Source organism: Pedobacter metabolipauper, from assembly GCF_004362715.1.
GTDB lineage: Bacteria > Bacteroidota > Bacteroidia > Sphingobacteriales > Sphingobacteriaceae > Pedobacter > Pedobacter metabolipauper.
In genome coordinates, this window is the sequence record NZ_SNYC01000003.1 from 883,986 (window position 1) to 941,656 (window position 57,671).

Here is a 57,671-nt window from a genome sequence, read left to right on the forward strand (position 1 = left end):
CCGCGTTTCTATCCAGATGGATCTGTTTATGATATGGGCAAAGTACAGTTTTGTCACCCGAAGGGGACACCAGCTGCTCTATTTTATCGGTACAATATTCTCCGGCCTTATATCCGCTTTGCCGGCAAACCAGTAGTTTTTTTAATTTATTAGCAGGCGTTTTAAACCATTTTCCTGCCGGCAGTTGTTTAAAAATATCAAACAATACCGGGGCTGCTGCGTCAATACCGGTTAGTCCGGGCCGTCCTTCACCATCTGCATTACCAACCCACACACAAACCACATATTTTGGTGTAATGCCGATCGCCCAGGCATCCCTAAACCCAAAGCTTGTTCCCGTTTTCCAGGCCAGCCGCTGCGAAGAAGAAAATTGCTCCCACAAGCCTTCTTCACCCGGACGCATCAACTCTTCCATCGCATTAAATGTATTCCAGATCGATCCGTGGTCAATCACAGAACTGATCTGTGTTTCGTAACTATCAAACCGGGTATCCCTTTTACTATTGATATAAACCGGAGCATCATAATCGTGCGGATTGTATTTTCCTTTATAATCATTAAAATGGTTTAAGGTTCTCGCCATACCCAGGTAAGCCTTAGCAAGATCCCAAAGCGTAACTTCGCTGCCGCCAAGTATAAGCGACAACCCATAGTGATCTGCAGGCTGGTTTAACGTAGTAAAGCCCAGGCGTTTCAGCTGATCATAAAAGCGCGGATACTTATAGCTTTGCAGCATTTTAACAGCCGGGATATTCAGCGACCTGCTCAATGCCTGATTGGCGGGAATTGCCCCATCATATCCAAGATCATAGTTTTGAGGAGAGTAGCCGCCTATTTGTGTTGGAACATCGGGGATGAGGGTTGCTGGCAGTATAAATCCATCATTAAGCATGCTCGCATACAGTAATGGCTTTAGCGTACTCCCCGGACTCCTTGGCGCACGGATCATATCCACATGGCTTTCCAGTTCTATATTTTCAGGCTGATAAATATTACCGGTATAGCTAACTACAGAACCATGCTGTACATCAAGCACCAGGGCGGCGATATTATTGATCTCGTTAGACCGGTACCGGTTTTGGTAGCGCTTTACAAGCTCGTTAACCTTTAATTGCAAATCATAATTCAGGGTAGTTGTAATCCTGTTTACAGATAAACCCAGTGCCTTTTGTTCAGATTTAAATCTATTTAACAGATGTGGTGTGTTTTGAGGCAGCTGCCGCGGTTTGCCAGGAAGAGGTTCAAGCTTGGATAAATTGGCTGTTGCCTGGTCTATGCTATTTAAAGCAACCAGCTTATCCAGCAGGTCGTTTCTTTTCTTAATTAACCTTGGCGTGTTTTTTCCGGGATGTACCAGAGAAGGGCTATTTGGTAATACAGCAAGGGTTGCCATTTCTCCCCAGGACAAACTTGCGGCACTGCGACCAAAATACCGCCATGCCGCAGCATCCAGCCCAACTACGTTACTTCCAAATGGGGCGTTGGCGGCGTAGATCTTTAAAATATCTTCTTTAGAATAACTAAGTTCCAGGCGAATGGCGAGTGCCATTTCCAGAAACTTTTGCCAAAATGTTCTATTTGAGGTTCCCGAAGTTTTTAGCGTTTCAGATGCTCCCAATGTCCTCATTTCATTCAAAGCATGCTCCGTTGGAGATGCATTAGACTTTTTTGACGCTCCTGATGCTCCCGGTGTTCTCAACGCTCCAAAGGCTCTTGACGCTCTCAACGCTCTCGATGCTCTTGACGTTCTCGATAGGCGCTCTGTCCGGGAAAGCCGGATCACCTGCATGCTGATGGTACTCGCACCACTTTGAACACGTCCAGCTTTAAAGTTCTGGCGTACCGCACGGGCAAAAGCCATTGGATCCACGCCTGGATGCTGGTAAAAGCGTTTATCCTCAAAAGCGAGGATACACTTTTCAAACTTTTCAGGAACGGTGTCAGCAGGAAAGCGCCATTGACCATCACTGGCAATAGAGGCACTGAGCAGCTGCCCGTCTGATGCTTCAATAACAAAAGAAGTGGGACTTAAAAATAGCCTGGAAGGTAAGGCAAACCAAAACCACAGAAACAGGAGCAAGCAAACGGCATCACTGATCAGGAGTTTTGGCCCGCCATAAAACGTATTCTTCATTCTACTTAACTACCTGTACCCATTTACCGTTTTGTGTTGCACTGATATTGTTATTATACATCGCTTCGCATTGTACGGCAGATAAATAGTAACGGCCAACATAAGACGCATTCAAAAGCACTTTGTAAACAACCGTTTCATTCTCCCGGAGGTTAAAATAAGTAAATACGCGGTCGTCACGGATGTCTCTATACGTGTAAGGTGATGAGGCAACCATACTTTCGTTATCATTTAACCGGGTATTGATGATCTCCCATCCGGAAGGGAAGATCTGGGTTAAGGCCATTTGCTCATAATAACCCATTTTACCAGGATTCTTGATCGTTACTTCAGCATAAAAATCAGTTCCCTGTTTTAACAATGCCGGATCCAGTGCTTTACCGTTCAATAATTTATAACTCACATTGATATCAAGGATATCCGGATTATTAGGCTGGAAATTATTTTGTCCGGCTGCAGGTTGTCCCTGTAAGATCAGCCTCGTAAATAAAACGCGATTACCGGTATTGGTCAATGCCACAGTTCCGGCAGCCGCCAATACATTGCTATTGATATAATCTTTAGCATCCACCTTACCTTTTTTACCATTGAAGGTGTAATTGTATTTCAGGTTCGCAGCGGATGAATTTTGTCCGCAGAATTTAGCAACTGCGAGTAAGCTGTATGCGGTAGTTTGCGTGCTGTACCAGGTATCATTACCTAATTTAACAGCAAGGGGCTGGAGCAGCTGTGCGGCTTCGGCCTTACGTCCCAGTAAAGTAAGCGTTTCCAGGATCATGGCCTCATCTCTAACGTCAGAGCCATAGGTCCCGCCAAGCTGGTTGTAAGGTTTAACCTGGGTTTCTAAACCCCTGATCAGTCCATTTGCAGCATCAGCCTGCCCGGCGAGCTTATAAGCTGCTGCAAGTCTCCATTTAGCGGCTACAGACAAATATTCAAAACCCCTTAACCGGTTCATTGCAGCAATGTCAGGCCGCTTAGCCAATGCCAGTACATACAAGCGGTACGATTGAGATAAATCGCCGCCATAAAAATTGGTACTGTTCGGGCTCCAGTTACCGGCTTTAGCTTTTAAGTAACGAACCAGCTCATCAAACATACCAACAGGCAGGGTATATCCTTTACTTTGTGCTTCGACTAAGAAATGTCCGGCATAATTGGTTCCCCATTCATCAGCGGCAGCATCACCCGGCCAATAGGCTAGTCCGCCATCTGTGGTTTGAAATCCGCGTAACTTCGCAATGCCAGCCTTGATATTCCGTTCTGCAGTAGCTTTCTGGGTCTCAGTAAGTGCGGTTAACCGATCCAGGAACAATTGCGGAAACACCGAAGAAGTGGTTTGCTCCACACAGCCATGCGGATATTGCATCAGGTATCCCAATCGTTTTTTAAGATTGATTGGTGGAATGGATGACACCTCAACCGAAGCCGAGTTGGTACCCGCCATGCCCAGGGGCTGATAGCTGAGGTTCCAGCTGGTTCCCGGCTGGATCGTTGCCGAAACCACATTGGTAACATACGGATTTGGATTGCGAATATCGATTTCCACATCATAAACAGCTTTTTCACTGCCGCTTTGTGCAATGATCTTCACCTTGGCTATACCTGTAATTTCAGGCGCTTTAATTTCAAAATAAGCCAGTTGTTCACCGGGCTGCTTAAATGCGAGCTGCTGGGTTTTACTACCAACTACCTGCAGATTCTGCGCCTGAAGCTGAACGGTTACCTTTTTAAGATTGTTCTCGGTAGCAAATACAGTGGCTGGCAGCGTAAACGTTTCTCCGGGACCAATAACACGTGGCAGGGTAGCGAGCAGCATCAGTGGTTTTTTAACGGCTACAGATTTTTCAGCGAAACCGTAAGCACCATCCTGACCGGCAACAACCATGGCCCGTACAGAACCGATATACTGAGGCAGTTTAAACTTGTGGGTTTTGCTGCCTCCGCTTCCCAGTGCAAAAGGACCAAGATACTTTACTACAGGAATAAACCGGTTGGCTTTGGCAGGATTCAGGTTCCTGTTGATGCTGCCATCACCGCCAATGCTTAAGATGCGCTCCAGGTTACCACCCCAGGCACCAAGAACATAGTCAAACAGATCCCATGTTTTTACACCCAAGGCTTCCCTGGCATAAAAAACAGCGTGGGGATCAGGAGTTTTAAACCTGGTCAGATCAAGTAAACCTTCATCAACAATGGCAATAGAATAGGTCATTGCCTTACCATTCTGTTCAGAGATCGTGATACTGCTTTCCGTTTCGGGCTTCAGCTTATCAGCCATTTTAATAACCGGTTTTAAAATGGTTTGCGGATCCTGGATCAGTAAAGGAATGGCGCCATACATCCGGATAGGCAGATCATTGACCGTTTGTGCATGCGGCTGTAACAAGGTTACATTTGCAAAAACATTCGGGGCCATATTTTTCTCCGCCTTAAATGTAAACTGTGTTTGTCCGGCTTTCGTGTCAGCCCAGAAGGTTTTTAAAACCTTACTGCCATTTTCAATGGAGATCAAAGCTCTGCCTCCTTTGGCAGAAGGAATGGTAAGTACCACATCCTCGCCAACATTAAACTTCGTTTTATTCGCAGTAAAGGAGAGCATAGAAGCTTCGGTAGGGTTGCTACCCTGTTCACGCTGTGCCCATCCCGGCCAGTCTATATAAACAGATTTACCGGTTACGTGGCCACCATTGTAATCACGGATCAGGATAAGGTAACGGCCCCATTCCGGCTCATTGATGCGCAGGTTCCAGCTGGCCTTTCCATTAAATATGGTGATGTTTTCCTTTTTAATCAGCTTATTGTACGAGTTCTGGGTAAAGTTGGCAAAGGAGTTCTCGTCATCCTGTTCCCACCACCAGCGCCATTGCACCTTATACAACTCTACATCAACGGTTTTGCCGCCGGTCATATATTTACCATTGCGGTCAACATTAACGATGTCAATCTTATGGTCTTTACCGGTAACCAGCATTCCGCTCAGGCGATCACCTTCAGGGGTTTTAATGCCGTAATAGTTATCATAAACATGGTAGGGGATACTAAAGTTATCAATGCTGAAATTACCACCGGCTTCAAATACTTTGGTGCTAAAGTTAGCCTTAAGCATGCCGGGAGCCGTTTTATTCTCATTTAATCGGGTACTAACCTGTGCGCTGCCGTTTTCATTCAGCGTACCTTCAAAAATGGTTTTAACCTGCGATTCAAAAACGACCGTAGGATTATCAAATTCATAGGCTTCAAATCCTTTAAAGGTAGTTTTCATGGTATTGAGGTTCACATCAACCTTGGCCTTCAGGTTCTTGCCGGGAGCACCAAACAGCCAGTTTGCAGAAAGCGTAGCGTAAGAAGAGCCGCCAAGCCCCAGGTATTTTGCATTGCCGATGTTAAAATTGATTTTCAGCCTGTTGGGCATGATGGTTTCAATCTTAATGGCTTTGTTAAATGTGGCCCCGCCGGCTTTAGCTTTAACCTGCCAGTTTCCGGTAGGGGCAGTGCTTTCAGTGGCCGTTTTAAACGTATAAAAACCATTTAGGGGCTTGCCATCAATAATTCTTTTAACCAATTGCCCCTTAGGATTATATAATTCAAAGGTAACCGGATAGCCGCCAGGTAATTTTTTAAGTTTGTCTTCCAGAATGAGGGAGACAAATATGGAATCACCAGGGCGCCAAACACCACGTTCACCATAAATAAAACCTTTCAATCCGTTTTGAACCACATCACCACCAACATCAAAACGACTCAGTGGGAGTGAGCTGCCATCGTCCATTTTCAGATAGCCGCGTTCATCCCCATTTTTAGCAATGAGCAGAAATGGCTTTCTTTTAAGATCGAATGAGGCCATGCCATCACCATCCGTTTTCACGGTAAGAATTGTCTGACGCTGATAATCCAGCAATTCAAGACTAACGCCACTCATCGGTTTTGCAGTTAAGAGATCAGTAGCAATGATCAGCATGCTGTTGTCATTGCCGCGTTTGGCAATCAGACCGATGTTGGAAGCTATGATGTTGCGGCTTGCCCAGCGCTCATTGGTATAATAAGAATCTGTACAAGGATTTTCGCGTTCCTCCCAGCTGTAATTATCCGGATAATAACCGTTATAATTCTGCCAAAAGTCATCGTCTTCATCAATTCTCTCACCGTAACCACCATAACTGCCATATTCATCACCGTTCTCAACGTTCTCATCGTTCTCATCGCTTGCTGCATTCTCTCCGTTATCACCATTCTCCGCATTATTGGCTGCGTTATCATCAGCCTCTGTACATTTAAAAACATTATACTGCTTTCTAAAACCAATGGTAATGCGGTACATGGCACCGGGTTCAGTTTTAATCAGCTGGTCCAGATCCAGGGTAAAGCGGTTCTTTTTGTGGAGGTCGAGTGCCTTATCTTCATCGAGGCGAATTGTCTTTTGAATAACCGGCTTTGCAACCCGCCGAAGGTCACCACCATCCTTATAACCGTTGGTTTGAAAGAACTGGGGGATATTATTTTCATAGATCTTAATTACCGTAACATCAACTGCTTTTAAGTTTACGGCTTCAAATGGCAATACCAGCTTACCGGAGTTTGGTAAAATGGTGCCGCTACCAGCAATGGTTACCGCAGGGAGCTTATTCTCAAAGACAATATTTGCCGTCTTTCCGGCACCAAGCCCTTTACCATTAATATTCTCAATACCTGGATTTACGGAAAGGGTATAATTACCTTCGAGGTTAACGGGGGCATAGATCTTCACCTGGCTGCCATCAATGGTATAGCGCATATCGGATATCGTTCCAATGGTGATCAACCCGGACAGATCCTGGGCAACGCCAACGGGTTCAGAGAACTGCACCAAAGCAAAATCTTCCAGGTCCTGAACGGCCTTAATGTCAAGCACTTTAAACACACCGTTTGCGGGAACATTAACTGCTGCCTCGCCTTCAGTATCGGCATCAATCGGATCACCAGACCATTTAAGTTTAAGGGCAGCTTCAGCATTGCTCTTTTTAATGCTGTCAATGGTAAATGCGTAGGTATTCTTTTCAGGGTTATGCTGCCACTTGATTTTAAGATCCTGGGCAAAGTCGAGTTTCAGCGTTTTTTCAATAGCTTTAGGATCTTCCTGATCTGAAGTACTCAGTTCTCCGGTAAGCTTCATATAATCCATCGAGGTATTATTCTGAGAGATTAATCCATTATGAACCAGGGTTATGCCGGGTTTAATTACACGAAAGCTAAACTCAAATTCTTCCAGTCCTTCCTCAGTCTCTGTAACCTTATTGAGGTTAAAGGTAGCTTCGTATTCTTTAGAAGGCTGTAACGGTTCGTCGGGTCTAAACTCTACCGTCTGTGCATCGACCCAATAGGTTTTACCCTTGATGGAAGGAGAGAAGCTGAACAGATCACGATCATCGGCAACACCAACATCATTCATTGTTTTTACCTGGCTAGCCAGGTGGAGCCTGATAAAGCTTTTTTTAGAGATCGTACCAGAGGTATATGCTTCAACATACTTCGCATATTTCTGATTATAATCAGCAGGCTTCTCTTTTTTAAAGAAAATAAATATAGCAACAGCGATGAAAATCAGGGCTGCAAAGCTAATCAGGAAGGTTTTTTTGTTTTTTTGAAAATAGGGGGATTGTAAAAAGCTCATGCGTTTCAATTTGGTAAATGATGCGCATTAAGGTAGGCAAAAATATGTGGGTTTAAAAAATCTATTTGATCATAACACCCGGCATATTTACAATGGGAATGCGGATCAGGTTTTCATCAACAATGCTTTCCGGAAGGAAAATGAACTTTTTATCGTAGATATTTCCAGCCATATAATAGCTTAACCAATATTCATTGGTCAGGCCAAATACTTCCGTATCAATGGCCTCAACACCTGCAAAGGACTGAGGTTTAACGTCTCCCAGAAAATGTCTCAGAACAGATGTTTTTACCATTTTACCGTCTTTCTCCCCATAGCCTTTAGAGCTGATCAATACATTATCAATCTGAACATCCTTAAGGTTTACCAGATAAACCGTCCAGTTTTTAACTTCCGGACTTTCATTAACCAGCACAATGGCCATTGCCACATCTTCGACAATATTTTCGGGAAGGTCTTTTTTCATACGATATCTCTTTAAGATATGACTATTTTTTCACTGCAGCTTTCTTTTTAGCAGCAGGTTTTGCGGCAGTTTTTTTAGCGGCTGCCTTTTTAGTTTTCGGTTCAAAAGCATTTGGAAGTTGCTCAACAATCAGTTTCTTTACTTCATCAAGTGAAATTACGGCCAGTTCTTCCGGAGTATACTTATCATTGGTAGCCGGGTTTTTACGCAGCTTCAGCATTTCTTTGCCAAAACGGATAAACGGTCCCCATCTGCCATTTTCAATCGCAATCTTCTCCGTATCCCATGTCTGGATAAAACGGTTGGCTTCTTTCTCTATTTTCTTGCCAATCAGTTCTTCAATATCAGACTGGCTCAGGTTATCATAATTATAGGCTTTAGAAACATTGATAAAAAGGTCGTTCCATTTAATAAATGGCCCAAAACGCCCTTTTCCTTTTGTTACCGGCAAGTTCTGGAAATGTGCAACGGGTGCATCTGCAGTAATCTTTTCGCCAATAATTTCTATCGCACGGTCCCTGTCAATAGACAACGGATCTTCATTTTTAGGAACAGAGATGTAAGCATCGCCCCATTTTACATATGGACCAAAGCGTCCTACACCAACAGATACTTCTTTACCCTCATAATCTTCCAGCTGGAAAGGAAGTTTAAACTGCTCTAACGCATCCTCAAGGGTAACAGTCCCTACAGATTGTGATTTAGCTAAACTCGCATAACGGGGCTTTTCTTCATCGTCATTCTGTCCAATTTGGACAAGGGGACCAAATTTACCTACTTTGGCATATACATTCTTACCAGAAGCAGGATCAACGCCCAGTAAGCGCTCACCATTAGCCCTGTCGGCCGTTTCCAGCGTAGTTTCTACTTCAATATGGAAAGGTGTATAGAAGGAGTGGAGCATTTTTGTCCATTCCTGCAAGCCCTGAGCAATCTCATCAAATTCCTTCTCAACGTTTGCAGTAAAATTAAAATCTACAATATCTTTAAAATGCTCCACAAGAAAATCGTTCACCACTTCACCAATATCCGTTGGGAACAGTTTCGATTTCTCTGCACCGGTAATTTCAGTCTTGATCTGTTTTTTAACGGCACCATCAGCCAAAACAATGGAACTGAATGAACGCTGGCGACCGTCACGATCTTCTTTAACTACATATCCGCGATTCTGTATCGTAGAAATAGTAGGGGCGTAGGTAGACGGGCGACCGATACCAAGCTCTTCCAATTTCTTAACTAAACTTGCTTCGGTATATCTTGCCGGCGGTCTGGAGAACCGTTCAGTAGCATTCATTTCACGCAGGAACAACTCTTGTCCCCGTGCCAATGGAGGCAGCATATTGGTATCTTCAGATTCTTCCAGGTCTTCTTCATCGCTGGATTCCAGGTATACTTTAAGAAATCCGTCAAACTTTAAAACTTCACCCTCAGCAACCAAATTCTCTTTACGGGTACTGATCCCAATTTGTGCGGTGGTTTTTTCAAACAAGGCTTCACTCATTTGTGAAGCAATGGCACGTTTCCAGATCAGCTCATATAAGCGTTGCTCAGAACTATCTCCGGGAACGGTATGGTGGTTAAAATAAGTAGGGCGGATGGCTTCGTGAGCTTCCTGTGCACCTGCAGACTTTGTTTTATAGGTTCTTAGCTGGTGGTATTTTTCTCCCCAGGCTGATTTAATTTCTGTGGCAGCAGCGAGCAATGCCGTTTCTGATAGATTTACCGAATCGGTACGCATATAGGTAATGCGTCCGCTTTCATACAAGCGCTGTGCAATCTGCATCGTTCTTGAAACAGAATAACCCAATTTACGGGAAGCTTCCTGCTGCAGGGTTGATGTGGTAAATGGAGCGGCAGGATTTCTTTTCGCAGGCTTGGTTTCTAAGGATGCCACCGAGAAACCTGCACCAATACAATCCGTAAGGAATTTTTCTGCATCGGCTTCCTTTTCAAATCGTTGTGACAATTCTGCTTTAACCAGTTCTTTTCCCTTACCGGTTAAAAACTGTGCAGTTATTTTAAATGCAGCAGACGCATTAAATTGATTAACTTCTCTCTCCCGGTCTACAATTAAACGAACGGCAACCGACTGCACACGACCTGCAGAAAGGGAGGGCTTGATCTTTTTCCATAGAACCGGAGAAAGTTCAAAACCCACCAGGCGATCCAGCACGCGTCTGGCCTGTTGTGCATGTACCAGGTTATAATCTATAGTTCGTGGTGTTTCTATGGCCTTTAATATCGCAGGCTTTGTAATTTCATGAAAAACGATCCGCTTTGTTTTATTCTCTTTCAAACCAAGTGTCTCATACAGATGCCAGGAAATGGCTTCTCCCTCGCGGTCCTCATCGGAAGCTAACCAAACCATTTCTGCTTCTTTTGCTAACTTCTTCAGTTCTGCAACAACCTGCTTTTTGTCTGATGGCACCTCATAGGTTTGAGCAAAATCATTGGCAATATCTATCCCCATATCCCCCTTAACCAAATCACGAATGTGTCCGTAACTCGATTTAACAAGGAAATCTTTCCCTAAATACCCTTCAATGGTTTTTGCTTTCGCAGGTGACTCAACTATCAGTAAATTCTTCGCCATTCAGAACGTTTTTCTGCAAATAAAGCTATAAATAAGCCGAACTACAAAATATGAATCCATTTTTATGACAAATAAATTTTAAAAAGTCTAAATATATTCCAGATTCCTGACACAATAAGCAAGAATCTAAATAGGGTTTCTTACTGTACCAGAGCAGGATTAGAAACCAAAAGTAAATTAAAGATTGTGTATAACGTCGAAATCCAATATCTGCTGGCTTCGTGGTTCATTGGGCAATACATCAACTATTTTACGCTATTATTATAATTTACTAAACTTTTATCGCTTAACTTCGTAGGTATAAAAAAACCGAAATTATGAATACATTATTAATCTTGCTGAGCATGTTCTTTACACCTCCTGCAAAAAGCGTTTACGACTTCTCTTTAAAGACAATAGATGGAAAAGATGTTAAGCTATCCTCATTTAAAGGCAAAAAGATCATGATCGTTAATACAGCTTCAAAATGCGGTTATACACCACAATATGAAGATCTGGAAAAACTGCACAAGCAATACGGTAAAAAATTAGTTCTGATCGGTTTCCCTGCCGGAAATTTTGGCGGACAAGAGCTGGCTACAAATTCTGAGATCCAGGATTTCTGTAAAAAGAACTTTGGTGTTACCTTTCTGCTTAGTGAAAAAACAAGTGTTAAAGGAGAAGACATCAATCCATTATTCCAATACCTGACTACACAGCAGAATCCTGATTTTACAGGTGATATTAAATGGAACTTTGAGAAGTTCTTAATTAATGAAAAAGGACAGCTTGTTCATCGTTTCCGTTCCGCAACAAAACCGATGGATGAATCCATTACAAAAAACCTGTAGTCTATACCAGCTGCATAAGAAAAGAGAAATCCTTAACCAGGATTTCTCTTTTTTTTAACACCCATTTGTATTGTTTACCTTAGCTTAGCCGTTAAAATCATATGCAACTTTTAAGGCCATTCCGAAATCAGCTTTTACTTCTGCTCTCCTTAACACTTGCATCCTGCTCCCTGATCAAGTCAGGATCCGGCAGCAGCTACCAGGTTATAAAGTCCACAAGAAACGAATATTCGATTAGCAATGATATTGCACCCGATAGCAGCATTATCAACACCTATCTTCCGTATAAAGGACGCCTGGAAGCAGAGATGAGTAAGGTAATCGGGCATTCTGCACTATTGTTGTCTAAAAAAAGTAGTGATACCTTACCAGAAAGCCTGCTCAGTAATTTCTTTGCCGATGCCGTAACCGAACAAGCACTTAAATTGGATCCGAACATTGATTTTGCCATACCAACAACTAAAGGCGGCTTAAGGGTTGATTTTCCAAAAGGCGACATCACCACGTCCCATGTATTCGAATTGATGCCTTTTGAAAATGAATTGTATGTTTTCACCCTGAAAGGTGAAGATGTACAGCGGCTCTTAAATTTTATTGCAGGTACCAACGGACAGCCGGTATCACGATTAAGGATGAAGATTGCAAATAAACTACCTGTAGATGTATGGATCAATGGAAAGCCCTTCGATCCCAATAAAAGCTATAGCGTGTTAACTACCGACTATATATCCGGTGGCGGCGATCATACGGTTGGTTTCGAAAAGCCAATCAGCAAAACAGCTTTAGGCTTAAAGGTCAGAAATGCGCTGATGAACTATGTTAAAGAAACTGAAGCCGCAGGTAAAATCATAAATTCAAAGACAGATGGAAGAATTACAAAAATTTAACCGCAGAAATTTTATTAAGGCAGGAGGGGTTGCTGCTGCATCTGCAGCCTTAAGCCTGAATGCATTCGATGCCATTGCTGCCGGCGATGTAATAAAACTTACCATCTTGCATACCAATGATGTACACAGCAGGGTAGAGCCATTTCCAATGGATGGTTCCAAATACCAGGGACTGGGCGGAACTGCGAGACGTTCTTCATTAATCAAAAAAATCAGGGCGGCAGAAAGGAACGTTCTTTTATTTGATGCAGGAGATATTTTTCAGGGTACACCGTATTTTAACCTCTATGGTGGTGAAGTAGAAATGAAACTGATGACGGCTATGGGCTATGATGCCTCAACAATGGGCAATCATGATTTTGACAATGGCCTGGAAGGATTTTTAAAGCAATTGCCGCATACCAACTTTCCAATCCTGTCTGCCAATTATGATTTCTCAAATACCGTGCTCCATCAATCAACCCAGCCTTATAAGATCTTTAATAAAGGTGGATTAAAAATAGGGGTGCTGGGCATCGGCCTGGAGCTGGACGGTGTGGTTGAAGGTAAAAATTATACAGGTACCATTTACCTGGATCCGATTGCCAAAGCAAATGAATATGCAGATCTGCTAAAAAACGATTTAAAGTGCGACCTCGTGATCTGCTTATCCCACCTGGGTTATAAATATCCGACCGACAAGGTATCGGATCAGATCCTGGCGAAAAACAACCGGAGCATTGATCTTATTATAGGCGGACATACCCATACGTTCATGAATGAGCCAGAGGATGTACAAAATCTTAGTGGAAACCTGACCACCATTAACCAGGTCGGTTTTGCAGGAATAAATCTTGGAAGGGTAGATTATTATTTCGAAAGATATAAAGGTAAACGGATAAAAACCGCGGCACCCTACACCATATCTAATGAACTGGATTAACTATATTCAAACGTTAGCAAAGAAAACCGCCGCCTAAAAGGTCATTCCCTTCATAAAATACTGCAGACTGGCCCGGTGCTACTGCAGATACAGAATGATCAAATACCACACGCATTCTATCCTTTTCCTGAACAATAGTACTTAAAGTACCAGCATCCTTATACCTGATCTTAGTAACTACATTGTCTAAAGGCTCATTAATGTTGGCATATTTAACGAGGTTAATGTTTCTAACCATAGCTTCACCACGTTCCAGTTCATCGGCCCTGCCTAAAACAACGGTATTACTTTCCGGAAGGATGCGGATCACAAACATAGGCTCACCAAATGCAATACCAAGGCCTTTACGCTGTCCAATGGTATAGAAAGGATAGCCCTTATGCTGACCAACAACCATCCCGTTACTCAGAATGAAGTTACCTCCGGCCACACGGTCTTCCAGATCTTCAACTTTATGTTTTAAGAATGAGCGGTAATCGTTATCCGGAACAAAGCAGATCTCGTAGCTTTCGCTTTTCTTAGCCAGTTCTTCCTGTCCCATATCCATGGCCATCTGGCGGATATCCGCTTTAGCAAAAGAACCTAAAGGAAATTTAGTACGGGCAAGGTTTTCCTGAGAAACCCCCCACAGTACATAAGACTGATCTTTGTTTTCATCGAGCCCTTTAGAAATCACATAACGGTCATTCTCCTGTTTCCTGATGTTGGCATAATGACCGGTCGCAATAAATTCGCAATCCAGTTTATTGGCACGTTTTAATAAAGCTTCCCATTTAATGTGGGTATTACAAAGTACGCAGGGATTTGGAGTACGTCCGGATAGATATTCATCTACAAAGTTATCGATCACAAAATCACCAAACTCATCGCGGATGTCTAATATATAATGAGGAAAACCATAATTTACAGCCAGGGTACGTGCATCATTGATGCTGTCCAGACTGCAGCAACCCGTTTCTTTACTGGAGCTTCCGGAGGTAGCATAGTCCCAGGTCTTCATGGTTAAGCCAATTACTTCATACCCCTGTTCATGCAGCATTACTGCCGCTACCGAACTGTCTACCCCGCCACTCATGGCTACCAATATTCTACCGAGTTTACTCATTGTGATTTATTCAGCCGCAAAAATAAAGGTTTTTAACCATACATTTTCATTACAGGCGTCAAGGACTTGTAAAAAGTTGAAGAGTATACGGTATAGTTAAACGATATAGCACAACTGTAATCACTGTTTTTTATGATATTTTTTTATATCTTAGGCTTTTTAAGAAATGATTAGAATTTAAGTTAAAACATGAAAAAAATCTTATTCTACTGTTTGTTACTGCCGTCCCTATCGGTTAGTGCCCAACAAAACCTGGTTAAATATGTAAAACCAATCATTGGTACCCAAAAAATGGGCCATACCTATCCGGGAGCAACCGTCCCGTTTGGATCAGTACAATTAAGTCCGGATACAGATACACTCTCTTACGAGCTTAACGGCAAGTACAATGGTGATGTATATAAGTATTGTGCCGGTTATAAATATGAAGACAAAACGATTGTTGGTTTTAGCCACACGCACTTTAGCGGAACAGGGCACTCTGATCTTGGAGATTTTCTGATCATGCCAACACAAGGCAAGCTTCAGTTAAACCCGGGTGTTGCCAGCAACCCTAAATCAGGTTTCCGTTCTGCATTCTCTCATGATAATGAAGTTGCTGAAGCCGGATATTATAAAGTTAAACTGGATGATAACAACATCACCGCAGAAATGACCGCAACAACAAGGGTAGGGATGCACCAGTATACTTTCCCCAAATCAGAGCAGTCGCACGTAATCCTTGACCTCATGTCAGGAATTTACAACTATGATGATAAAACAGTTTGGACATACGTACGTGTAGTAAATGATACATTAATTACCGGTTACAGACAAACCAATGGATGGGCCCGTACGCGTACCGTATATTTTGCCATGTCTTTCTCTAAACCATTTAAAAGCTACGGACAGAAGAACTTTGAGCCTAGCCAGGTTTATAAAGGTTTCTGGAGAAAGTTTGACCAAACAAAGAACTTCCCGGAAATAGCCGGTAAAAGAATCAGAATGTATTTTGATTTCAGTACAGAAGAGAATGAAAAGGTAAAGATCAAATTTGCGCTATCGCCGGTTAGCCAGGATAATGCATTGGAGAATATGCGTGCAGAAGCACCAGGATGGGACTTTGAAAAAGTTAAGCAGCAAGCCCAGGCTACCTGGAATACCGAACTAAATAAAATCAAGGTAGAAACATCTGAAGACGACAAGATCAACTTCTATACCGCGATGTACCATGCATTCATTAACCCAACAAATTACAGCGATGTTAACGGCCAGTACAAAGGTTTAGATCAAAATGTACACCAGGCAAACGGGTTTACGAATTATACTACTTTCTCTCTTTGGGATACCTACAGGGCATTACATCCGTTCTTTAACATCATGCAGCCATCCAGAAATAACGACATGGTTAAATCTATGATGGCACATTATGATCAGAGTACCCTGAAAATGCTTCCGGTATGGTCACATTACGCAAATGACAATTGGTGTATGAGTGGTTACCACAGTGTTTCTGTTGTTGCTGATGCGATCATCAAAGGAGTTTACAATGGTGATGCCAACCAGGCACTGGATGCCTGTATCACTACAGCCAATCACCGCAGTTATGAAGGCATTGGCGAATACATCGATAAAGGTTATATCGCAGCAGAACGCAGCGGAACGTCTGTATCGAACACGCTTGAATATGCTTATGATGATTGGTGTATAGCGCAAATGGCTAAGAAATTAAACCGTACAGCTGTTTACCAGGAATTCTCTAAACGCTCTGCCAACTGGAAAAATGTATTTGATAAATCAATCGGCTTCATGAGACCAAAAATGGCGGATGGTTCCTTTAAAAAAGATTTTGATGCCTTAAGTACACATGGCCAGGGCTTCATTGAAGGAAATACCTGGAACTATAGTTTCTTTGTACCACACGATCCGGTATCTATGATCGCTGAAATGGGCGGAAAACAAAAAGTAGCATCCAGATTGGATTCCTTATTTACCATGCACCTTCCAGACATTTTCTTTGCGGATACAGAGGACATCACAAGAGAAGGAATCATTGGCGGTTATGTTCATGGCAACGAACCGGCTCACCACGTGGCGTATTTATATAACTGGATCGATCAGTCATGGAAAACGCAGGAAAGGGTTCGTATGATCTTAAAGATGCAGTATAAACCAACACCAGATGGTCTGGGCGGAAATGACGACTGCGGACAAATGAGTGCCTGGTATATGTTCTCTTCTTTAGGTTTTTACCCGGTTTCTCCAGGTTCTGATGAGTATTCTTTAGGAAGTCCGGCCGTTAAATCTGCAGCATTGACACTGGAAAATGGCAAAACATTTAATATAGAAGCGATCAACCAGAGTGATAAAAATGTATATGTTCAAAAAGTATTGTTAAATGGAAAACCATTAACTACGCATACCATCAAACATGCAGACATTACCAGTGGTGGTAAGCTTACTTTTTACATGAGCTCTAAGCCAACTAAGAAATAAGTGTAATGACAGGCCATTCAAAATAATAATAATTCTTTTGAAATAGACAATAAAAGCCCTGCATTACAATCAGGAAAAATGACAATAATCAAATGCCCCTATTAAAAGCAGTGCGCATCTTTTAATGGGGGCATTTTTATAGGCAAAAAATCAACTCTGCAATCCAATTAGATGTTAAGGGCATTTTTATACCGTAAATAAAGCCATATATTTATCTTTAAGGCCAGATAAGAATTCATATAGCGCATGTATACCTGAACATAGAAACAATGAAGAGAACAAGGATCTTATATGCTGCAATGGTTATTTTAATCGTATTCCTCGGGCTTTTATCAAGGAAGATCTCTGGGATCCCATTAGCCACCGGCGATGCACTATGGGCATTGATGATCTTTTTTATAGTAAGGTTCCTGCTGATTAATTCCAGCATCAGGTTAATCGCATTGATCAGTTTGTCCATTTGTTACCTTGTAGAAACCAGCCAGCTCTACCAGGCAGAATGGATCAATAACATGAGGCAGACCATACCAGGCCGGTTAATTTTAGGGCAGGGGTTTCTTTGGAGTGACTTCCTGGCCTATACCATAGGTGTACTGGCTGGCTTTTTAATTGAGCTGATCCTGATAAAAAGATTAAATACTGCAAAGTCCAGTACTTAATTGCACTGGACTTTAGTTATAACATTTTAAATCTTAAGCTAAACAGGTCTCTGGCTAAATAGATGACTAAAATAGTTTGAGGTCAACCTGGTGATTAGAAATACCATTTGTAAAAGAACATCTACTTTTGAGCGCGCTATACAAATTCCGGAACGCTTCTCGGATCGTTTCCCTGGATTTGATTTTTCCTGATATCAGAAAGCTCTTTAGGTTTTTTGGTGATCTTTTTATTCAGATCACTTGCAGAGGTATATAATAAAATGCCGCCAAGCACTAATTTTTGGATTCCATTAACTGGATTCTTACCCATATCACGAATTCCTTTTTGTACAAAATATACGCCTGCAATCGTAGAAATAAGTCTTCTACCGGATTCTAATTCTTCAGTTTCATAAGCACTCAATAAAGAGCTTACAAAGGTTAGTGCTAAATTATCTTTAAATTTCCTTAACATTTCACATTCATTTATCTAAATATTCAACATAAACAGATTAATATTTGTTTGTTTATTTATGTGAATAGTAGTATTCCATTATTAATCAGGGGTTAAGCTTTATGTTTTTTTAGTACAATAAAGCTAGTCATTAAATTTTTCAAATGATCAGGCAGTGAACAGATATTTTATCAGCAGATCGTCAATCTTTTCAAACTTGCCAATAACTGTATTTAGATTTGCTTTCCTAACTTCAAACTTAAGGGTACAGTCGTTATCAAAGTGTTGTGACAATACCGAAAGCTGTTCCTCTTTTACAAGGCGCATCACATCGTTCATCACCAGGTAACTGAAATGGACTTCATAAATATCGTTTACTGTTTTTTCAATAATGCTGGCAGCACCAAGCGCATCTGCAGCCGCAGATTTATAGGCGTTGATCAGCCCGGGAACACCAAGAAGCGTCCCACCGAAATACCTGACTACAACGATCAATAAATTGGTAACATCAGCAGAAAGCATCGTATTTAATATCGGTCTGCCGGCAGTCCCCGAAGGCTCACCATCATCCTGGATCCTGAAAACAGAACGATCCGGACTTAAACGCAGCGCCCAGCAAAAGTGCCTGGCCTTGGCGTGCTCCAAACGGAGTTTTTGAAGAATTCCTTTTACCTCATCCTCAGTTGAAATGGGGTAGGCATACGCTATAAACTTGCTGCCCTTATCTCTAAACAGCCCCTCAGATTCTGCCAATATGGTTCTGTACGTATCATCGAACAGCATAGATCTGTGTTAAAGTGATTAAAATGATGGCTATAACCGCTAAAAAGAGGCCGGCATAATTTAACTTATTCAATTTCTCTTTAAAGATCACAATGCCAATGATGCTGCCTGTAACAATAACACCAATATTCATAGCTGCAAAAACTGTTGATGGTTCATCGGCCATCGCACTGTGCGCCTTAAGGTAAAAAAGGATGTTAAAGAAATTGAAAAAGCCAAGGATACATCCGCACAGAAAGTTGACCAGTTGTAACTTCTGCTTTTTAACCATAGAAAGGTATAGCAATGATAACAAGGACAGAATGAATGACAATACAAATATAATGACCAGCGAGCTGGTGTATGGTATTGATTTGATCAGTGCTACTTTTTTAAAAAGGATATCAATTACGCCAAAACCTATAAATACAATCAGGGGATAGATCCAATCCAGTTTCTTACCTTTCTGATCTGTCTTTTTACTGAGCATCAAAAAGATAGCAATAAGGCCAATTAATAAACCAGAAACCTTCAGTGCTGTAAAATGCTCTTTAAATAAAAAGTAAGATGCAAGTATTGGAATGAAGAGTGATAAACGCTGTGCGGTTTCAGTTTTAACAATTCCAATGTTACGTACTGAAGCGGCGAGAAACCAAAATATAACCGGCAATAAAATCCCGAGCAGGATATAGGTATCTGATACCTGGTTTTCAAGCAGGGAATTCAGGTCAGGCTTAAAAAAGATAATGCTCAATAAAATAGCAAAGAAGTAATTCCATGCAACAGCCTGAAATATATTTATCCGGTATCTTCGGGCTAATTTTAACAGCACCGCTACGGTTACACTACAGCAGACGCTTACAATTAAATAGATCATTTTTTACTGTAATTTTGATAAATGGTTAGCTTGTCCTTCTCTACTTCGTATTGTTCTGTAATGATCCCGTGGACCTGGGGTGATGCCATTCCGTCTTCCCATGAAGTTCCTGAGGTAAATACCCTGGCTTCATCCCAAAGACCTCCTGAAATAAATTGATTCAATATGTTGGCTCCTCCTTCAATGATAACCGATTGAATATCCATCAGGTACAATTGAAAGGCTATTTTTTGAGGTAAATAATATTGCATATCTTCCATTTGAAGGTATTGAATATTCCCCTCAACGGCAGACTTAATCTCATTGATGATTACGGTCTTTGCGGCATCATTATAGATCTTAGCGGTCAATGGAACCTGCAGGTTCCGGTCTATCACAATCCGGATCGGGTTTTTACCCGGCCATTCCCGGGCGCTCAACTGCGGATCATCTGCAATTGCAGTTTGTTTACCAATCAATATGGCATCTTCTTCAGTTCTCCATTTATGAACCAGTTTTTTTGATAAAGGCCCGCTAATCCATTGCTGAATGGTATTCTTAGGCGCAAAGAACCCATTAGCCGTAGTTGCCCATTTTAATATAATATAAGGGCGCTGGGCGTTGATCCGGGTAAAAAACCGGCGATTTAAAGCACGGCACTGTTCATCAAGAATACCGGTTACTACGTTGATCCCTGCATTTTTTAACTTTTCAATTCCCTTGCCATCGACATCAGAAAAAGGATCCCGGTTACCGATCACCACCTTTTTCAATTGGTGTCTGATCAAAAGATCAGCACAAGGGGGGGTCTTCCCAAAATGGGCACATGGTTCCAGTGTTACATAAGCAGTAGAATCTGCAAGCAATGCGGAAGCAGCTTCACCAAATCTATCGGTAACCTCCTTCACAGCGTTTACTTCAGCATGGGCCTCACCAAATTTAGCATGGTATCCTTCGCCAATGATCTTCCCATTATTAACGATTATACAACCAACCATTGGGTTTGGGCTTACATTTCCCATCCCCATTTCGGCAAGTTCAAGGCATCGCTGCATATATAATTCATCCGTCATCGAAGCAAAAGTAAGCTATATTGTTCAATTTAATTACTTTTGTAAGGCATGAATTTAAAGCAGTTATTGCCTCAGTTTAAAGAAGAGTTAGCCGGACTTTATGATGATCAGGAGGTGGTTTCCATCTACCATATGCTAGTACATCATCTTTCTGGTTTTAATAAGATGCAGCTGATCCTCAAAGGAGCGGAGTTCCTTGAGCAGCATCTGGAATCCAGATACAGGCAAGTTCTGCAGGAATTAAAGCATGGAAAACCAGTTCAGTATATATTGGGCGAAACGCTGTTTTATGGCTTACCATTTAAAGTAAATCCAGCAGTGCTCATTCCCAGACCTGAAACAGAAGAACTCGTAGACTGGATCATAGCAGATGCATCAGGAAGACTGCATAAAATACTTGACATCGGAACCGGAAGCGGCTGTATTGCCATTTCCTTAAAAAAGAACCTTATTGATTCAGCAGTTTCGGCGTTAGATGTTTCTGAGGATGCTTTGAACACAGCTAAAGAAAATGCATTATTAAATGGTCTGGATATTAGTTTTATTCATGCGGATATAATTACCTATCACAGCGATGAGAAATTTGATGTGATTGTGAGTAACCCGCCTTACATTAAAGCGGATGAAATGGGAGAGATGCATCAGAATGTTCTTTCGAACGAACCGCATTTGGCGCTCTTCGTATCTAACGAGCGTCCTTTGATCTTTTATGAAGCAATAGCTGATTTTGCTAAATTAAACCTTCAGAATGGAGGATTGCTCTATTTTGAGATCAATGAATATTTAGGAAAAGAAACGATAAATATGTTGGAAGATAAAGGATTCATTGGCATCGAATTGCGTAAAGATATGCAGGGAAAAGACCGGATGGTCCGTTGTGCGTTACCCAAATCTTAATCTGCTTTGAAAAATTATGTCCCTGTTCGGCTATGATTAACCTGTTAACTCAAGATCAATCAGTTCAAAAAACATCTTTAATCTGGTAGCTTCATTTCAATTATATGATCAAATACACATTAATGAGCTCGATTGACCTGTTAGCTCATGATCATACCGGCTCAAAAAACATCTTTGATCTAACTGCATTTTCAATTACATGATCAAATACACATTAACTATGCACTTTAGCACAAGGCATAAATCTCTAAATAATAGCCTTTTAATTAAAATTAGCGTCTTGGATGAAAATCCGTAATGATCCCGCGTAAATAATCCCGGTCAAGATGGGTATAGATCTCCGTTGTTGTAATACTGGAATGGCCAAGCATTTCCTGCACGGCACGCAGATCGGCACCGCCTTCAATCAGATGCGTTGCAAAGGAATGCCTGAAAGTATGGGGACTGATGCTTTTGGTAATACCACATTTTGACGCCAGTGTTTTAACAAGATTAAATACAGAAATCCTTGAAAGCTGACTTCCGGATTGGTTTAAAAAAATATAGTCTTCAAATCCTTTTTTTATGTCAAGGTGAACCCGGCTTTCTTCCAGGTAGATCTTTAGAAATTTAAGTGCAGACATTCCGATAGGTACGATCCGCTGTTTATTACCTTTTCCAATGACTTTGATATATCCATTATCGTAAAAAACATTCGAAATACGCAGGTTGAGCAATTCAGACACCCTTAATCCGCAACCATATAAAACTTCCAATATAGCCTTATTGCGCATGCCATCAGGTTTTGACGCATCAATGGCAGCCATTAAATCTTCAATTTCATGAATATTAAGTACGTCCGGCAGCTTTTTAGCCAATCTCGGTGATTCCAGCATTTTAGAAGGATCTTCAGAGATGATCTCTTCCATCAGTAAAAAACCAAAGAAAGATTTTAATCCTGAAATCACCCTGGCCTGGGTGCTTGGCAGCATTCCAAGCTCATTGATCCATGAAATAAATAACTTTAAGTCTGCCTCAGTAATATCCTTTAAATGAGGGCTTTTGTTTACAGATTCAAAATATTGGAACAATTTATTGATGTCATTTAAATATGCATCTATGGAATTACCAGAAAAGGCACGTTCCAGTTTGAGGTAGTTTTTAAAGGATTTTAGGTAGCTCTTATTTATCACACAAAAATTTTCTACTGTAAGTTTTTAACTTTAAGTTTGAACTGATGAAGATACAAATTATTAATGGCCCAAATTTAAACCTTTTGGGATTACGTGAGCCAGGCATCTACGGAAATTTAAGCTTTGAAGAATATCTGCAGCAGCTGCGTGATATCTACAGCATTCTTGAAATCGATTATTACCAAAGTAATGTTGAAGGTGAGCTGATCAACAAGCTCCATGAAGTTGGTTTCAGCTATGATGGAATTGTGATCAATGCCGGTGGTTACACCCATACCTCAGTTGCCCTTGCAGATGCAATCGCTGCCATTAAAACCCCCGTAATAGAAGTCCACATTTCTAACATCTACGCCCGCGAAGAATATCGTCATGTATCTCTAACCGGTAAAAACTGTAAAGGCGTTTTAACCGGTTTCGGAATGGATGGCTACCGCTTGGCAATTGAAAGCCTGTTAAAGGGTTAAGGTAATTCAGCTAAATGCGGTTTGAACTGGCAAATCAGCTTTCTTGTAATTTAAATTTGAGCTGACAAATCAGCTTTCTTATAATTTAAATAATAGCATGTACCTGATCATAACCTGTCAATTGATACAAGATCCCTTACTATTTCAGCTGACTAAAGTACCTGATCTTAGCAACAAAATACGCATAAACTATGCTGGAAGGATACTGGCCGGTGTGTTTTTGAAAGCTAACCTGCTTTGCAGTTCTTTTCTTCGCATTTGCAGAAAGGTTTCTTAAAAAATACATATGTGCTTTGCTAACAGCCAGTGCAAACTGCATCTTGCCCTGCAGCAGGAAATGAAGCAAGGCTACAAAATCTATACAAAAGCGGATAAAGATCCTGAAATAAGCATCACCCAACGGCAGGTTCTTTTGAAGGATGATCAGGTTATTTCTAAAGTTCAGATAGGTTTTATACGGATTGTTAGCGCTTAATGTTCCGCCACCAACATGGTAAACCTCTGCATCAGGACAATAAACAATCTTATAACCCAGGTTCTTTAACCTCCAGCAAAGATCAATCTCTTCCATATGCGCAAAAAAGTCAGGGTCTAATCCGCCCACTTCTTTCCATTGCCTGCTTTTAATAAACAATGCCGCACCACTGGCCCAAAACACTTCAATTGAATCATTATATTGCCCATGATCTGCTTCAACCGTATCAAAAAGACGGCCTCTGCAAAACGGAAAGCCATGAAGGTCCAAGAAGCCACCGGCAGCACCCGCATATTCAAAAGAGCTCCGGTTCTTCTGCCACTTAATCTTCGGTTGTGCCACGGCAATCTGTGCATCAGCCTCCATCAGATCAACCACCGGCTGGATCCAGTTTTCAGGAACCTCCACATCAGAATTCAGTAACACATAATAATCTGCATCTACCAGTTCCAGGATCTTGCGGTAGCCTTCTGCAAAGCCGTAATTGTGATCATTTCGGATGATCTGTATTTGGGGATAGTTTTCTTCAATAAATGCTACAGAGTGATCTGTAGACGCATTATCTCCAACTATTAATTGTAAATTGTTGTATTTTGACAGGATAATGGACGGCAGGAACTTCTCAAGCATCGCTTGTCCGTTCCAATTTAAAATCACTACTGCTACACTAGGCTCCATTATTCTGCAATTCGGGTTTATGTTTCCATCGCCTGTGGCTCCAAAGCCAGTAAGCGGGGTCTTTATTAATTATATCTTCCAGAAAATTGAAACACATTTTAGTGATCTGATTTTCTGCTGTATCTTTTGGATGGGTACAAATCGTATCGCAATCTACCTCATAATAGCCTTTTTTAACCAACTTCATATTAAAATAGATTACAGGACGATTGGTTTGCACGGCTATTTTTTCAACGCCGGTTAAAACTGCAGTAGGCTGATTTAGAAAATCTATCCAATGGCGCGCATCACCCTTAACCGGTGTCTGGTCTCCGGCAAAACAAAACATGGTTGGCTGATTTCTTGAGGTTGCCAGGGCCCTTAAGGTTTGCCGCATCGGTATAAATATATTGCCTGTGCGTGTACGCCATTTGTAAAACCACGATTCAAAGTAAGGGTTGCTGAGTGGTTTGTAGATTACATAACATTTACCAGGAGTTCTCAATCCCAAAGCCATCATTCCCAATTCCCAGTTTGAATAATGGCCGGTATAGGCAATCAGGCTTTCACCACGCTCAAAATAGGCTTCTACAATCTCCAGGTTGTTAAACTTAACCCTTTTGCTAAGCTCCTTGTCAGAGATCGCCGGTAATTTAATGACTTCAAAAATCAGCGCAGAGAAAAACTTAAAAAAGGTATGCTCAATCTTTATGATCTCTTCCAAACTTTTATCAGGAAATGAATTGATGAGGTTTTCCCGTACTATCTTTTTGCGGTAACCAATAATATAATATAGCAGGTAATAGCTCAGTGATGCAAATACGTACAACACCGGGAGGGGGAGTAAAGACAAAAAGTTTAAAAAAAATATTCCTATATAAGAAAAGGTTTTTTTTATCATTAATTTGGCGAATTGAGAATGCAAACATAAATCATCATATGCAAAGTTCGGCTATTTTCCCGCTTTTTTATCTGCCACCAGTTAGTTATTTTTCTGGTTTGAAAGAGTTTGAGGGGGCTATTTTATTAGAGACAGAGGAACATTTCCCTAAACAAACCTACAGAAACCGGGCGCGCATCTATTCACCAAATGGAACATTAGACCTCATCGTACCGGTAATACGGGGCAATAACGGACATACAAAGATCAAAGACGTTCGGATCAGCAATGATTTCAACTGGCAACGCTTACATTGGAAAAGTCTGGAAAGCTGCTATCGGAATTCAGCTTATTTTGAGTTCTATGAAGATGAATTTTCAAAGTTTTATCATACGAAATACACCAACCTGTTTGATTTTAACTTCGAAATACTCCAATGGCTGATGAAACAGCTTAAAAAGCCAACAGATTTTAGCTTTACAGCGGAGTACATTAAAGAAATTGATCCGGAACTTGATTTTAGAACAAAGATCCATTTTAAAAACACAGAGCATGATACAGAACTCAGGTCATATTTCCAGGTTTTTGATGATCGGGAAGGTTTTAAACCAAACCTAAGCATGGTTGACTTGTTATTTAACCAGGGACCACAATCTAAAAACTATTTCTAAATATCATGACCAAAAAGCAAAGGCACAAAAGACGCAAGCAATATTCTTTGCCAAAGGCCGGATCGAGCCCTGGTTTGGTTTACATCGATCCAAATGCATTAGATCCGATCATCAACATCTATAAGTACAATGCGGATCATTTTAGTGTTGAAGAATTAGGCGATCTAAAGCGTGTAGCAGAAATCATTGCGGATAAAAACTATACGTACTGGATCCAGATTAAAGGTTTTGGATCAATTGAAATGTTTGAAACGTTAAATATCGATTTCAATATTAACAAGTTAATCTTAGAAGACATCACCAGAACCTACCAGCGTCCAAAGCTGGAAGAATATGACGACTATGTGTTTGCCATCAGCCGGATGCTCCGAATAGATGACAATAACGATCTGGATAATGTTCAGGTTTCTTATATTCTTACAGACAATGCCTTATTCTCCTTTCAGGAAAGTCACCAGGATTGCCTTGATCCGGTCATCACGCGTTTGAAAGCCGGAAAAGGTAATATCCGGACTGCCGGCAGCAGCTATATCATGTATGCCCTGATGGATATTATTGTAGATACTTATTTTGAAATTCTTCAGGACTGGGGAGAGGAGCTGGACACGATTGAAGACCGTCTGTTTGAGAAACCGGATAAGAGTGTAATGTACGACACGCAAATGATCAAGAGAAACCTAATCGGCATCAGGCGGGTAGTATGGCCTGAGCGTGATAAACTAAATGACATTCTCCGTAGTGACAGCCCATTAATTTCCGACCAAACAAAACTCTTTGTCAAGGATGCGTACGATCACTGCATCCAGATCATTGATATTGTAGAATCCCTGAAAGAGATCTCCGTGAGTAATATAGATATGTACTTATCAGTTATCAGTAACCGGATGAATGAGATCATGAAGGTTTTAACCGTAATATCTTCCATATTTATCCCTTTAACATTCATTGCTGGTATTTATGGGATGAATTTTGCCTATGAAGATCCGGTAACCGGTAAGATAATGCCTAAAAATATGCCGGAACTGTACCAGGAAAATGGCTATTTATACATCATGCTGTTTATGGGAGCCATAGCATTCGCACAAATCCTTTACTTCTGGCGCAAAGGATGGTTTAAATAGTACCGATTATGCTTACCTTAGCATCGTATGCAATCTTTCGATCTAGACAGAACAGACGTATCTAAGATAAAAGGGGCCCTTGCCGGTAGTGATGAACAGCTAAAAGCCATTCTGGAGGAATACCATGCCTCAGAAATTGCAATACTCTTTGAAAGCCTGACCAGTGATGACAGGCAGCGGATCATCAATCTTCTATCTGTAGAGATCGCCTCAGAAGTTATATCCGAGATGCACGAAGAATCGCATCCGGAAGAACTGCTGCTGCAGATGCATCCTGATAAGCGTACAGAGATTGTTGAAGAGCTCGATTATGACGATGCAACAGATATTATCTCTCAGCTTGAAGAGCACGAGCAGAAAGAGATCCTGGAAGACCTAAGCGAAGACGATGCTTCCAGCATCCGTAACCTCTTAAGTTACGACGAGGAAACTGCCGGTGGTTTGATGAACACCGAGTTTATCCGGATCAACCTGAATCTGACAAAGAAGGATGCCATTGATGAGATCATCCGTCAGAGTGAAGAGATTGAAGAGTTCTACACCATATTTGTCATCAATGACGACAATGTTTTTCAGGGTATCGTATCCTTAAAAGATATCATTAAAGCGAAGGGTAATGCTAAAATAACAGAACTTGTAAAAGCTGAGGTAGCCTGGGTATATCCGGATACAGACCAGGAAGAAGTAGCCCGGCTAATTTCCCAATATAACATTACGAGTATTCCCGTTTTAGATACCGATATGAGGCTGCTTGGCCGCGTCACGTTTGATGACGTTATCGACGTTTTACAGGAAGAGAATACGGAAGATATGTTAAAGATCTCCGGGGTTTCTGAAGACGAGGAACTAAGTGGTAACTGGGTAGAAGCTGTTAAATCGCGTTTGCCCTGGCTGGTACTAAACCTTGGCACTGCATTCCTGGCTTCGGGCGTAGTGCGCCACTTCGGACCAACCATTGAAAAGATTGCTGTTTTATCGGCCTATATGACCATTATTGCAGGCATGGGCGGTAATGCAGCTACGCAAGCCCTTGCCGTTACCGTAAGAAGGATCTCCCTGTACGATCTTACCGATAACCAGGCATATCGTACGGTTTTAAAAGAATTTACCGTAGGGGCCATAAACGGAGCGGTAACGGGACTGATCGTTTTCCTTTTCGCCTTATTCTTTGACTCCAATCCATTACTTGGATTGGTGATCTTCCTGGCCATGACGGGTAACTTACTGATTGCGGGTATTACCGGAGCCGGAATTCCATTGATATTGAAAAGGGTAGGGATAGACCCTGCTATTGCTTCATCTATTATCATCACTACTTTTACAGACGTATTTGGATTTTTATTACTGCTCGGATTAGCGAGTAAATTACTACTTTGATATAGAATTTGTTTATTCTAAAGATGAATGGACTTCAGGATTTATTACTGAATAATATAACCTATTACAACAGAGCCTGTGTCATAATCATGATCACAGGCTCTGTTGTATAAAAAACGCTTTAATTAGATCGCTGTAATCCTGGTCTCGATATTACCACGTACCGCTTTAGAATACGGACACGCACGGTGTGCTTTCTCTGCAAGTTGCTGTGCTTCTTCAATAGAAATTCCCGGAATATGAACATCAAGATCTGCGGACAGCACAAATGAATTGCCATCTTTATTGAATGAAACATGTACCTGAACATTAGCTTCAGAAACATCAACACCCCCATGTTCTGCAACAGAACCCAATGCACCTAAATAACAAGCACCCCATGCACCAGCAAATAACTGCTCCGGATTAGAAGAACCACCCTGGCCACCCATTTCTCTGGGTTTTCTCAATTCCATGTCAATAATTCCGTCGCTTGATTTAATGTGACCATCGCGTCCGCCTTTAGCGGTTACAGAGGCCGTATATAACTTTTCCATAATATTTTAATGATTTGTATAAAGTATTAAAACAACAAAATCACCGGGAAGTTTTATATTTTAATTTTTTCGGACAGCTTATAAATGTCGTATGCTACTTTTTGAATGAGGTCAAATTGCTCAGAGATCACAAACCCGCCTGTTTGGGCGGCATCATCAGTACCGTTTCTCCTGATCAATGGAACATTATTAATTGCTTCCTTAGGAGTTACCAGGTTTTCTACCGACATGTTTAACAAGTAGGTGGTATTCTGTACAACTGGTTTTAATTCTTCGAAATTTGGAAACTCAAAGGCGTGTTCCTTTTTATACAATGATAATGTAGCCACATAAGAAGACAACAAATGATTTAAAGCCGTAAATTGGTGCAGTTCTTTAATTAATATCTGCTTACTCTTTGGTTCAGAAAACATCCGTTGGAAAAGAGAAGCCAAATTTGCTGAAGCCACATAAACCTCTTTCCTGGCAACTTTATAATTGGTGAGGTCAGTAACAGGTTCAGCATACAGGAAGGTTACCTGTTCAAAATAATTCAGGTTTGCATTGACCATCGAAACCATGGCTTCTTTAAGCTTCTCATATTCCCAGTTTGGAAACAGTGAATAGCTGGCCAGTAACGCAATGCCTGATCCAATCATGGTATCATAAATCCGTTCTTTGGCCACAGACAATCCGCCCATACCTAAAAAGTCGAACAGCACTAAAATGTAAGGGGTCATAAATAACACGCTAACTACATAGTTCTTACGCTGAAAGCTGTAGCATCCAATCATACAGATCAGCAATAGCACGAACAAGGTGTTCTTATCGTGTACATACATCAATATGCCCATTCCAATAAAAGCACCTGCCACGGTACCAATAAGTCGCTGGTAATTTCTTTGCTTGGTTAAGCTAAAACCCGGTTTAGAGATCACCAGAATAGTTAGCAAGATCCAATAGCTGTGCGAAAAGTTTAAGGTCTTTGCAACTAAAAAACCAACCAGCATCACGATGGCAACCCGTAAAGAATGTCTGAATATCGAAGAGCTAAAGGTAAAGTTATCATACAAAAGCTCCAGATCAATACTCTGACTGCTTACAAAACGATCCACATCGATCTTACGGGGCTTTAGGTTCTTTTTCTCCTTTTTATTAAAGTACCCGTTTATGGTTTTAACCCGCGATAAAATGTTCTCAATATTAACTTCTATATTCTTTAAAGCTAATATTCCCAGCGTGTTATATTTATTATCTGTATTGTTTAATTCAAGTTGTGTAATTTCATTTTTCAACTTTTCTACGTCTTCAATAAGAGAAGTGGGCAGGCTAGGGGTGCCTCCGCTTTTAAGGGCAAATGCAATATCATCCAGCTCATCAGCAATCTTACGGATCACAGACTCGTAATGCAGTAAAATTCCTGATGAATCAAACTGCTCATGCAGTTGTTTGTAATTGTAATAGGTGGACATGATCTGCTCAAAAAGATCAACCATATCAACAAAGACTAGTAAAAGAAAACGGCCTTCAGGTGTTGAATCCCGAATAATCTCGCGGGTTTTAAACAGAATCTCACGCACAGCATCCTGTTTTTCATGTACATGTACCTGAAGCTGCAGCAAATCGGCGTAGTTATCATCGTAACTGGTATTCTGGTGGTAAAACTTAGCTTTTGCCCTTAAAAAGTCACTGATTACATGAATGGATTCGCTCAGCGATTGCTGTACAATCCTAAAGGGCCTGATCCGGTAAAAAGTATAACTTAATGCCGTATACCAAATACTGCCGGTAAAAATGAGTAAAGCATAAAGTAAAACTTCATTCCAGGGCCTGATGTCGTCAATGCTCAAAACCATAACCAGCAAGGATGCGGTTCCAATAGAAGCTGCACGAAGGCCGTACACAAAGAACATAGAAAATATAAAGCTGCAGATAACCAGCAATACACCAATAAAATAATTATTGTTATTGGTCAGGCCGACAATAATGGAAATCAGCGTAATGGATGCTGTGGTAATCAGCATTGCATTTCTGCGGTGCACAATTGGTCCGGGCGTATCGACAACGCTCACACACAATGCGCCAAGTGATAACGTCATTCCGTATTGGAGCATTCCAAACTGTGCAAGGATTAATGATGGACAAAGTACACCAACTGTAATCCGTAAACCATCCGCAAAGTAAGTGCTCAATAGGAAATCCTGAATGCTTCTGACCGGACGATTAATCATGACACAAATTTAAGACTAAAATATGTATTTCGGACGATGATTAATGACGTTTTACCTGCATAAATTACCTAATCAATAATTGTCATATAATTAATATTATGTTAAGTGATCTGTGAGTTAACTTATACACTTTGTATAATACACTGGTTAAAAACAGAAAAAAAGTTTAAAATTCTTCCAGCTTGGCTTTAAGCTCCTGGACTTTGTCCAGCCTGTTTTTACGGGAATAGATATCAATCAGCAGCTGCACGGTAGATTTATCGTTCTGATTGATCTCATGGGCTTGCAATAAGGCTACTTCCGCTCTGTTGATCATTGCAACGAATGTTTGGGCCCGATCCGGCTTATTTGCTTTTAAAGCATCATTTGCAGAATTCACATAGGCCAATCCCATTTGATACAGGGCATCAAAATAATTCTCATCAATGGTCAGGGCTTTATTGTAGGCCAGCTCAGCAGTACTGTAGTTGGCATTGGTCTGATGCAGGTATCCATAAAGAAAATAAAGTAGTTTGTTACCGGCCTCTACCTTTAAGGTTGTTTCAATTACTTTAATGGCTTCATTGTATTTTCCATTGTCCAGCAACAGGTTGATATAATCGTTAGTCAGGTTGGAGTTATACGGATTAACCTTGATACCATCTTCCAGGGTTCTTAATGCTTGTTCATGTTCAAACTTTGAGCTGTAGATACTGGCCAGATTTTGAAAAACAACCGGATCTTTGATCCCGTTATCTTTGGCTCTTTTGAAATAGGTTAAGGCATTGTCAAATGCCCGTACATTTTGAGCTGCCAGCGCCGTATTGATGGCCAGTGAAGTGTCTTTTGGAAAAAAGTCGCTCACATCTTTTAACAAGCTGTATGCTGTAGCGAAATCGTTGTTTTTAAAGGCAACATTCGCTTTATCCTGTTTCTTAATATAAACGTTATACACAGAGGCTTCAATCAGGCGTGAATTGGCTTGAAACTTATCCAGTCTCCTTGCAGAATCTATGGCCTCGATTGCAAAATTATAATATCTGTCAGAATTGCCTTCATCGCTGTCAATAATGGCTACATATGAACTTAAGTATGCCTTAATGGCCCAGGTTTCCGGCCATTTCTTTGTTTTCTTATCCCCTTTGGCCGCGTCGCTTGCCCGTATCCCCTCTCCTATAATATCCAGTTGCTTTTTAACATCCTGTTTACTATTGATGGCTGCCTGTAATTTACCAATGCTGTTACGGGCAATCTGAACCTGGCTTTTCTGGGCGAAAGCCGCCGTACTGCATATAAAAACAAAAAATATAGGGCTTAAAAAAGATATCTTGTTCATAGTTGTACAAACTTAAAAAAAAAGAGGGATAATAAATACCCCTCTTTTCATATTCAATATTTTAAGAAAAACTATTTCTTTATTTCTTCAAGTTGCTTTTTAACCGCTTCGAAGTTCACTTTATCGTCTTTAAACGCATAAATTGTCTTTAAGCTTTCCAAAGAGTTTTCGTGTTTAGGATCCAATGCTACAGCTGCTTTATAGAAAGGAATAGACTGGTCAATCAACGTAGTGATCTTAGTAGCCAATGCAGCACTTTCCTTAACTTTCTTAGTATCCAGGTTGTTGCGCTCGGTTTGTACGTTTAAAGCTTGTTTAAAGTAGGTTTCGCCCATTAAAAAGTGGAAAGTAGGATTTTTAGGATCTTTATCCATTAACTTTTTAAGCATTTCCTGCGACTTAGCGATATCTCCTTTTTTAATGTAAAGATCTGTTTCCAAACCAATAAAGTAAGAATCTTCAGGCAATTTTGCAGAAGCTTCCTTAAGAAGCGCAAGACCGGCAACGGTATCTTTCAACTCATCAAACGTTACATTCACCATTTCAGAATACAATACCTTAGGATCTGCATAGTTCAGCTCAATTCCTTTTTTGAAATTGCTGATCATTTCCGGATATTTCTTTAATGATTTTGCTGCGATACCTGCATTGATATACATGGCAGTATCATTGGGAGTTCTGCGGGTTACTTCCGTAAAGTTTTCAAAAGCCGTAGCAAAATCCTGTTTGTTAAAAGCAATGATACCACGGTTACGTACGGCATTGTCTACATTGTAAACTGCATTATCAATGTTTGCTTTTTCTTCACCTTTAGGGTCCAGTTCTTTCGCTTTAGCAATGGCCTCATCAGCGATTTTCTGCTTAGCCAAAGAATTTTGCATATCCACAGAATCGATCAATGCAATTCTCGATGCAATAAGCGCACGGTAAGACCATGCTTCAGCAATTCCTTTAGATTTTTCGTGCACAATCGCTTTGTCCGTATGTGCCAAACCCTCGTTCAGGATCTTTAAATTATCAGCAAGCGGTTTATTTTGAGCCAGCGCTAAAATTGTCCATTGCTTTTTTGCTTCCGATATCTCACTCTTTTGAGCATTTGCAAGCGAAGCAACACCTACAAACAACATACTTAAAAGTATCTTTTTCATTTTATTTATTATTGGTTCAACATTATACTTCCTTATCAGGATCTTCTTCGTCAGCCTCGTCTTCATCCGTTTCCTCTTCATCCAACTCTTCCTCATCAGCTTCAGGAGCTTCGTCAGCTGGTCCTTCCAGTTCTTCACCGTCAGTAACCACTGCACTCACTACAGCTTCACCATCAACTTCTTCCACGTCATCTTCATGCTCAATTTTAGCAACAGAAGCAATCTCGTCATTACCTTTTAAATTGATCAGACGAACACCCTGAGTTGCTCTTCCCATCACTCTTAATTCGCTAACAACGATCCGGATCACGATACCAGATTTATTGATGATCATCAGATCATCTGCATCAGTAACATTTTTAATGGCAACAAGGTTTCCTGTTTTTTCAGTTACGTTAATGGTTTTTACACCTTTACCTCCCCTGTTAGTAACGCGGTAATCGTCAATATCAGTACGTTTACCATAACCTTTTTCTGAAACCACCAACACCGTTGCTGAAGAATCTTCCACAGCAATCATGCCAACAACCTCATCCTTTTCATGGGCAAGGGTAACACCTCTAACTCCGGTAGCTGTCCTTCCCATTGGTCTAACGGTCGCCTCATTAAAGCGGATCGCCCTTCCGGAACGTAAAGCCATAACAATCTCGCTTGAACCGGTAGTTAAACTCGCTTCAATCAGCTGATCGCCTTCATTGATGTTAATTGCATTGATACCATTTACTCTCGGTCTTGAATACGCTTCTAAGGAAGTTTTCTTGATCGTTCCCTTTTTGGTACACATGATGATGTAATTGTTCTCCAGGTAATCCTGATCTTTCAGGTTCTTAACCTTAATAAAGGCTTTGATCTTCTCTTCTTTCGGGATATTGATGATGTTCTGGATTGCTCTTCCTTTACTCAGTCTCGATCCTTCAGGAATCTCGTATACCCTTAACCAGAAACAACGGCCGGTCTCCGTAAAGAACAGCATGTAGTTGTGGTTAGAAGCAATCAGTAAGTGCTCAATAAAGTCTTCATTTCTGGAATCACTTCCTTTAGAACCTTTACCGCCTCTTCCCTGCGTACGGTATTCAGTAGCCGGGGTACGTTTGATGTAACCTTCATGAGAGATGGTGATTACCACATCTTCATCCTCAATGAAGTCTTCCATACTCATATCTTCTGCAGAGTGGATAACCTGGGTACGGCGTTCATCACCATACTTCTCCATCATTTCTGTCAGCTCGTCTTTGATGATCTGCATCCGTTTACCTTCATCATCTAAAATAGATTGTAAGTATTCGATGGTTTTCATCAATTCATTAAATTCATCTTTGATCTTATCACGCTCCAGACCAGTCAATCTGCGCAAGGTCATATCCAATATGGCACGAGCCTGGATATCGCTTAAGCCAAACTGCTCCATCAATCCGGTTCTGGCCTCTTCAGGAGTGTCTGAACCACGGATCAACTTGATCACTTCATCCAAATGGTCTAATGCAATCAGTAAACCTTCTAAAATGTGGGCACGTTTTTGAGCTTCAGCAAGCTCGAACTTGGTGCGGCGTACCACTACTTCATGCCTGTGTTCCACAAAGTAACGGATCAGGTCTTTCAGGTTTAACATCTGCGGCCTGCCATTAACAAGCGCAATGTTGTTTACACTGAACGAAGTCTGTAAAGCCGTTTGTTTAAACAGGTTGTTTAATACGATGGATGCATTTGCATCACGCTTTATTTCATAAACAATCCGGATTCCGTCCTTGTTGGACTCATCCTTAATGTTTGAGATTCCTTCCAGTTTTTTCTCACCAACCAATTCAGCAGTACGCTCAATCATCATGGCCTTATTTACCTGGTAAGGTATTTCGGTTACAATAATGGTTTCGCGGTCTTTATGGGTTTCAATCTCAGCTTTGGCACGCATCACTACGCGGCCCCTGCCAGTTTCAAAAGCTTCCTGAACACCAGAATAACCATAGATGATGGCACCGGTAGGAAAATCAGGAGCCTTGATGAACTTCATCAGTTCAGGGATCGTAATCTCATGATTTTCAATGTAGGCAATCGTCGCGTTGATTACTTCGGTAATGTTGTGTGGCGGCATATTCGTCGCCATACCTACTGCAATACCCGATGAACCATTGATCAGCAAGTTTGGAACTTTAGATGGAAGAACGGTAGGTTCCTGCAGGGAATCATCAAAGTTAAACTGGAAATCAACCGTATCCTTATTGATATCGGCCAGCATATCCTCAGCGATCTTCTGGAAACGAGCCTCCGTATAACGCATTGCTGCCGGAGAGTCACCATCAATAGATCCAAAGTTACCCTGTCCTTCAACCATCAGGTAACGTAAGCTCCAGTCCTGGGCCATCCTTACCATGGTATTATATACAGATGAGTCACCATGCGGGTGATACTTTCCAAGTACCTCACCCACAATACGGGCTGATTTTTTATATGGTTTATTGTTTGCTAATCCCAGATCGAGCATCCCGTATAAAACACGGCGGTGTACAGGTTTCAATCCATCACGTACATCAGGAAGAGCCCTGGATACGATTACCGACATCGAATAATCGATGTAGGCGGATTTCATTTGTTCATCAATATCGATTCTTATTATTTTGTCGTTTTGTTGATTTTCTAAATCTTCAGCCATAAATATTAATGTTCCTTAAGAACGATTTAAATGTGGTATTCTTATAACCTTGCGAATCTAATAAAAAATGCGCCATTAAGACGCATTGTTGAAAAGTTTTACAGTATGAATTAAGCGGAGAAAGTTCAGAATTAAACCCAGTTAATCCCCTTTTTTAGCTTACTAAGCGTATCAGATTCGGCGCTGTCGGCTGCAGCCTGAAAATTGTAACCCCACTTCGCCAGTGGTGGCAAACTCATCAGGATCGACTCGATCCGGCCATTTGTTTCCAATCCGAATTTTGTTCCTGCATCATAGACCAGGTTAAATTCAGCATACCTGCTTCTCCGCAAATATTGCCACTCCTGTTGTTCCGCTGTAAAATCAGCATCCCGGTTACGGTCTATCAATTCCGTATAGGCAGGTATAAAGGTATTGCCCACGGCAACGGAGAAATCAAGGATCTGGTCAAAGGAAAGGCCAGTATTGTCGGGCTTCAGGCGATCATAAAAAATACCGCCAACACCCCTGGTCTCTTCCCGGTGTTTGATGTAAAAATAATCATCGGCACGGGCTTTAAATTTCTGGTAAAAGGAAGCATCAAATTCATCGCAGGTCTGCTTTAACAGGTGGTGAAAATACCGTGCATCGGTATCAATCACATAATGCGGCGTCAGATCAATGCCGCCGCCAAACCATCTCGTCTGTTCATCCATTTCAAAATACCGGATATTCATATGGATAATGGGCACAAACGGATTAGAGGGATGCATAACGATCGATACACCGGTTGCAAAAAAGTCATCACTGTCAACTTTAAAAGCCTCCTTCACAGCAGCGGGCAATTTACCATGAACAGCAGAAAAGTTAACACCGCCTTTTTCAATTACGTTGCCATTCTGCATGATCCTGGTACGGCCGCCACCTCCACCTTCCCTGCTCCATATTTCCTCTTCAAACTTAGATTTACCATCTGCCAGCTCTAAACTGCTGCAAATCTCATCCTGAATTTTCTGATACGCCGCTACTACCTGATCTCTAAACTCCATCTTGATTTAAACTAGACTCAAAGTTAACCTTTAAAAGAGTGAACCGGCCTTTAAATTGCAGATAGTACATTTTTTTGACATTATTCTTCCATAAAATTCAGGTCGCGCCCATAGGTTTCATCCAGGTTATACAATGCAATATAAGCCAGTCCCACCGTAAGAAAGGCCAGGCATAATGCCGCATTGATAATACCGATCCTGGCCAATAAGAACTGAAACAAAAGCGTGAGCAAAATCAGTGAGCCGCGTACCATATTGGGCACACTGGTGGTTACAGTTGCCCGCAGGTTGGTACCAAAATGCTCGGCAGACATGGTTACAAAAATCACCCAATACCCGGTAAACAATCCAAAGAACACACAAAGGATGTAAAACTGGTTGGCAGTCCATCCGGTATTCAGCAAGTAAACCAGCATGGTGATGAAGGTAAGCGTAATGAAAATAAATACAATCTTTTTACGGGTTTTAAATACCTGGCTTAATGCCCCGCTTAAAAAGTCGCCCAATGAGATCCCGATGTACGTGAACATCACCCCTTTTCCATTATCGAGAATTTCTGTAGCACCCATGGCCTTCCCAAATTCTGGCGCAATACCTACCAGGATCCCGACCACGAACCATAACGGAACCGCAATCAAAATACAGTTCAGATACCTGAAGAAACGTTTACGGTCAGAAAAAAGCATTAGGAAATTACCCTGCGACACCTCGTTTTTGGCCATTTTTTCAAACATGCCCGATTCAAAAACACCGAATCGGAGCAGCAACAGGATAATTCCAAGGCCACCGCCCACAAAAAAAGCAGTTCGCCATTCAAAAAGATCACCTACAATATAAGCAGCTACAGCACCCATCAAACCGATCCCGGCGACGAGCATGGTTCCATATCCCCGCTTTTCCTTACTCATGCTTTCACTAACCAGGGTAATTCCGGCACCGAGCTCTCCGGCAAGGCCGATACCAGCAATAAAACGGAATGCAGCATATGCAGGAATACTGGTTACAAAACCATTGGCAATATTAGCCAGTGAGTACATGATGATGGAACCAAAAAGCACCGATAACCGGCCTTTTTTATCACCAAGGATACCCCAGAAGATCCCGCCAATCAATAAACCGGCCATCTGCCAGTTCATTAAACGCAATCCGGTTTCGGTAATTTGATCTGCAGGAACACCTAAAGCCGATAGGCTTTTATTCTTGATGATCAGGAACAATAAGAGGTCATAAATATCAACAAAGTAGCCCAGAGCGGCTACCAGGATTAAAAAAAATACATTTCTGCTTTTATCAGCATTCATAGTGGTTAGTTAAATTTGGTTTTTTGAAAGTACAAACAAATTTACAACCGGCGAAATATATTTCACATGCCCATGAACGGGCATAAAAAAACTGCCTCAAAACTAAGCAAGAACCTGAATTAAATTCAGACTGAAGGAATAAACATTCCTGTCGTTCTGGAATTGAGCCGGAACCTTACCTGTTTGAGACAGTTTTAAAGATCTTATCCTACTTAAAGAGGCATCGTCCTGGTGGTATCAGGCGGCATCTGAGTAGTATCAGGAGGAGTCACAGTGGTATCCCTGTTTGCAGTATCTAACATAGAGCTGTCAGTAGTACTGCTATCTGTCGTATCTGATACATTTTTCGTTGAGTTGCATGCAGAAGTGGCCATCATCAATGAACCAGCAAATGCAAGACTTAAAATTAACTTTTTCATAGGATCGGGTTTAAGGTTAACTTAATGGTTTAATATTCTAACTGATTAATTAACACCCACAAAACATAAAAGTTTTTACTAACTTAAAAAACAGCGATTTAGTCTATTAAAAAGGCCTTTCTGAAAATCAGAAAGGCCTCTTCAAAAAAAATAATTAATTATATTCAGATTATTTATGCATTAAAAATGCTTATTTCGGCATTAACACGCTGTCAATAACAAAAGTTACGCCATTGCTGGAGATCACATCAGGAATGGTAATTTTAGCATCATTAACCCACCAGGCACCGTCTTTTTGAGTTAATTTAAGTTTACCGCCTTGTACAGTAGTCAATTCCATACCATCTTTAAGATCGGCAGCTTTGTAGCTTCCGGAAACCACATGATACGTTAAGATTTTCGTCAGGTCGGCTTTCATTTCTGGTTTTAACAATTTGTCAACCGTTCCGGCAGGCAATTTATCAAAAGCAGCATTTACTGGCGCAAATACAGTGAAAGGTCCGGTTCCGCTTAATGTTTCTACTAAGCCTGCTGCTTTAACTGCTGCAACTAAAGTAGTGTGGTCGCTGGATCCCATTGCATTTTCAACAATGTTTTTAGAAGGTACCATCAATGCACCCCCAACTTCAACACCGCTTTCCATAGCCATTGTGGTATCGGCCATTGAAGTATCGGTCATTGACGAATCTGTAGAAGTTGATGCTGAATCAGATGAACCACCACATGAAGAAACCAATGCCATTAAGGCTACCCCGGCTGCTACGCTTAAAAATTGCTTTTTCATACTTGTTTTGTTTTTATAGATTTTTGTTTTGTTAGCAATACTAACGAAGCAATAAGGCAATCAGATTTATAGCGTATTAAAACAAAGAACATCAGTCGGTTACAGCCCTGTAAATTTACCATCGAAGTATAAAATTACGATTACATTATATTATAAATTTTATAGTTCAATAAACTTTCAGATATTTAAGCATCATGGTTGTATCAGAAAAAACCCTTAAATGGGTCTTAAATTTATACCCACCTTTATTGTTTCAACGCATCTGGGTTAAGAAATTCCATAAAGGATTCAGGGGCGCCGACGTGAAGATCAATAAAAGCATATTAAATAAAAACTACAACGGTTCCATTTTTGGAGGCACCATTTATGCAGCTACCGATCCATTTTATGCCTTGTTGTTCGATCAGCTGCTTCGGCGCGAAGGCTTTAAAACACGGGTATGGTTAAAAAGTGCGTCCATTCAATACCTTAAACCTGGTCGCGGAACCTTGTATTTTACCATACTTATTACTGACGACATGCTAAACGAGGCCATTACCGCCTTAAACACAAGCGGAAAATTTGTTAAAGCCTACCCGATGGAAATTACAAATGCAGATGGAGAGATCTGCGCCACGGTAATGAACGAAGTGTATGTGCGCAATCTTCACCAGGGAGAACAACCAAGAATAGCGTATTAGAGAGCGTATTGAGAGCCCATAAGAGCGTTTTAAGAGCTTTTAAAGAACGTATAGAGCATAACAAGAGCATATTAAACTGCTGAAGCGATGAACATCAAGAGATTAATTTTACAGGGCGAAGGAACCACGCTTGATTTCAAGAAAACGATCACAAGTACGGAAAAGATTGCAAAGAGCCTGGTTGCATTTGCCAATAATAAAGGCGGGCAGCTGCTAATCGGCGTAGCCGATGATGGCAGTATAAAAGGGGTAAAATCTGAAGATGAAGAGCGGTATATGATCACCAAGTCTGCACACCAGTTCTGCAAGCCTGCTATTGAGCCTGAATTTGAAGAGATTTATGTAGACGATAAACTGGTATTGGTTGTAAAAATTGCAGCCAGTGACACCAAGCCGCATTATGCGCTCGATGAAAATAAAAAGTGGTGGGTCTATTTCCGGGTAAAGGACAAAAGTATCCTGGCCAGTAAGATCATTGTAGATGTAATTAAAAAAAGCAATGGCAGCAGCGGACAGCTCATTACCTATACTGAACAGGAAAAGAAGCTTTTTGAATACCTCGAAACACAGGGAAGGATCACATTAAAGGAATTTAGTAAACTGACACGCAGCTCTTACCGGCAAGCACAAAAGATCCTGGTAAGCCTCATTATCAGCGGCGTGATCCGTCCGCATACCTCAGAAAAGGAAGAATACTTTACACAAGTTTAGCATAAAATTAAAGCAGGTATCCAAATATTAGCGTAAAATAACCGACTTTTGCAGCAATGCTGAGCACATTTTACACCAAATATAAACCCTACTATAAAGATAATTTAAAGCTGGCGATGCCGATAGTGGTATCTCAACTTGGACATACACTGGTACATCTGGCAGACAGTGTGATCGTTGGGCACTTCGCCGGTACCATCCAGCTGGCTGCTGTATCGCTCGTAAACAGCCTGTTCACCCTGATCATGGTCATTGGTATGGGGATCGCCTATGGCTTAACCCCGCTTATTGCGCGTGAAAACGGCAGCAAGAACTATGATGAATGCGGTAAACTGCTTTCCAATAGCCTGATCATTAACTTCTGCACCTCCATCTTATTGTATGGGCTCATTTACCTGGGTACTTTATTGGTTATTGATCACATTGGCCAGTCGCCGCAAGTGGTTGCCTACGCCAAGCCGTATCTCGGTTATTTAGGCATCTCCATCATTCCCTTAATGATCTTTCAAACCTTTAAGCAGTTTACAGAAGGGCTTGGCTTTACCAAACAAGCCATGTACGTATCCATCTGGGGCAACGTGATCAACGTAATCCTGGGGGTCATTTTTGTAAAAGGCCTGTTCGGTATTGCACCTATGGGTGTTAAAGGAGTAGGTTTAAGTACGCTGATCGACCGGATTTTAATGGCCACAGTGATGGCAGTTTTCGTAATGCGCTCCAAACACTTCAAATTATATATCCAAAAATTCAGGATCACGTTTATCGACAAAGTACGTGCATTTAAGATTGTCAGGATCGGTGCACCCGTAGCCATGCAGTATTCTTTTGAGATCAGTGCATTTAGTGGCGCAGCCATCATCATAGGTACCATCGGTGCCGTTGAGCAAGCCGCACACCAGGTAGCCATAAACCTTGCTGCAGTAACTTATATGATGGCCAGTGGAATTGCCTCAGCCGCAACCATTAAAACAGGAAACAACCTCGGTAAAAATAACTTTACAGACCTGAGACGATCCGCAATTGCCAGCTATCATGTCATACTTCTTTTCATGATCATAACTGCTCTATTTTTTACCGTGGCTAGCAGCGTACTTCCCTATCTCTATACCGAAGACAGGGCCGTTATCAATATTGCCTCACAGCTGCTGATCATTGCCGGCTTTTTCCAGCTGTTTGATGGAACACAGGTTGTGGGACTTGGCGTATTAAGGGGTATTGGCGATGTAAATATTCCAACGCTCATCACTTTTGTAGCCTATTGGATTATCGGTATCCCCCTTGGATATGTGCTGGGCATTACACTGGGCATGGGTGTAAATGGAATATGGTATGGCCTTACCTTTGGCTTGCTTACCGCCTCGGTCCTGCTGTTTCTGCGTTTTCAAAAAAGAACACGACTGCTGGCTAAAAGTTAGCGTACCCTACCCTTATTACAGAATAAAACCAGCTTAACAACAATCCCGAATTTACAATATTGAGTGATCCAAAGGCTCTTCTTATTGGTCGTATTAACGATTAATTTCAATAATATTTTGTTTTGCGAAATACTTGTATTAATATTGTCTACTAATTCGATAGACTTTATATGAAACAAATTCTACACGCTCCCAATTATGATGGTTTTATGAAACCTGCTGACGGAAACAAATCCTGTTGTTGTCAGATGTGCTGTACCCCAGATCTGCATCTCAACTAACCCCATCAGTTAAATCTTATTCAAACCATCTAATGAAATTCCAAATCTATAAATTGGCCATTCCAGGCTTATTATTATTCGCACTCCTGCTTCAAAAGCAACCCGCTTTAGCACAAGAAAATCAACTCATAGAAGTGTCCGGAACCATCAAGGACCAGGAAACCAAAGAACCGCTTGCCGGTGTAACCGTACTGATCAAAGGAACCATCGCTGGTACCAATTCAGACCAGAGCGGTAAATTCAGGCTCCGCACCCGCCTTAAATTTCCATTCACCCTCGTATTTTCGAGTGTTGGTTTCAAGTCACAGGAGTTTGTGGTAAAAGAATCCGGAATGCAGCTGGATATTTCATTGGTTACACAGACCTTACTGGGCAATGAAGTGGTAATTACCGCATCCCGCGTAGAAGAAAGTATCTTAAAATCACCCGTAGCGATTGAGAAACTGGACATCCGGGCCATCCGGGAATCTCCGGCACCAAGTTTTTACGATGCCCTTGAAAACGTAAAAGGTGTTCAGATGACCACTTCCAGCATTACCTTTAAAGTACCCAATACCAGGGGCTTTAACATCCCAAATAACTTTCGCTTTGTACAATTGGTTGATGGAGTAGACATGCAGGCAGCCACCCTTGGTGTACCGCTGGGTAATGCCATCGGTCCAACAGAACTGGATATTGCCAGCGTAGAGATTACTCCCGGAGCTGCTTCAGCCCTATACGGGATGAACGCCATTAACGGGATGGCCAACCTGATCACTAAAAGTCCTTTTCAATACGAGGGACTAAGTGTATACAGTAAAACGGGCTTAAACCATGTTGGCGGTACAGGCCGCAACCTGAGCAACCTCACCGAAACCGCCCTTCGCTATGCTAAAGCCTATAACAATAAATTCGCATTCAAGGTGAACTTAAGTTACTTCAGAGGTACAGACTGGCTTTCTGATACACGGACAGATCAAAACCCGAACAACCTGAATACGGCCAACCCAACGTTCCCGGAACTTGACGGAAATGAAAATAACCCCGCCTATGACGCCTGGAACAAATATGGCGATGATAATGGTAGTAATGCTGTTACCATTAGCGGAATTACAAATATCCCAGGTAAAACAGGCAATCAAAGTATCATTGTCAGACGTACCGGTTATTATGAAAAAGATGTTGTTAACCCTATTGTAGATAATCTTAAGTTCGATGCGGCCCTGCATTACCGCCTTACAGACAATGCAGAACTTTCATACCAGTATCGGGTAGGAAAAATGGATGGTGTATTTCAACGCGGCAACAAGATCCAGCTGGATAATGTGGTTGTACAAAACCATAAGCTGGAACTAAAAGGTCACGATTATTTCATCAAATCCTACATTTCCATAGAGAACACCGGAGATTCTTACAACATTAAACCGTTGGTAGACAACCTGGACATTACCAGCGGCGGCACCAATTCAGTTTGGGGCGCCAAATATAAAACTGCGCTTCAAAATGCCATCAATGCAGGCACGCCATTGGCGGAAGCTTTGAGAGTGGCGAGAAAGGCAGCCGATGCTGGTCGCGCAGAACCGGGAACACCTCAATTTAATGAACTAAAGAACACCATCGTAAAGATCAACAACTGGGATCATAAAAGCGTAGTGGGCGGTGATGCCCCGGCAACCGGCGGTGCCTGGTTACGCCAGCTCAGCAGAACTTACCATGCCGATGGACAGTGGGACTTAAGCAGCAAGGTTAAATTTGTCGACCTGCTGATCGGTGCCGATGCCCGGATCTATGAAGTGATCCCGGATGGAAATAACTTTGTGGATTTTAGCAGACCAAATGCCGACAGGAACAAACCCCTTGCAGATGGCAGTTTCGGTGAAAACGTATATTACAAGAAATTTGGTGCGTTTACACAGGTTACCAAGACGTTCTTTAACGAGAAACTTAAAGTATTCGGATCGCTTCGCTTAGATTACAATCCGGAGTTTGATGCCAAGTTCAATCCGCGTGTTGCCGCCGTATACACCGTTGCAGAAAAACACAACTTCAGGGCATCCTTCCAAAACGGATACCGCTTCCCTGCCCTGTTTGAAGCCATATCTTTTGTAAATAATGGAAATATCCGTCGGGTTGGCGGACTTCCTTACATCAATGAAGGGTTAAATTACCTGGACAACTCCTACACCTTAGCGTCTATCAATACCTTTAATGCAGCGGTTAATAAAGATGTAGCCACCGGGTTAACAGCTAATGATGCCGCCTTAAAGAACAGGGCCTTACTGGAAGCTACCATACTGAAGTCTACCCAGCCAGAACAGATCAACTCTTTTGAGATCGGTTATAAAAGTGTGCTGTTCGATAATAAACTGGTTATCGATATCGATGCCTACAGCAACGAATACAGCGGGTTTTTAGGTCAGGTAGAAGTTGCTGTTCCCTACCAGGGAACCAGTACCGCTCCTTTAAGTGCACAGGTTCCGGTTGGAAGTGATGAGTCGGTTATTGCAATGCTTGCTGCCAACCGCAACAACCAGCAAACCAGGTACCGTGTTTATACCAATGCCAAAAACAAATACAATAACTATGGCTCCTCGCTGGGCTTAACTTACAATTTCTTAAAGCTGTATACCATTGCCGGAAATGTGAGCTACAATAACATCACAGAGAACAAGGAGAAAGACGTATTTGTAACCGGTTTCAATACGCCAAACTGGGCTACAAACATCTCCTTCGGTAATCGTGAAATAGCTAAAAACCTTGGTTTTAACGTAGTATGGAGATGGCAGCAGGAATTCCTGTGGGAAAGTCCGCTGGTAAACGGAACGGTTCCGGCTTTCAACACCTTTGATGCCCAGTTTACCTATAAAATTCCAACGGCCAAAGCCAGTATAAAAGTAGGTGCAACCAATATATTTAATAAACATTATGTACAATATGCCGGCGGACCAACGCTTGGCGGTCTTTACTATACCGCCATTACGTTTGATGGCCTGTTGAATAAGTAAACTAATAACTAACCTAAATTCAAACCACGAGGGTGTTAGGGGTTATGCTCAGCAATGATGGGCATAACTTCAGCACACCCTCATTTTTTTATTAAGAAACAAGATGTTACCAGGAACATCATTTATGCGCCAGATCATCCCGGATTTACCGGGAAGCTGTAAAGCAAGAATGAAAATAACTGGATCACACCAATCAAAAACAAAAGCATGAGTTTACAAGAAAATCAAAGCAGGATTACCATAGACAATAAAATTCAGGAACGTAAGTGGAAAAAGATCGCTTACGTATGCCTTATTGTCCTTGCCGTTCTGTTTATCGGCTACGCACTCTATTCTTACCTGACCTACGATGTAATCGTTCAGTTCGGAAAAAGCGTTTACGATCAAACCGATGAAAAGTTCTTGTGGATGCTCCTGGTTGGTTTCCTGGCCCAGATGGTTGATGGTGCGTTAGGAATGGGATATGGTGTGGTATCCACTACACTCCTGCTTTCCGGCGGATTAAACCCTGCAGTGATCTCCGGAAGTATCCATACTGCAGAAATGTTTTCAAGCGGGGCATCTGGTTTTAGTCATTACCGCTTTGGTAATGTCAACAAAAAGCTGTTTAAGGTATTGCTTATTCCTGGTGTGCTTGGTGCCATTGCAGGTGCCTTATTATTGGGCTATGCCGGCGAAGCTTTCTCAACCTACATCAGACCGGTAATCTCCGTTTATACCCTATTGTTAGGAATCCGCATTCTGCTCAATGCATTTAAAGAAAAGACCAAACCACAAAAGATCAAACGCGCGGGCTGGCTGGCTGGTGCAGGCGGCTTCCTGGATTCTTTTGGCGGTGGCGGATGGGGACCACTGGTTACTTCTACCCTGATCTCTAAGGGACGTACCCCAAAATATGTGATCGGCTCGGTAAGTTTAACCGAATTTTTTGTAACCATGGCCAGCGCAGTTACCTTCTTCTTTATGCTCGGTGTAAGTCACTGGCAATCCATCCTGGGCTTAATTGTTGGTGGTGTAATTGCTGCGCCTTTGGCAGCCCGCCTGGTTGGTAAACTACCTATGAAAAAAATGTTTATCGGCGTTGCTACCATCGTAATTATTTCCAGTGTACGTATCATTTGGATGTCTATCACCAAGCTACTGTAAGGCTATTGTAAGAAATTTATTTCCAGTGTACGTATCATATGGGTGTCGATCAGCGGCTGATGTTAGAAAACAACCAGGCTACTTTTAGAAAGCAACCAAACTACTTTTAAAAAGCAACAAAACTACTTTTAGAAAATCACAAACTACTGTAAAGAAATAAATACGGTTAACTGGTCGGATTATTCTTTAATTCCTGAACTAATGAATAAATTTGCTCTACGAGCGAATGGCAATTACGACCTTAAAAAAACATATTTCCGATACTTTCAAGAACTACAGGTGGCTATTACATGTGCTGTTTTGGGTGTTGATGCTATCTTATGTTACGTATAGTTATGCGATAAGCGGTTATTTTCAAAGCAAAAAATTCCCTGCCCCGCTTCCGGTCATCATCTTTACCATCCGGCATGTCATCTTATTTTTAGTTTCCTATTCATTCCTTTTTCTGGTTGTTCCACTATTTAAACAGCCCAAAAGATACCGGGCATGGCTTCTGTTTTTAGCGATCTTCTTATTCTTTTTTTTACTTCAAATATGGATCTTTAAGCTGCTGATGTATATGGCACCTGCAATCAACGGCAATCCTGACTATACCTTTATGCGGATCTTAAATCGCAATTTTGGCAATTTCTTCGTTCCCCTCACCGTTTTTATTGCATTCTATTACTTTATAGACATCTACGACCAGCAGAAAGGCATCCGGAACCTGGAACAGTTCAAGAGACAAAAGATCGCCTTGGAAAGCAGCTTTTTAAAATCACAGGTAAACCCGCATTTCCTGTTCAATACCTTAAATAACATTTACGCACTCAGCTTAAAAAAATCTGAACAGACCCAGGTCATCATCGAAAAGCTGGAATCCCTGCTGCACTACATGCTTTATGAGTGTAAATCAGATTTTGTGCCGCTTGAAAACGAATTTACGTTTGCAAACAGTTATATCGCCCTGGAAAAACTTCGTCATAAGGAAGACCAGATCACGGTTACGGTAAATATTAAAGGGGGCTCGAAAGATAAGCAGATTGCACCGCTGCTGCTGATCAACTTTCTGGAAAATGCATTTAAACATGGCACCAAAACGAGTTTCGGACAGTCATGGATCAATATGGATATTGAAACCAAAGATGATACAGTACACTTCAAACTGCAAAACAGTAAGCCATTTAACCAGCATGGACAGGCCATTACCGAATACAAGGGCGGCATCGGACTTAAAAATGTTCAGCGGAGACTGGAGATCCTCTATCCGAAACGTCACCAATTGACCATTAATAATGCAAAGGACAAGTTTGAGATCGATTTAATTATTAATTTGTAAAGCGATGGCCAATATTGTAGAATTAGAAATTAACAACAAGAACCGCTGGGTATATTTTACCAAGTACCGTTGGGTGGCACATGTGGGCTATTGGATCTGGGTTTTATTGGTAGGAACACTGATGGTTGTCACTGTTCCGATCACACCAAAAGTTATATTACATCATTTTATACTCGACAATCTAATCATTGCGTCCTTCTTTTATATCTATTGTTTATTTCTGATCCCTTATTTCTTTAAGCGGAACAAAAATGCAACGTTCTGGTTACTGGTTGTTTCCTGTATCCTGGTTTTTTGCGCAATTGATCTGGCTTTCAGCGAGAACTTTGTGCGGATGAGCAATCATAGTTTCCCAAAAGGTTATACACTTAAAGACAAATATTTTGATAACCTGTACGGCTATGTATTGAACTTTCTGATCTTCTCGGTGATCTTATTTTTCATGGAGAAGAATGAAGAAACACATACCCAGCTTGAGCTGGACAAAGAGAAAATGGAAATTGAGCAGGTAAAGCTGGATCTGCTAAAGACGAACATCAGTCCTGATTTTTTAATGCGGTCATTAGGTCAGCTTAAAAAATCAGCAAGCAACCACGAAGAAAGTACTTCAGAATCCATCCTTACCTTTTCTGATCTGCTCAGATACCGTTTATACAGCAATAAAAAAGAAGAAACGAGACTTACAGATGAGTTGAATGCCCTGCAAAGCTTTGTTCACTTTATCTCGTTAAATCAAACCGAAAACAACCTGCAGGTCGTATTGAATGTACAGGGTGAAAGCACCAATAAATGCCTTGCCCCGCTTGCACTGGTCAATATCCTGGAACCCTTTTGTAAGGCAGTCTCCAATCAGCCCGTATCGCTCCAGATGATCCTTTTAATTGATGATGCAGAACTGACGCTCGAAATGGATTACAGCCTGAGGGCCAATGAGATCCTGCTGGCCGATCTGGAAAGCTATGGAAACAATTACAAACAGCTTAACGACGAAAGTATTAAATTCAGGTTTGAGAACTGCGAAGACGAACGCTGCCTCATCAGCCTTACCCTGCCACTTTTTACGTGTTAAGGCTACGTGGTACTTATCTAAATGCCTTCAGTACAATTCTAATACTTAGTACAATTTAATGCCTGTTGGTCGCTTAACAAGCTAAGTTACTTATCATTATATTTAGTGTACTGGATTGCTGAACTCTCGTTGCTGGTTAACAAGCCAAGTTAGTTATCATTATATATTTAGCGTACTGGATTACTGAACTCTCGTTGCTGGTTAACAAGCTAAGTTAATTATCTTCTAATACTTAGGTGCACTTTAACCCCTACTCGCTTAACAAGCTAAACTACTTATTATTAATATTAAGCATATTGGATTGCTAACCCTCCTTAGGTCGTTTAACAAGCTAAGATAATTATCATTAACTATGCCTGTATTATTCAATTTTACCTGTCAACTTCTCAATCTTAAAGATGGTCGTCTGCACGTAGTGTTCGCCGGGTCTTAATATGGTATTTGGAAAATCACTTACATTAACTGCATTTGGATGATGCTGTGTCTCTACGCAGAAGGCTTCAAAAGCTTTGTAATCCCGTCCGCCTTTACCATTCTTCACAGCCATGTGCTTAGCGGTATAAAAATGAGCTACAGGTTCTGTGGTATAAACAGAAAGTTTAAGTCCGCTGCCTTCTTCATAAGTTTCTGAAGCCAGGGTAAATTGCCCGGCCTGCTTATCCAGCACAAAAGACTGATCATAGCCATCTGCAGCATTCCAATCGGAACCAATTGCCTTAGGCGCTAAGAAATCATGTGAAGTACCTTCAACAGGAATTAACCGTCCGGTTGCTGAAAAATCAGCATCCTGCTCTAAATAATGACTGGCGGGCATTCTATGGATATGATTCGCCACAGAACCGCCATCGGCAGCCAGGTTAAAGTAACCGTGATGGGTAAGGTTAATCGCTGTAGCCTCATCTGTGCTTGCCTTATAATCCAGGATCAGTTCATCATCATCCGTCAGTTTAAAAGTAACCTGAACGGTTAGATTACCGGGAAAATTTTCTTCACCTGCCGGACTGATATATTGCAGGGTTAAGCTTGGATCAATGGTAGACAATACATCCCATACTTTACGGTCGAAGCCTTCCAATCCGCCATGCAGACAATTCGGGCCATTGTTCAGTGCCAGTTGATGGGCTTTACCATCAATAGAGAAATTACCAGACTTAATGCGGTTGGCATAACGGCCAATCACGGCACCAAAATACGGATAGTTGCTGAGATAATCTTCAGAAGTATAGGCATCAAAATCATCAAAGCCTAAAACAATGTCCTGTTTTTCACCATGTTTATTGGTCACTATAAATGAGTTTACGATGGCACCGTAATTATAAATCTTCACATAAGTGCCGTGGGTATTGGTCAATTCAATCGCCAGCACTTCTTTTCCATTGATAATTTTTCCGGTTTTTATTAAGTTGGTCTTCATTGTTCTATCTTGATAATTATTTGGTTGATGCACTTATAGGATTCGGATCAGAATTGTATCTTAGAGCCCTTTGATAATTGAAACAATACTATCAATTATTTAAACAATACTATCAATACTTTATTTAAATCTGAAACATTAATTTAAAATATTACAATGAAAGCGGAATTGGACCACAAATTCTCAGAGCGATACAAACACGAAGCTACAGCACACTATTTTACACCAGGACGCGTAAATTTAATCGGAGAACATATTGACTATAACGGCGGGCTGGTAATGCCATGTGCCATCACCATGGGTACCTGGCTGGTTATTGCGCCAAACGATCAAAAGGTAATCCGTTTTAAGAGTTTAAACTTTGAAGAAGAAGCTGAATTTGAATTAAAATCAGCATACACCAAAACCGGCCCTGAATGGTACAATTATCCGTTGGGCGTATTTCATGAGATCTTAAAAGACCACCAGATCCATACCGGTCTGGATTTGCTCTTCTTTGGTAACATCCCTATCGGTACAGGCCTCTCCTCTTCGGCGTCTATCGAAGTGGTGATGGCTTACGCGCTAAATGATTATTTTGATCTTGGAATGGAACGCATCCAGCTTCCTATACTTGCTAAAAAGGTAGAGAATGATTTCATCGGATTAAACTCCGGCATCATGGACCAGTTTGCTGTTGCGTTTGGTGAAACCCATAAAGCGATTGTCTTAAACTGTGATACCTTAAAATATAAGATTGTAGATTGCAATTTAGGTGAGTATTCACTGGCAATCATCAATACGAATAAGCCGCGTAAGCTGGCAGAATCGAAATATAACGAACGCGTTTCGGAATGCCAGACTGCTTTGGCACAGTTAAACCAGGAAATTAAACTGAATAACCTGTGCGAACTGACTGCCGATAAATTTGCATTGCACAGTCACCTGATCACCGATCCAACAGTTTTAAAGCGTGCTACCCACGTGATCAATGAAAATGACCGCGTTAACCATGCTGCTAAAGCCCTTAATGATGGCGATTTGGAAGAATTTGGACGTTTAATGTACGCTTCACACCAGTCGCTGAAAGATCTTTACGAAGTTACCGGCGTTGAACTGGATACTGTGGTTAACTTCTGTACAGATTACGAACACATTATTGGTGCAAGGATGACGGGTGCCGGATTTGGCGGATGTGCAATTGCCCTGCTTAAAAAAGGCCAGGAAGAAGATTTTACAAAGCAGCTAACAGATTATTATACGGAGCAGATTGGCTATGCACCAGTGGTATATATCAGTGAAATAGGAAACGGCGCATCAGCGATATAAATAGCACACCATTGAAGAAATTAAAATTAGATGAACTGAACCGCGTTGGCATTCAGGAATTCAAAGACCAGGATAAATTACCGGTAGTTGTGGTGCTGGACAATGTGCGCAGCATGCACAACATTGGTTCTGTTTTCAGAACCTCAGACGGATTCTCTATAGAGAAACTGTATCTGTGCGGCATTTCTGCGCAGCCACCACACCGGGAAATTGAAAAAACAGCATTGGGAGCTACACAGTCTGTAGCCTGGGCCCATTTTGAAAGTACACTGGATGCAGTTGCAGATCTTCGTGAAAAAGGATACGAGATCATTGCCATTGAACAAGCTTCCGGCAGTACAATGCTGAATACGTTTAAACCGGCAACGGATAAGAAATACGCATTAATTTTTGGTAATGAAGTGAATGGAGTTAGCGATGAAGTGATGGCGCAAATTGATGAATGCATTGAGATCCCACAGTTTGGCACCAAACATTCCTTCAATATTGTCATCTCCGCAGGAATTGTACTTTGGGATTTCTTTGCTAAATTGAGGTTGTAAAATCATCTGATATTATATCGATGTGTGGATAAGTTTATGCTGATTTTCTCACTTAAAGCCCCTTAATTGGGGCTTTTTTATTTATCTGTGCTCTTTATCACCCCATTTTCAAGCCCTTTCCGAATAATCTATTAACCTATTTTTTGTTGTTTGACTTTTATTTATGTAGTTAACTACGTATATTTGAACATAAATAAAGATTGAAATATATGAATACGATCAATTTAACCATCGCCCCTATATTCAATGACGATTGCAAACCCGCTATCGATTTGATATTACCTATCCAGCAAATTGAATTTAATGTTCCGGTTACCATTGAAGATCAACCCGACCTGCTGGATATTGAAGCCAATTATCACCAGGCCGGCGGCAATTTTTGGGGCGCGAAGATAAATAACGAACTGGTTGGTACAATTGCTTTGCTGAATACCGGGCACAATGCGGGAGCTCTCCGCAAAATGTTTGTAAAAAAAGAGTTCAGGGGCAAGGAATATGGCATAGCACAACAATTACTCGAAACCCTGATCACTTACTGTCGTGAAAAAAATATAAACGATATATACCTTGGGACTGTGGACATGTTAAAGGCAGCACACCGGTTTTATGAGAAAAACAGTTTTAATCATATAGAAGCAACCGATCTCCCATCCTATTTTCCAAGGATGATGGCCGACAATAAATTTTATCACTTACATTTAAATGTTTAAATAAAACCTAATGAATGTAATTGATGAATCGGGTATATTGGCAATTTCTACCAGGCTGCAACGCCTGAGCGAACAGATCAGGAAAGAGGGTTTCCTGGTTTATGCCGCAAATGGAATCACCTTTGAGCCAAAGTGGTTCCCGGTGATCTATACGCTGCATCTTAAACCTGTATTAAGCGTGGTTGAACTGGCTGCCGAAATTGGCTATACCCACCCATCTACCATTACCTTGTTAAAAGAGCTGGAAAAGGAAAAGCTGATCCGATCGAAGAAGGATAAACATGATGAACGCAAACGATTACTGCAATTATCGGATAAAGGGAAAAAACTGGTTGAGCAAATGCAGCCTGTTTGGGGAATAATTATCGCAGCAATTACCGAACTGACCGATACGCAAAACAACCTGATGAAAGCCATTGTTGAAGTTGAACAGCAATTACAGGATCAGAGTTTTTTTGAAAGGGCAAAGGCAATAATGAGGAAAGGTCATTAATTCACGCGTACGGTCAGCAATCTTTCAGATCGATTTTAGTATTTCTCCTAACAAGTAGCAGTTGCTATTTTTTTGTTTAAATTGGGGCTTTAAAGATGTGCAATGGAAAATACCTTATTAAAAAAACTGTATTTCAAACCTGGATTTAAGGTTTTACTTTTAAATGCTCCTGAGCAGCCTGATACATTATTGGGTGATACTTCATCAATCAGCTTTGTTAACGATCATAATTCGGACTTTAACGGCCTGCTGACCTTCATAAAGAATAGTACTCAACTTGCAGAGGAACTAAATGTATGGGCAACCAAATTAACAGCCGGACAGGTAGTTTGGGTTGCCTATCCTAAGAAAAGCTCCGGGATCGTTACCGACTTAAAAATGGAGAAATGGAAAGAGCTTGATGCACACCAGCTATCACCATGCGGATCTGCAGCCATTGACGATACCTGGTCGGCATTACGAATTAAGCCGGTTGACGATGTAAAACGTTCGGGCGTAGGCAACAGCCAGATCAAGGAAAATGAATTTGCAGAATTTATTGATGTAGAAAATAAAAAGGTAAACGTACCACCAGACTTGTCGAGGCTTTTCTTACAACATCCGCAAGCCCAGGAGTTCTTTCAAAAGCTCGCTTACTCGCATCAAAAAGAATATGTGCTTTGGATCCTCACTGCAAAACAGGAAGCTACCCGAACCACAAGGCTGCAGAAAACAATTGAGATGCTGCTAACTGAGAAAAAGAATCCTACAGCAAAATAATAAATTTATAAATACTTGCTGATCTCTGCGTACAGATTATCTTTATCACCAGGCCGTTTGGCATTATCCTGAACGATGAGACCATTCTTGACGATCAGGTATCTTGGTATCGCATAACTTTTTCCGTCCCAGAACTTATTCATCAAATCCTGTCGAAGGCTGGTTGTGGTACGAACATGGTTCCCACTAAGATCGTAAAATTTGATCATGTCTTTCCATTGCTTGTCTGCCTGATCACCGTCCATAGAAATGTAAAGCATCTCCACATTCTTGGCTGCCAGAAATTTCTTTAGCTCCGGATTAAATGCAAATTCTGCTTTACACGGACTGCACCAGGTTGCCCACATGTCTATATACACTGTTTTACCTTTAAATGGAGCTATGAGCTGTTCAAATGAATTAATTGAAGCACTTGCCAGTAAAGTCTGGTTAGACTTAAATGTTTCCGTAGCTTTAGCATGATAGGCAATAATTTCATCTGCTAAAGGAGAAATGTAAGGATTGTATGGGCTTTCCGGATATGTCGTTTTAAATTTCTCATACAATTTGACAAGCTGAGGTTCATATTGCTTCTGCATCGCTTCTTCAAAGATGTATCTGGCCTGAAGATATTCTAACGCTTTCCCCTTAAAATTCGCTGCGAAACCATTATAATACTTATCAAACCGGTTTTCAGGAGTAAACGGATCCTGATCATAGGTGCCATTCTTTTTTGGAAGATACATTAACCTGTACCATGAAACATAGTCTTTGGCATAATCGAAAAAATCAGGCGCAGCAATATCCAAATCACCTGTAAGCGGATATTTTTTAAACACTACTTCCCAGCCATTTTCAAAGTCTTTATCCAGGGTGGCTTTGTAATCCGGATGCGCAGGCTTATACGTTGTACGTGCATACTGAGCGGTAATCAATGATACCGACACGGCTGCATAATAATAAGTTAAATCGCGTTTAGCCTGACGATAATATGCTGGACTTATCTTTTTTAACGCAAGCAAAGAATCAAACTTCGAGATATCCTTTTGCAGATCTTTGTCGACCAATTTGATTGCCCCTGCAAAAGAGCTGTCTTTCTTAAGGTACATGCGCGACTTATTCTGATAATAAGGACGATCAAGCGTTCTGGAAAATAAGATTCCTTCCGCATTTGTTCCTTGAATTTTTACGATCTGATCTTTACCTGTTGCATCAACATCAATCTGCAGGCTCTGACCAGGCTCAACAAAAACACTTTGGCTCTTGCCATTATTAACCAGGTATATCTTACCTGCCGTATTCATCGTATTAGGGATCTTTACACTATGATTTGCATCCAGTGTAAAACGTTTAGAATTATCGAACCAGGAAAAATCGACGCCATTTACCGGGTAAATCACTTTCACTACAGAATCCGGACTTCCTGTAATGGTCACATTTATAGATTGAGCGTTTACGAACTGGCAGCTTATTAAAGCAAAGAGGAACAGGATCTTTCTCATATCAAACGTTTTTATAAAGATAATAATTTGTGATTTATTATCAAGAAATTGATAATCATCATTTTAAGCATATTGCATTACATCAATTAGAAATCTTATCCAATTGATATCATTTAAAATGCCATCTCTATTTACTAATTTAATTTGTCCTTAGCAATATATGGGTAGTCGATCTCGTATCGTGTAACTACTGAGATTTTATGAATCTTCGTCTTAATGTCATTGAAACCTGTTTCAAGAATCTCAATGGTAGAGCTGGAATTGCCCTGCAGAAAATCAACCTTCTCGCTAATGGTATTTAACTTGCCATTGATCACATCAAATCTCTTGTTAAAAGATTCAAAGTTCTTATCAATCTTCTCAAAAGCTGATTGAACTACATTAATGAAAATATCTAATTTTTCTTCCAAATTATTGAATCTTTCTTCCATTTTAATTAATTTTTACTTTGTAAATATAAACATTATAATAAAACGAAGTTTATTGAAAGTTGAAATATTTCCATATTCTATCTATAACCGCCTCAATTACTCCTATATCAGCATAAAGCAAATTTTCTGGGTACTCTATTGGGGCTGCACCCTGCCAGATCCGCAATGGTAAAAGAAAAGGCTGCATTTTTCAATGCAGCCTTCGTAAATTTTAAGCGTATGGTATCCCATCCTTGGATGGTAAACTACTGTATCCCATCAGGTACTGATCTACCTTTCTGGCGGCTTCCCTCCCTTCGGAGATCGCCCAGACTACCAGCGATTGTCCGCGGCGCATATCACCGGCAGCAAAGATCTTCGCGATATTGGTTTGAAACTTACCTTCTTCAGCTTTCACATTTCCCCTGTTATCCAGCTCAACACCTAATTTCTCAATTAAGCCTTCCTTTTGGGGATGTAAAAAGCCCATGGCCAGCAACACGAGCTGACAAGGAAGATCGCGTTCTGTTCCTGCTTTCTCTTTAAAGTTCAGCGGGCGACCAGATGGATCAATATCCCACTCTACATCAACCACCTTAACGGCTTTCAGATTTCCGTTCTCATCTTTAATAAACTCCTTGGTATTAACACCCCATCCGCGCTCACAGCCTTCCTCATGAGATGAAGTTACCTTTAACAGCATTGGATAAGAGGGCCATGGCATATTCGATGTACGCGCCTGCGATGGCATCGGCATAATCTCAAACTGGGTTACCGATCTGGCACCCTGACGGTTTGATGTACCAATACAATCCGAACCCGTATCACCGCCACCAATAACGATCACATCTTTACCGGTAGCTAAGATCGGCTCTGCACCTACTTCAAAATTACGTATCCGCTTGTTCTGCTGCTTTAAGAAATCCATTGCAAAATGAACCCCATTTGCATCACGTCCCGTTGCCGGAAGGTCTCTCGGAATCGTAGAACCGCCTGCAAGCAC

The 57,671-nt window shown here is 41.2% G+C and carries 47 protein-coding genes (2 of these 47 cut by a window edge); 22 read left to right on the forward strand and 25 right to left on the reverse strand.

The features are described from left to right. The 4 genes from pbpC to topA all read right to left on the reverse strand — a co-directional run. A protein-coding gene (gene pbpC / locus ATK78_RS03770) for a penicillin-binding protein 1C (protein ID WP_243732430.1) crosses the window boundary here: on the reverse strand, positions 1 to 2,134 show its 5' portion. 440 nt of this gene lie to the left of the window's left edge; only the first 2,134 of its 2,574 coding nucleotides appear in the window; its start codon is at positions 2,132 to 2,134; its stop codon lies off the left edge, out of view. Position 2,135: 1 nt separating this feature from the next. Beyond that, complete coding sequence (locus tag ATK78_RS03775) at positions 2,136 to 7,784, reverse strand: alpha-2-macroglobulin family protein (protein ID WP_133574711.1); 5,649 nt, start codon at positions 7,782 to 7,784, stop codon at positions 2,136 to 2,138. Positions 7,785 to 7,845: 61 nt separating this feature from the next. After that, a complete protein-coding gene (locus ATK78_RS03780; protein WP_133574712.1) occupies positions 7,846 to 8,250 on the reverse strand; it encodes a hypothetical protein in 405 nt (134 codons plus the stop codon). 22 nt (positions 8,251 to 8,272) lie between these two features. Then, positions 8,273 to 10,843, reverse strand: a complete 2,571-nt coding sequence (gene topA / locus ATK78_RS03785) for a type I DNA topoisomerase (RefSeq protein ID WP_133574713.1) — start codon at positions 10,841 to 10,843, stop codon at positions 8,273 to 8,275. A 317-nt stretch (positions 10,844 to 11,160) separates the two neighbouring features. On the opposite strand from topA, the gene ATK78_RS03790 reads away from it, so the two are divergent. From ATK78_RS03790 to ATK78_RS03800, 3 genes are all read left to right on the forward strand, one after another. After that, positions 11,161 to 11,673, forward strand: coding sequence for a glutathione peroxidase (locus ATK78_RS03790; RefSeq protein WP_133574714.1), 513 nt, complete (start codon positions 11,161 to 11,163; stop codon positions 11,671 to 11,673). Between the two features lie 101 nt (positions 11,674 to 11,774). After that, positions 11,775 to 12,560: a 5'-nucleotidase C-terminal domain-containing protein gene (locus ATK78_RS03795; RefSeq protein ID WP_133574715.1), complete on the forward strand. Its 786-nt coding sequence runs from the start codon at positions 11,775 to 11,777 to the stop codon at positions 12,558 to 12,560. After that, complete coding sequence (locus ATK78_RS03800) at positions 12,538 to 13,482, forward strand: bifunctional metallophosphatase/5'-nucleotidase (protein WP_133574716.1); 945 nt, start codon at positions 12,538 to 12,540, stop codon at positions 13,480 to 13,482. Before ATK78_RS03795 ends, ATK78_RS03800 begins: the two co-directional genes overlap by 23 nt. Positions 13,483 to 13,495: 13 nt before the next feature. Here the strand turns inward: ATK78_RS03800 and mnmA are convergent, their stop codons facing one another. Next, positions 13,496 to 14,587: a tRNA 2-thiouridine(34) synthase MnmA gene (gene mnmA / locus ATK78_RS03805; RefSeq protein ID WP_133574717.1), complete on the reverse strand. Its 1,092-nt coding sequence runs from the start codon at positions 14,585 to 14,587 to the stop codon at positions 13,496 to 13,498. A gap of 189 nt (positions 14,588 to 14,776) precedes the next feature. Between mnmA and ATK78_RS03810 the strand changes: the two genes are divergently transcribed. Together ATK78_RS03810 and ATK78_RS03815 are read left to right on the forward strand one after the other, a co-directional pair. Beyond that, positions 14,777 to 17,062, forward strand: a complete 2,286-nt coding sequence (locus ATK78_RS03810) for a GH92 family glycosyl hydrolase (RefSeq protein WP_133574718.1) — start codon at positions 14,777 to 14,779, stop codon at positions 17,060 to 17,062. Positions 17,063 to 17,331: 269 nt separating this feature from the next. Further along, a complete protein-coding gene (locus ATK78_RS03815; protein ID WP_133574719.1) occupies positions 17,332 to 17,721 on the forward strand; it encodes a ribosomal maturation YjgA family protein in 390 nt (129 codons plus the stop codon). A gap of 136 nt (positions 17,722 to 17,857) precedes the next feature. Here the strand turns inward: ATK78_RS03815 and ATK78_RS03820 are convergent, their stop codons facing one another. From ATK78_RS03820 to ribD, 4 genes are all read right to left on the reverse strand, one after another. Next, positions 17,858 to 18,175 carry a hypothetical protein gene (locus tag ATK78_RS03820; protein WP_133574720.1) on the reverse strand — a complete coding sequence of 106 codons (318 nt, stop codon included), beginning with the start codon at positions 18,173 to 18,175 and terminating at the stop codon, positions 17,858 to 17,860. A 147-nt stretch (positions 18,176 to 18,322) separates the two neighbouring features. Continuing rightward, positions 18,323 to 18,937: an IMPACT family protein gene (locus ATK78_RS03825; RefSeq protein ID WP_133574721.1), complete on the reverse strand. Its 615-nt coding sequence runs from the start codon at positions 18,935 to 18,937 to the stop codon at positions 18,323 to 18,325. Then, entirely contained in the window at positions 18,924 to 19,793 is an 870-nt protein-coding gene (locus ATK78_RS03830; RefSeq protein WP_133574722.1) for an EamA family transporter, read from the reverse strand. The genes ATK78_RS03825 and ATK78_RS03830 overlap by 14 nt, the downstream gene beginning before the upstream one ends. Beyond that, positions 19,790 to 20,845 carry a bifunctional diaminohydroxyphosphoribosylaminopyrimidine deaminase/5-amino-6-(5-phosphoribosylamino)uracil reductase RibD gene (ribD, locus tag ATK78_RS03835; protein WP_133574723.1) on the reverse strand — a complete coding sequence of 352 codons (1,056 nt, stop codon included), beginning with the start codon at positions 20,843 to 20,845 and terminating at the stop codon, positions 19,790 to 19,792. Before ribD ends, ATK78_RS03830 begins: the two co-directional genes overlap by 4 nt. A gap of 48 nt (positions 20,846 to 20,893) precedes the next feature. Between ribD and prmC the strand changes: the two genes are divergently transcribed. Next, positions 20,894 to 21,742 (forward strand): peptide chain release factor N(5)-glutamine methyltransferase, encoded by an 849-nt coding sequence (prmC, locus tag ATK78_RS03840; RefSeq protein ID WP_133574724.1) that lies wholly within the window; start codon positions 20,894 to 20,896, stop codon positions 21,740 to 21,742. Between the two features lie 272 nt (positions 21,743 to 22,014). Here the strand turns inward: prmC and xerD are convergent, their stop codons facing one another. Beyond that, on the reverse strand, positions 22,015 to 22,914 hold the full coding sequence (xerD, locus tag ATK78_RS03845) for a site-specific tyrosine recombinase XerD (protein ID WP_208112291.1): 900 nt from the start codon (positions 22,912 to 22,914) through the stop codon (positions 22,015 to 22,017). A 44-nt stretch (positions 22,915 to 22,958) separates the two neighbouring features. Here xerD and aroQ point away from each other — a divergent pair, with 44 nt between their 5' ends. Continuing rightward, entirely contained in the window at positions 22,959 to 23,378 is a 420-nt protein-coding gene (gene aroQ / locus ATK78_RS03850; protein WP_208112292.1) for a type II 3-dehydroquinate dehydratase, read from the forward strand. Positions 23,379 to 23,517: 139 nt separating this feature from the next. On the opposite strand, the gene ATK78_RS03855 is transcribed toward aroQ, so the two are convergent. Further along, entirely contained in the window at positions 23,518 to 24,531 is a 1,014-nt protein-coding gene (locus ATK78_RS03855) for a glycosyltransferase family 2 protein (RefSeq protein WP_133574726.1), read from the reverse strand. Beyond that, a complete protein-coding gene (locus ATK78_RS03860; RefSeq protein WP_243732431.1) occupies positions 24,521 to 25,363 on the reverse strand; it encodes a lysophospholipid acyltransferase family protein in 843 nt (280 codons plus the stop codon). The genes ATK78_RS03855 and ATK78_RS03860 overlap by 11 nt, the downstream gene beginning before the upstream one ends. An 86-nt stretch (positions 25,364 to 25,449) precedes the next feature. Here ATK78_RS03860 and ATK78_RS03865 point away from each other — a divergent pair, with 86 nt between their 5' ends. The 3 genes from ATK78_RS03865 to mgtE are packed head-to-tail and all read left to right on the forward strand — an operon-like array spanning position 25,450 to position 28,559. Beyond that, positions 25,450 to 26,061 (forward strand): WbqC family protein, encoded by a 612-nt coding sequence (locus ATK78_RS03865; RefSeq protein WP_133574728.1) that lies wholly within the window; start codon positions 25,450 to 25,452, stop codon positions 26,059 to 26,061. A 5-nt stretch (positions 26,062 to 26,066) separates the two neighbouring features. After that, positions 26,067 to 27,182 (forward strand): magnesium/cobalt transporter CorA, encoded by a 1,116-nt coding sequence (corA, locus tag ATK78_RS03870; protein WP_133574729.1) that lies wholly within the window; start codon positions 26,067 to 26,069, stop codon positions 27,180 to 27,182. Positions 27,183 to 27,209: 27 nt separating this feature from the next. Beyond that, a complete protein-coding gene (gene mgtE / locus ATK78_RS03875; RefSeq protein WP_133574730.1) occupies positions 27,210 to 28,559 on the forward strand; it encodes a magnesium transporter in 1,350 nt (449 codons plus the stop codon). 125 nt (positions 28,560 to 28,684) lie between these two features. Here the strand turns inward: mgtE and ATK78_RS03880 are convergent, their stop codons facing one another. From ATK78_RS03880 to ATK78_RS03920, 9 genes are all read right to left on the reverse strand, one after another. Beyond that, positions 28,685 to 29,095, reverse strand: a complete 411-nt coding sequence (locus ATK78_RS03880; protein WP_133574731.1) for an organic hydroperoxide resistance protein — start codon at positions 29,093 to 29,095, stop codon at positions 28,685 to 28,687. Positions 29,096 to 29,148: 53 nt separating this feature from the next. Then, the gene (locus ATK78_RS03885; protein WP_133574732.1) at positions 29,149 to 31,305 is read right to left on the reverse strand and encodes an FUSC family protein; all 2,157 of its coding nucleotides are present in this window, start codon (positions 31,303 to 31,305) and stop codon (positions 29,149 to 29,151) included. A gap of 166 nt (positions 31,306 to 31,471) precedes the next feature. Then, complete coding sequence (locus tag ATK78_RS03890; RefSeq protein WP_133574733.1) at positions 31,472 to 32,620, reverse strand: tetratricopeptide repeat protein; 1,149 nt, start codon at positions 32,618 to 32,620, stop codon at positions 31,472 to 31,474. A gap of 71 nt (positions 32,621 to 32,691) precedes the next feature. Next, a complete protein-coding gene (locus ATK78_RS03895; RefSeq protein WP_133574734.1) occupies positions 32,692 to 33,768 on the reverse strand; it encodes a tetratricopeptide repeat protein in 1,077 nt (358 codons plus the stop codon). Positions 33,769 to 33,790: 22 nt separating this feature from the next. Beyond that, entirely contained in the window at positions 33,791 to 36,415 is a 2,625-nt protein-coding gene (gyrA, locus tag ATK78_RS03900) for a DNA gyrase subunit A (RefSeq protein ID WP_133574735.1), read from the reverse strand. A 131-nt stretch (positions 36,416 to 36,546) separates the two neighbouring features. Continuing rightward, positions 36,547 to 37,443 carry an oxygen-dependent coproporphyrinogen oxidase gene (hemF, locus tag ATK78_RS03905; RefSeq protein ID WP_133574736.1) on the reverse strand — a complete coding sequence of 299 codons (897 nt, stop codon included), beginning with the start codon at positions 37,441 to 37,443 and terminating at the stop codon, positions 36,547 to 36,549. An 80-nt stretch (positions 37,444 to 37,523) separates the two neighbouring features. Then, positions 37,524 to 38,744 carry an MFS transporter gene (locus ATK78_RS03910; protein ID WP_133574737.1) on the reverse strand — a complete coding sequence of 407 codons (1,221 nt, stop codon included), beginning with the start codon at positions 38,742 to 38,744 and terminating at the stop codon, positions 37,524 to 37,526. A 212-nt stretch (positions 38,745 to 38,956) separates the two neighbouring features. Beyond that, complete coding sequence (locus tag ATK78_RS03915; protein WP_133574738.1) at positions 38,957 to 39,163, reverse strand: coproporphyrinogen III oxidase; 207 nt, start codon at positions 39,161 to 39,163, stop codon at positions 38,957 to 38,959. Positions 39,164 to 39,353: 190 nt separating this feature from the next. After that, positions 39,354 to 39,842 carry a fasciclin domain-containing protein gene (locus ATK78_RS03920; RefSeq protein ID WP_243732462.1) on the reverse strand — a complete coding sequence of 163 codons (489 nt, stop codon included), beginning with the start codon at positions 39,840 to 39,842 and terminating at the stop codon, positions 39,354 to 39,356. Positions 39,843 to 40,141: 299 nt separating this feature from the next. Here ATK78_RS03920 and ATK78_RS03925 point away from each other — a divergent pair, with 299 nt between their 5' ends. The 7 genes from ATK78_RS03925 (at position 40,142) to ATK78_RS03955 (ending at position 49,551) form a co-directional block, all read left to right on the forward strand. Further along, the gene (locus ATK78_RS03925) at positions 40,142 to 40,627 is read left to right on the forward strand and encodes a DUF4442 domain-containing protein (RefSeq protein ID WP_133574740.1); all 486 of its coding nucleotides are present in this window, start codon (positions 40,142 to 40,144) and stop codon (positions 40,625 to 40,627) included. An 87-nt stretch (positions 40,628 to 40,714) separates the two neighbouring features. Further along, entirely contained in the window at positions 40,715 to 41,338 is a 624-nt protein-coding gene (locus ATK78_RS03930) for an AlbA family DNA-binding domain-containing protein (RefSeq protein ID WP_133574741.1), read from the forward strand. Between the two features lie 56 nt (positions 41,339 to 41,394). Further along, entirely contained in the window at positions 41,395 to 42,753 is a 1,359-nt protein-coding gene (locus ATK78_RS03935; RefSeq protein ID WP_133574742.1) for an MATE family efflux transporter, read from the forward strand. A gap of 313 nt (positions 42,754 to 43,066) precedes the next feature. Next, positions 43,067 to 46,018, forward strand: a complete 2,952-nt coding sequence (locus tag ATK78_RS03940; RefSeq protein WP_133574743.1) for a TonB-dependent receptor — start codon at positions 43,067 to 43,069, stop codon at positions 46,016 to 46,018. A gap of 207 nt (positions 46,019 to 46,225) precedes the next feature. Further along, positions 46,226 to 47,164: a sulfite exporter TauE/SafE family protein gene (locus ATK78_RS03945; RefSeq protein WP_133574744.1), complete on the forward strand. Its 939-nt coding sequence runs from the start codon at positions 46,226 to 46,228 to the stop codon at positions 47,162 to 47,164. Between the two features lie 226 nt (positions 47,165 to 47,390). Continuing rightward, positions 47,391 to 48,482: a sensor histidine kinase gene (locus ATK78_RS03950; RefSeq protein WP_133574745.1), complete on the forward strand. Its 1,092-nt coding sequence runs from the start codon at positions 47,391 to 47,393 to the stop codon at positions 48,480 to 48,482. A 4-nt stretch (positions 48,483 to 48,486) separates the two neighbouring features. Then, positions 48,487 to 49,551 carry a histidine kinase gene (locus ATK78_RS03955; RefSeq protein WP_133574746.1) on the forward strand — a complete coding sequence of 355 codons (1,065 nt, stop codon included), beginning with the start codon at positions 48,487 to 48,489 and terminating at the stop codon, positions 49,549 to 49,551. Positions 49,552 to 49,912: 361 nt separating this feature from the next. On the opposite strand, the gene ATK78_RS03960 is transcribed toward ATK78_RS03955, so the two are convergent. Then, the gene (locus ATK78_RS03960) at positions 49,913 to 50,965 is read right to left on the reverse strand and encodes an aldose epimerase family protein (protein ID WP_133574747.1); all 1,053 of its coding nucleotides are present in this window, start codon (positions 50,963 to 50,965) and stop codon (positions 49,913 to 49,915) included. Positions 50,966 to 51,121: 156 nt separating this feature from the next. Between ATK78_RS03960 and ATK78_RS03965 the strand changes: the two genes are divergently transcribed. The 5 genes from ATK78_RS03965 to ATK78_RS03985 all read left to right on the forward strand — a co-directional run bounded on the left by ATK78_RS03965 (position 51,122) and on the right by ATK78_RS03985 (position 54,777). Next, the gene (locus tag ATK78_RS03965; protein WP_133574748.1) at positions 51,122 to 52,273 is read left to right on the forward strand and encodes a galactokinase; all 1,152 of its coding nucleotides are present in this window, start codon (positions 51,122 to 51,124) and stop codon (positions 52,271 to 52,273) included. Positions 52,274 to 52,284: 11 nt separating this feature from the next. Next, a complete protein-coding gene (locus ATK78_RS03970) occupies positions 52,285 to 52,815 on the forward strand; it encodes an RNA methyltransferase (RefSeq protein WP_133574749.1) in 531 nt (176 codons plus the stop codon). A gap of 209 nt (positions 52,816 to 53,024) precedes the next feature. After that, on the forward strand, positions 53,025 to 53,525 hold the full coding sequence (locus tag ATK78_RS03975; protein ID WP_133574750.1) for a GNAT family N-acetyltransferase: 501 nt from the start codon (positions 53,025 to 53,027) through the stop codon (positions 53,523 to 53,525). Positions 53,526 to 53,535: 10 nt separating this feature from the next. Further along, positions 53,536 to 54,018 carry a MarR family winged helix-turn-helix transcriptional regulator gene (locus tag ATK78_RS03980; protein WP_133574751.1) on the forward strand — a complete coding sequence of 161 codons (483 nt, stop codon included), beginning with the start codon at positions 53,536 to 53,538 and terminating at the stop codon, positions 54,016 to 54,018. Between the two features lie 102 nt (positions 54,019 to 54,120). After that, positions 54,121 to 54,777 carry a YdeI/OmpD-associated family protein gene (locus ATK78_RS03985; protein ID WP_133574752.1) on the forward strand — a complete coding sequence of 219 codons (657 nt, stop codon included), beginning with the start codon at positions 54,121 to 54,123 and terminating at the stop codon, positions 54,775 to 54,777. Between the two features lie 5 nt (positions 54,778 to 54,782). On the opposite strand, the gene ATK78_RS03990 is transcribed toward ATK78_RS03985, so the two are convergent. From ATK78_RS03990 to ATK78_RS04000, 3 genes are all read right to left on the reverse strand, one after another. Continuing rightward, complete coding sequence (locus ATK78_RS03990; RefSeq protein ID WP_133574753.1) at positions 54,783 to 56,258, reverse strand: TlpA family protein disulfide reductase; 1,476 nt, start codon at positions 56,256 to 56,258, stop codon at positions 54,783 to 54,785. 134 nt (positions 56,259 to 56,392) lie between these two features. Beyond that, on the reverse strand, positions 56,393 to 56,689 hold the full coding sequence (locus tag ATK78_RS03995) for a hypothetical protein (RefSeq protein ID WP_133574754.1): 297 nt from the start codon (positions 56,687 to 56,689) through the stop codon (positions 56,393 to 56,395). A 211-nt stretch (positions 56,690 to 56,900) separates the two neighbouring features. Next, positions 56,901 to 57,671, reverse strand: the 3' portion of a protein-coding gene (locus ATK78_RS04000) for a glutamate synthase subunit beta (RefSeq protein WP_133574755.1). The gene runs 696 nt beyond the window's last position; only the last 771 of its 1,467 coding nucleotides appear in the window; its start codon lies beyond the right edge, outside the window; the stop codon is at positions 56,901 to 56,903.

Coding starts and splice junctions, on each gene's coding strand:
- ATK78_RS03815 (WP_133574719.1), top strand. CDS start 17,332: ATGAAGAGAACAAGGATCTTATATGCTGCAATGGTTATTTTAATCGTA.
- ATK78_RS03995 (WP_133574754.1), bottom strand. CDS start 56,689: ATGGAAGAAAGATTCAATAATTTGGAAGAAAAATTAGATATTTTCATT.
- ATK78_RS03795 (WP_133574715.1), top strand. CDS start 11,775: ATGCAACTTTTAAGGCCATTCCGAAATCAGCTTTTACTTCTGCTCTCC.
- ATK78_RS03945 (WP_133574744.1), top strand. CDS start 46,226: ATGAGTTTACAAGAAAATCAAAGCAGGATTACCATAGACAATAAAATT.
- hemF (WP_133574736.1), bottom strand. CDS start 37,443: ATGGAGTTTAGAGATCAGGTAGTAGCGGCGTATCAGAAAATTCAGGAT.
- mnmA (WP_133574717.1), bottom strand. CDS start 14,587: ATGAGTAAACTCGGTAGAATATTGGTAGCCATGAGTGGCGGGGTAGAC.
- ATK78_RS03780 (WP_133574712.1), bottom strand. CDS start 8,250: ATGAAAAAAGACCTTCCCGAAAATATTGTCGAAGATGTGGCAATGGCC.
- ATK78_RS03920 (WP_243732462.1), bottom strand. CDS start 39,842: ATGACCGATACTTCAATGGCCGATACCACAATGGCTATGGAAAGCGGT.
- ATK78_RS03790 (WP_133574714.1), top strand. CDS start 11,161: ATGAATACATTATTAATCTTGCTGAGCATGTTCTTTACACCTCCTGCA.
- ATK78_RS03855 (WP_133574726.1), bottom strand. CDS start 24,531: ATGGAGCCTAGTGTAGCAGTAGTGATTTTAAATTGGAACGGACAAGCG.
- ATK78_RS03885 (WP_133574732.1), bottom strand. CDS start 31,305: ATGATTAATCGTCCGGTCAGAAGCATTCAGGATTTCCTATTGAGCACT.
- ATK78_RS03800 (WP_133574716.1), top strand. CDS start 12,538: ATGGAAGAATTACAAAAATTTAACCGCAGAAATTTTATTAAGGCAGGA.
- ATK78_RS03955 (WP_133574746.1), top strand. CDS start 48,487: ATGGCCAATATTGTAGAATTAGAAATTAACAACAAGAACCGCTGGGTA.
- ATK78_RS03975 (WP_133574750.1), top strand. CDS start 53,025: ATGAATACGATCAATTTAACCATCGCCCCTATATTCAATGACGATTGC.
- prmC (WP_133574724.1), top strand. CDS start 20,894: ATGAATTTAAAGCAGTTATTGCCTCAGTTTAAAGAAGAGTTAGCCGGA.
- ATK78_RS03925 (WP_133574740.1), top strand. CDS start 40,142: ATGGTTGTATCAGAAAAAACCCTTAAATGGGTCTTAAATTTATACCCA.
- ribD (WP_133574723.1), bottom strand. CDS start 20,845: ATGACGGATGAATTATATATGCAGCGATGCCTTGAACTTGCCGAAATG.
- ATK78_RS03810 (WP_133574718.1), top strand. CDS start 14,777: ATGAAAAAAATCTTATTCTACTGTTTGTTACTGCCGTCCCTATCGGTT.
- ATK78_RS03965 (WP_133574748.1), top strand. CDS start 51,122: ATGAAAGCGGAATTGGACCACAAATTCTCAGAGCGATACAAACACGAA.
- ATK78_RS03935 (WP_133574742.1), top strand. CDS start 41,395: ATGCTGAGCACATTTTACACCAAATATAAACCCTACTATAAAGATAAT.
- ATK78_RS03930 (WP_133574741.1), top strand. CDS start 40,715: ATGAACATCAAGAGATTAATTTTACAGGGCGAAGGAACCACGCTTGAT.
- ATK78_RS03985 (WP_133574752.1), top strand. CDS start 54,121: ATGGAAAATACCTTATTAAAAAAACTGTATTTCAAACCTGGATTTAAG.
- ATK78_RS03910 (WP_133574737.1), bottom strand. CDS start 38,744: ATGAATGCTGATAAAAGCAGAAATGTATTTTTTTTAATCCTGGTAGCC.
- corA (WP_133574729.1), top strand. CDS start 26,067: ATGACCAAAAAGCAAAGGCACAAAAGACGCAAGCAATATTCTTTGCCA.
- ATK78_RS03890 (WP_133574733.1), bottom strand. CDS start 32,620: ATGAACAAGATATCTTTTTTAAGCCCTATATTTTTTGTTTTTATATGC.
- ATK78_RS03820 (WP_133574720.1), bottom strand. CDS start 18,175: ATGTTAAGGAAATTTAAAGATAATTTAGCACTAACCTTTGTAAGCTCT.
- mgtE (WP_133574730.1), top strand. CDS start 27,210: ATGCAATCTTTCGATCTAGACAGAACAGACGTATCTAAGATAAAAGGG.
- ATK78_RS03915 (WP_133574738.1), bottom strand. CDS start 39,163: ATGAAAAAGTTAATTTTAAGTCTTGCATTTGCTGGTTCATTGATGATG.
- ATK78_RS03980 (WP_133574751.1), top strand. CDS start 53,536: ATGAATGTAATTGATGAATCGGGTATATTGGCAATTTCTACCAGGCTG.
- ATK78_RS03990 (WP_133574753.1), bottom strand. CDS start 56,258: ATGAGAAAGATCCTGTTCCTCTTTGCTTTAATAAGCTGCCAGTTCGTA.
- topA (WP_133574713.1), bottom strand. CDS start 10,843: ATGGCGAAGAATTTACTGATAGTTGAGTCACCTGCGAAAGCAAAAACC.
- ATK78_RS03960 (WP_133574747.1), bottom strand. CDS start 50,965: ATGAAGACCAACTTAATAAAAACCGGAAAAATTATCAATGGAAAAGAA.
- ATK78_RS03895 (WP_133574734.1), bottom strand. CDS start 33,768: ATGAAAAAGATACTTTTAAGTATGTTGTTTGTAGGTGTTGCTTCGCTT.
- gyrA (WP_133574735.1), bottom strand. CDS start 36,415: ATGGCTGAAGATTTAGAAAATCAACAAAACGACAAAATAATAAGAATC.
- ATK78_RS03880 (WP_133574731.1), bottom strand. CDS start 29,095: ATGGAAAAGTTATATACGGCCTCTGTAACCGCTAAAGGCGGACGCGAT.
- ATK78_RS03825 (WP_133574721.1), bottom strand. CDS start 18,937: ATGCTGTTCGATGATACGTACAGAACCATATTGGCAGAATCTGAGGGG.
- aroQ (WP_208112292.1), top strand. CDS start 22,959: ATGAAGATACAAATTATTAATGGCCCAAATTTAAACCTTTTGGGATTA.
- ATK78_RS03830 (WP_133574722.1), bottom strand. CDS start 19,793: ATGATCTATTTAATTGTAAGCGTCTGCTGTAGTGTAACCGTAGCGGTG.
- ATK78_RS03940 (WP_133574743.1), top strand. CDS start 43,067: ATGAAATTCCAAATCTATAAATTGGCCATTCCAGGCTTATTATTATTC.
- ATK78_RS03865 (WP_133574728.1), top strand. CDS start 25,450: ATGCAAAGTTCGGCTATTTTCCCGCTTTTTTATCTGCCACCAGTTAGT.
- ATK78_RS03950 (WP_133574745.1), top strand. CDS start 47,391: ATGGCAATTACGACCTTAAAAAAACATATTTCCGATACTTTCAAGAAC.
- ATK78_RS03775 (WP_133574711.1), bottom strand. CDS start 7,784: ATGAGCTTTTTACAATCCCCCTATTTTCAAAAAAACAAAAAAACCTTC.